We start from the raw sequence: 44,464 nt of genomic DNA on the forward strand, positions 1-44,464 counted from the left end.
GGCGGCCCGTAGCGGCGGCTTTCGTCGCCCTGCCTGGGATCCTCGATCTTGACGATATCAGCGCCGAGATCGCCGAGCTGCATCGTGGCAAAGGGCCCGGAGACCACCCGGCAGAGGTCGAGGACCCTGATGCCCGACAGCGGCTCGCGATCAGACGATCGCATCGGCGAGGTCCTTCATCGACGGCACCAGGATGTCGGGCTGGTGCGGCGTGATGCCGAACGGACGGCTGCGCCGGTCGATGAAGGCCGTCCGCATGCCGGCGGACTTGGCACCGATGCAGTCGAAGGCGTGATTGGCCACGAACAGCACCTGATCGGGCTTCACGCCCATGATCTCGGCCGCTTTCGTGTAGGTCGCGACATGCGGCTTGAACGAATTGGCTTCAGTCACCGAGATCACGCGATCGAACGGCACCTTGTGGTACTGTTTCGCGGTCTCGAGCATGTCGGGATCGCCGTTCGAGAGAACGACGAGCTTGTATTTGGCTTGCAGCCGCGCCAGCGCCTCCGGCACTTCCGGAAACGGGACCAGCTTCTCGATCTCGCCGACGAGGTAACGCACCTCGTCCATCGTGTAGTCGATCCTGGCGCGGTCCATCACGTGGGCTACCGCGCGATGCCCGATCTCCCGATAGGGCGTGTGCTCGCGATGCAGCAGCGCATCGATCATCGAGTTCTCGAAATGGGTGCGGCGCCACCATGTGACGAAGGAATTCGGATCGCCCTTCCAGCCTTTCTTCTGAAGGAATGGCGTCGCGATCTTGGTCAGGCCGCCCTGCATGTCGACCACCGTGCCGTACTGGTCGAACATGCAGATCTTCACGTCACGCTTGATCGTCTCAAAGCTCATTGCTGCCTCCTTGGTTCTGATCGACTGGATACGCGCCTTGCCGCCATAGATGAAATGGATTTGTCATCTCTCGTCATTCACGATATGAATGATGGGATGAACCTCCGATCCATCGACCTCAATCTGCTCGTCGCGTTGGACGCACTGCTCACCGAACGCCATGTCACCAAGGCCGCCGACCGCGTCGGCCTCAGTCAACCGGCGATGAGCAATGCGCTCAACCGGCTGCGCGCCATGTTCGAGGACGAACTGCTGGTACGGACGACGAGCGGCATGAAGCCGACGCCGCGCGCCACCGAGCTGGCGGAGCCGTTGCGCCAGGTGCTGCGCCAGGTCGAGCGGGTAATGGCGAGCGACGCCGGCTTCGATCCAGGCAAGACGGAACGCAGCTTCACGATCCGAATGTCGGACATTCTCGCCTGCCTGCTGCTGCCGCGACTCGCCGCGGCGCGGCCGCTGGAGGCGCGGATCTCCTACAACATCATCCATCTGCCGCCTGCGTTGACGATCGATGCGCTGGAACGGGACGAGATCGACGTCGCGGTCAGCATGGGGCTCGAGCATTCCGCATCGATCCGTTCCGAGACGCTGCTGCGCGACCGCATGGTCTGCCTGATGCGCAGCGGTCACCCGATCAAGCGCGGACGGCTGACCTTCGAGCGCTTCATCGCGCAGGACCACATGAAGGTCTCGATGAGCCCGACCGATCTTCGTTTCGTCGACGACGTGCTCGCCGAACGCGGCCACCGACGACGCATCACGCTGAATGTGCCGCATTGGCTGGTCGTACCCCACGTTCTGAAGCAGACCGACCTTCTCGCCGTGATGCCGCGGCACCTCGCCGCCGTGCTGATGGACAACGGTTTGCGGATGGAGGAGCTGCCGTTCCAGTCCGCGCCGTTCGACTGGATGTTGTACTGGCATCGCAGATACGACCAGAGCAATGCGAACGGCTGGCTTCGCAACGGGATCAGGGCGGTCTGCTCCGATCTGGGCTAAAGCGCGATGAGATTGGGTTGAATCGTCATCGCGCTTTAGCTCCTCGTTTGAGCATGATCTATTCGGAAAACCGCTTCGCACTTTTCCGGATCATGCTTTAGGCACCGATGTCCGCCGGCCTCCTCGCCATGGACCGCTCGCTTCCTGCCGCGGCATCCGCTATGGCCGACGCGTCCTCCAACGAGCGTCCCTTGGTTTCGAATCCGAACACCAGGAACACCACGGCCTGGAAGACGAGAATGCCAGCCAGCGTCGCCAGCACGCCGGTCAACCCCTGCCAGGCGAAGATCGCGACCACGACGTATTGCACCAGCGCGGTCGCGATGCGTCCGGACGTGGCGCAGATCGCCGTGCCGCGGAGCCGGTAGCGCGTCGGGAACAGTTCGGGGACGTGCATCGCGAATCCGGTCGCCAGCATGACGTAGATCGCGGTAACAAGAAGGAAGCCGACGCCGGCGAGCGCAACACCGTCCGCCATATGGGGATAGGCGATGCCGAGTGCGGCAGCCGCGATCGACGAGCCGACGATCGAGAGCCTGCGCCCGAGCCGGTCCGCCAGCACGAGCCCGATCAACGACCCGACCGGACCGCCCAGCGCCATCACGGTGGTGTAACCAAGCGAGGACACCACGCTGTGGCCGCCCTTGACCATGAAGGTCGGCAGCCAGCCGATGAACCCGTAGAGGCTGAAGCCGACGACGATGTGCAGCAGGCTGCCGAGCAGCGTGCGCGCGAGATACGGCGGCTGGAACAGGCGCCAGACCGCACCGGGCGGTTCCTGCGCCGGCGCGCCGACAGCGACGGGAGCCAGCGTTGCCTTGCGCGCGGCCTCCGCTTCGATTGCCGACAGAATTGTCTCGGCCTCGTCGGCGCGTCCGTTGGCGGCAAGCCAGCGCGGCGATTCCGGCATCGACTTGCGCAGGATCCAGACGATCATCGCCAAGATGCCGACGAGGGCGAACATGTAGCGCCAGCCAAGCGTCGGGATCACCCACAGGCCGATCATGGACGACGCGAACAGCGAGAAGTTGGTGATCACGGCGAGCAACCCGATCCAGCGACCGCGCGAGGCGGCCGGCACGAACTCCGTCAAGGTCGCGTAACCCACCACGATCTCCGCGCCGAGGCCGATGCCGATGATGAAGCGCAACCCGATCAGGACGGTCATGCTGGGCGCGAAGGCCGCAGCGATCGATGCGAGGCCGAAGATCGCGAGGTTCATCTGATAGGTGAAGCGGCGGCCGAAGCGGTCGCCGAGAATCCCGGAGAACCAGGCACCGATGGTCATTCCGACAAAGGTCGCGGAGACGAAGGCGGCGTTGAGCTCGAGTGTCGACCAGCCTTCCTTGAGCACCGCGCCGAGCACGCCGCCGGCCAGATAGATATCGAATGCGTCGAGGAACATGCCGGCGCCGATCAGGGCCAGGATACGCCAGTGGAATCCGCAGATCGGCAGCCTGTCGAGGCGCGCGCCCGCATTGATGTCGATGTCGGCGGATCGCGCCATTCCAAACCTCCCTGCCCGGCCTCGTGCGAGCCGGATGTTCCGATCATCGATTGATGATGCGCAGGGGGTCGTCGTCCAATTCAAATCGAAAATTCGACTATTCGGCGCAGTGATGAAGCTGACGACAAACCGACGCGCGGCACTCTCGCTTTTCGAGTTGCTTGCCTTTGGCGCGAACCTCGATCGCCACGATCGCGTTCCATCCTGACACCAAGCTGACTTGCGTACGCCGTCGTTAACGATCCCGCCGTTGCCCGACGCCGAAATCACGGTGCCGGCACAAACATTCACAACCAGTTCATGTCGGCGCCACTATTCGACTCCAACGCTGGGGGAAGAAGATTGGAGTATGTGCCATGCGCCGCATTGCCGGACTGCCTTTCGCCGTAGCTCTCAGCCTCTGCTGTCTCTCTCCACCTGCGCCAGCGCGCGCGCAGCTCGCCATCGGCATCGGCATCAGCGTCGATGCAGCGCCACCACCATTGCCTGTCTACGAGCAGCCGCCGATCCCAGGCGACGGCTACATCTGGACTCCCGGCTATTGGGCGTGGAGCGACGATACCGGTTACTACTGGGTTCCCGGCACATGGGTGCTTCCGCCCGCGCCTGAACTGCTGTGGACACCCGGCTACTGGGGCTGGAACGATGGCGCCTACGGGTTCCACGCCGGCTATTGGGGAGCGACCGTGGGCTTCTACGGCGGCATCTCTTACGGCTTCGGCTACACCGGCGTCGGCTATGAGGGCGGCTACTGGCGCGGCGGCAACTTCTTCTACAACAGTTCCGTCAACAACATCTCGAATGTCTCGGTCACCAACGTCTACAACAAGACCGTGATCAACAACACGACCAACGTCAGCTACAACGGCGGCACTGGCGGCACCACTGTGCGGCCGACGCCGCAGCAGCTCGCTGCCGCGAACGGGCACCACGTGGCCGCGACCGCCGAGCAGACGCGGCACGCGGAAGCGGCGATGAAGGATCCGGCGCTGACGCTCGCCAACAACCACGGTCATCCGGCGGTCGCCGCCACCGCGCATGCAGCACGGTTCAGCGGCGCGGGCGTGATCGCCGCGCACCCGGGCAAGCCGATCGCGGCGCCGCCGCCTCATCATACGCAATCCGCGACCGGCCATGCTCCACAGACGGAAAGCGCCGTGCCGCCAGGACACGCGCTGCCGAGCGGAAACGCTCTGCCGCCAACACATGCATCGCCGACCGGGCACACCCTACCGTCCGGAAACGCGCTGCCGCCGGCACAGACAACGACGACAGGACACGCCCTGCCCACCGGAAACGCGCTACCGCCAGCACAGACAACGACAACAGGACACGCCCTGCCCACCGGAAATGCGCTACCGCCGGCCCACGCGACGACAAAGGGACACGCCTTGCCTGCGGCAAGCGCTTCGCCGGCTGCACACGCACCGCCGGCGGGACACGCTCCGCCTGTCGCCGTCAACCATCCCGCGCCGGCGCCGCACGCCGCAGCGCCAGCCGTGCATGCGCCGAGACCGCAGATCGTACAGCACGCACCACCTGCGCCACGCCCGGCCGCGCATCCGCCGGCGCCGCGCGTCGCGCAAGCGGCTGTGCATCGTGCTCCACCGCCGCCCCGGCCGGCGCCACACGTGTCACGGCCGGCACCCCGGCCGCATCCTGCACCGCGGCCGCAGCATCCCGCGGCGAGGCCAGCGCCACACAGGCACGCGTGATCCGGCCTATCGGCGTGCCCGCAACGGCACGCCGATTTTACATGGGAGCCCATCGCGCGCAGAACGGCGCGCGGGATTTCAGGCGCGCAAGGCGTACCGTCAGGCCAGCGCATCGGCCGCATCCGCAATCGCGGCATAAATCTCCACGAGATCGGCCTCCGTGACGCAATAGGGCGGCATCACGTAGATCGTGTTGCCGAGCGGGCGCAGCAGCAGGTTTCGGCTTGCGAAGAAGGCCTGAAGCCTGGGGCCGATGCCGGCGAGATAGCCGGCGTCGCTTGCCTTCAGGTCAAGTGCGGTGATGGTCCCGGTGCGGCGGACGTTTTCGAACCGCGCATCGGTGCGGAACGGCGCGAGCAGGCGTTCCTGCATCGCGGCGAGCAAGGTGACGCGACCGCCGGCGCCGTGTTGCCAGAGCTCGAGGTTCGCTTTTGCCGCGGCGCAGGCGACCGGATTCGCCGTGTAGGAACTGGAATGGAAGAAGGTTCGCGAACGATCGCTGGAGTAGTGCGCATCGTAGATCTCGGCGCGGCAGAGCGTGACTGCGAGCGGCAGCGATCCGCCCGTGAGACCCTTGGAATAGCAGGCGATGTCGGGCCTGACGTCCGCCTGCTCGCACGCGAACAAGGTGCCGGTGCGGCCCCAGCCGGTCATCACCTCATCGGCAATGAACAGCACATCATGGGCTTCGCAGATGCGCTTCATTTCCTTCAGCACGGAAGGCGGATACATCAGCATCCCGCCCGCGCCCAGGATCAGCGGCTCGACAATGAACGCGGCCGCGCTTTCCGCCTTGCACGCGGCCTCGAGCTCATCGAGCGTCGCCTGCTCGTGGCCGAGAGCAGGAAACGGAATTGACGCGACGTCGAACAGCAGCGGCTCGTAAGCCTTGTTGAAGACGCCGCGCGCGCCGACCGACATCGTCCCCACGGTGTCGCCGTGGTAGGAGTGCTGCATCACGATGATCCGCGTGCGCGGCACGCCGATATTGTGCCAGTAGCCGAGCGCCATCTTCAGCGCGACTTCCACGCTGGTCGAGCCGGAGTCGGAGAAGAACACATACTCCAGGCCAGGCGGCGCCAGCTTCAGGAGTTGTGCGGCAACCGCTTCGGCCGGATCGTGAGTGTGGCCGGCAAAGATGATCTGATTGAGCTGCTCGGCCTGGTTCTGGATCGCGCGCACGATATGCGGATGGCAATGGCCATGGGTCACGACCCACCAGGATGCGATCGCATCGATAATGCGGCGGTCATCGGCGGTGTAGAGATAGGCCCCCTCCCCGCGCACGATCCTCGTCATCTGACCGTGCAGCGCGTGCTGGGTGAACGGGTGCCAGATCGGCGATCTCTGAGCTGATATCATGCGTTGAAATCGTCGCGGCGGAATGAGGCGTTGAAAGCTGCCTGCAACGTGTCTGCCGCGAGCGGCGACAGCCAGGGCAACCGGCCGAGCCGGCGCACTTGCCCGATCTCGCAGATGGCGCGCTCGCTCTCGGGATTGCTTTCGCCGATGAAGGCGATCCCGAGAATATCGATGTTGCGCTTGCGCAGTGCCTCGACCGACAGCAGCGAATGATTGATGGTGCCGAGCGCCGTGCGGGCGCACAGCACGACCGGAAGCCGCCAGCGCTCGAACATGTCGATATAGAGCGTGTCGTCATTCAGCGGCACCATCAGCCCGCCGGCGCCCTCAATCACCAGCGGCCGATCCGGCGTGTCGGGCAGGTTGAGCGCGGCAGGATCGATGCGCACGCCGTCGATCGCGGCGGACTGATGCGGCGAAGCCGGCGTGCGATGCCGGTAGCGCTCCGGCACGATGCGATCGGCCGCAAGGCCCGCAAGCCGCGCCACCAGCTGCGCGTCGGTCTCCTCCTCGAGGCCGGACTGAACCGGCTTCCAGTAGTCCGCGCCGAGGAAACCGGCAAGGCCCGCGGAGAAGATCGTCTTGCCAATCCCGGTATCGGTGCCGGTCACCACGATCCGGCTGCTCATTGCGACCAACCCTGCGTTTCCGCGACGAGCGCATCGAGCAGCGCGCGCACGTCGTCCTCATCGACGTTGAGGGTTAGCGCAATGCGCAGCCGCGCGGTGCCCGCCGGCACGGTCGGCGGTCTGATGCCTCTGACGTCAAAGCCGCGGGCCTGCAGCGCCGTCGCAAGCCGCATCGCGCGCGCATTGTCGCCGACGATATAGGGCACGATCTGTGAGTTCGACGGACTGCGCCAGCCGCGCCGATCGAACTCGCGATGCGTGAACGCAACCAGGTTTGCGAGGCGCTGCTGACGCTCCGGCTCTTCTTGCAGGATCGTGAGCGCCTCGCGCACGGCGACGGCCACAAGCGGCGACGGCGCCGTGGCGAAGATGAACGGGCGGCAGCGATTGACCATGAAGTCGCGCAGCACGGTCGAAGCCGTCACCAGCGCGCCGGCGGCGCCCAGCGCCTTGCCGCAGGTGTGCACGATCACGAGATTCTCGCGCCCTTCATAAGGTGCCGTCAGCCCGCGGCCCTGTTCGCCGTAGACGCCGGTGCCGTGCGCTTCGTCCACCATCAGGAACGCGTCGTGCCGTTCGGCGATGGCCAGGAGGTCGTCGAGCGGCGCGATATCGCCGTCCATGCTGTAGACGCTTTCGACCACGATCCAGACCCGGCCCGTTCCGCCCTCGACGCGCCAGCCGCGAATGGTGTCCTCGACCGATCCGGGATCGTTGTGCGCGCTGAACCGGAACTCCGCCCGACCGGCCCGTGCGCCCTCGTGGATGCTGGCGTGCACCAGCGAATCGAGCACCAGCAGATCGCCGCGCTGCGGCAGCGTCGTCAGCACGGCGAAATTGGCGACGTAGCCGCCGCCGAAGAACAGCGCGGTCTCGGCACGGAAGAACGCGGCGGCCTCGGCCTCCAATCGTTCATGCTCCTCGCAATTGCCGCGCAGCAGCCGCGACCCGCCGGCGCCGATCGGTGTGCCGGCCTCGATCGCGGCCGAGACAGCCCGCTTGATGCGCGGCGCGCTCGCCAGCGCCAGATAGTCGTTCGATACGAAATCGATGCCCGCGCGCGGCTTGAGACCGCGCAGCCGATCGTTCTTGCTCAGGGCGTGCAAGGCCGCGGCGTAATCAGCGGCGTTGGCCGCATGGATTGCGCTCATGCTTCTCTCTCGGAAAGATGGTCGGTCGCGCGCGAAGGGTGCCGCGCGCGCCAGAGGTTACGATCAGGCGAGGCGGGATGTGATCCCGAGCCGATCCAGCAGGTCGGCGTCGCGATCGCGCTGCGGGTTTTTGGTGGTGAGCAGCACGTCGCCGATGAAAATCGAATTGGCGCCGGCGAGGAAGCACATCGCCTGCAGTTCATCGGTCATGTATTGCCGTCCGGCCGACAACCGCACCACGCTGTTCGGCATCATGATCCGCGCGGTCGCGACCAGCCGCACCAGCGCGATCGGATCGGGACGCTCGGCGGTGTCGTTGACCGGCACGCCCTTGACCTCGTTCCACAGATTGATCGGCACGCTTTCCGGATGGCTGGGGAGATTGGCAAGCAGCATCAGCATGCCGAGCCGGTCCTCGACCTGTTCACCCATGCCGATGATGCCGCCGCAGCAAACCTTGATGCCGGCGTCGCGCACATGCGCCAGCGTGTCGATGCGGTCCTGCAAGGTGCGGGTGGTGATGATCTTGTCGTAGAACTCGGCCGAGGTATCGACGTTGTGGTTGTAGAAATCGAGCCCGGCGTCGGAAAGCCGTTCGGCCTGCTTTGGCGTCAGCATGCCGAGCGTGACGCAGGTCTCCATGCCCAGCCCCTTCACCGCGCTGACCATGTCGCAGACCTGATCGAGATCTCGGTCCTTGGGACTGCGCCAGGCGGCCGCCATGCAGAAGCGGGTGGCACCGGCATCCTTGGCGCGCTGCGCCACCGCGACCACCTCGTCCCGCGGCATCAGGCGGGTCGCCTTCAGGCCGGTGTCGTAATGCGCGCTCTGGGAGCAGTAGCCGCAATCTTCCGGGCAGCCGCCGGTCTTGATGCTGAGCAGGCTCGCCGTTTCGACGTGGTTCGGATTGAAGTTGGCGCGGTGGATGCCCTGCGCCTGGAACATCAGGTCCGCGAACGGCAGGTTGTAGAGCGCCTCGGCTTCGGCACGCTCCCAATGCTTGCGGAGCGGTGCGTTGCCGCTTCTGCCGGTCCGTTCGATCTCAACGACATCAACCATCGGGCTTGCCTTCTCGTTTGTTGTGGATCATAGATAATCAATTAAATTATCTATGATCTTGGACTTGAGATTGATGCTAGCCGAGGCTAGCCGCGCGCGCACCCGTTTTTACGATAGATAATCTATGATGGACGAAGGCGAGAACACGACCACCGCCGGGCGCATCGCCGAGGCGATCGGCGAGCGCATCATCAGCGGCGCCTTGCTGCCGGATGCGCCGCTCCGGCAGGACCATGTCGCGCGGGAATTCCATTCCAGTCACGTCCCGGTGCGCGAGGCCTTCAGGCAGTTGGAGGCGCAGCACCTCGTCGTTGCCGTGCCCCGGCGCGGGGTGCGGGTCGCGCCGCTCGACACCAAGTCGGTGAAGGAGATCGCCGAGATGCGCGCGGCGCTCGAGGTGGTCGCGCTACGCAATGCGGCGCCGAAGTTCACGTCCGCCCATCTGGCGCGGATCGAGGTCGCGCTGATCGAAGGCGACAATGCCGAGACGGTTCAGGACTTCGAGCTGGCCAACCGCGCCTTTCATCACGCGCTGGTGGCGCCTTGCGCGATGCCGCGCCTGCTCGCCAGCCTCGACGGATTGCAGCTGGCAAATTCAAGGCTGGTGTTCGCGATGGCGCGCAACGCCGGCTGGCGGCCGCGGCCGAGCCAGGATCATCGCGTGATCCTGCAGGCGCTGCGCGCGCGCAACATCGAGCAGGCCTGCAGCCTGCTCGCGCGCCATATTCAGACCATCGAGCGGCTCGCGCTGCCGGCGGCCTGACCAAGATCTGCGATCCGCTCCACGTTAGATTTTCTCACACCATGGGCGAGTTCTTGAAGATTGTCCGTCTCGCAACCGGGAGATACGTTCGCTCCGAACGGGAGACACGGGCGACATGGTGGACGACATGAAGATGCGAGCGGGCCAATGCCATTGTGGCACGGTGCGTTTCGAGGTGACGCTCAGCGACGGCCTCAATTCGATCCGCCGCTGCACCTGCTCCTATTGCCGGCTGCGCGGCGCCGTCGTTGCCATGGCTGAAATGGGCGGAATCAGGTTCCTGCAAGGCGAGGACGTGCTGACGAGCTACCGCTTCCATACCGGATCAGCGCAGCACTTCTTCTGCTCTCGCTGCGGAATATACACACATCATCAACGGCGATCCGACCAGAGTCTCTATGCCGTCAACGTCGCTTGCCTCGACGGGGTCAGTCCGTTCGATTTCCCGGAAGTGCCTGTGATGGACGGCGTCAATCACACCAACGACACCGGCAGGCCGACGCGTCGCGCGGGCACGCTGCGCTTCATCTCGACCGACTGACGATCGCTGTCAGCGACGACAGCGCCCCGCGAGTGCGACGAGAAACATCATCGCGCTTGACTCGCTAGTCGAGCTAGGCGATCGCGACGATCTCCAGCTCCTGGGCGCCCGTGCCGACGACATCGCCCACCGCCTTGCCCATCAGCGACCTCGCCACCGGCGAGACGAACGAGATCGAGCCGGCCTTTGGATCGGCCTCGTCCTCGCCGACAATGCGATAGGTCTGCACGCGGCCATCGGCGCGGCTGAACGTCACGGTGCTGCCGAACGCAACGGTTTCGGTCGAAGCGGGATCGGGGACGACCTGCGCAGTGCGGAGCCGTTCGGTGAGATAGCGCGCGTCGCGCAACGGGGCCGCCGACTGGCGCCGCCGTTCGTTGACGTCGTCGAGCTGCTGCGCGGTCTCGTAGGCTTCGCGCGCCTCCTGGAGCTGGCGCTCCAGCGCCTTGCGGCCTGCCTCGGTCACCAGATTGGCATGCGGCGAGATGGGGCGATCCGGCAACAGCGTTTCGGACGCGGTCTCGGCACTTTCTTCCTTGGTGAAGGCAACGCTCAATCGGGAACTCCATCGATCAGGGCGCACAGTATAGCCCCGCCTCACCCGCCTCGCTAATGCGCGATGGGATTAGGCCGGCTCTAATGCGACGCCGGCTGTTCCGCCTTGCTTCGCCTGCCGAAGCGGTTCTTGGCACCTTCGCGCCAGCCCTGGAAGGTGACGAAGAGCATCGGCACCAGGAAGATGCCGATCGAGCTGGCGGCGAGCATGCCGCCGAACACCGCGGTGCCGACCGCGCGGCGGCTGATTTCCGCAGCGCCGGTCGCGACCACCAGCGGCACCAGGCCGAGGATGAAGGCGATCGAGGTCATCATCACAGCGCGGAAGCGCATCTGCGCGCCCATCGTCGCGGCCTCCGCGATCGGCCTGCCGGCCTCGCGCTGCTCCTTGGCGAACTCGACGATCAGGATGCCGTTCTTGGCGGCGAGCGCGATCAGCACCACGAGGCCGATCTGGCCGTAGAGATCGAGGTTCAGCCCAGCGAGCTTGATCGCGAGATAGGAGCCGAACACGCCGACCGTAACCGACAGCAGCACGGGGATCGGGATCGTCCAGCTCTCATACAGCGCCACCAGGAACAGATAGGCAAACAACACCGCGAGCGCGAGGATGATGCCGGTCTGGCCGGACGCCGCCTGCTCCTGATAGGCGGTGCCGGTCCATTCATAGGAATAGCCGGAAGGCAGCGTCGTCTTGGAGAGGTCGGCCATCGTCGCAATCGCGGTGCCCGAGGACACGCCCGCCGCCGGGCTGCCGTTCACCGTGACCGAGCGATAATTGTTGTAGCGCGTGATCACCTGCGGGCCGGTGACGATGCGCAAGCTTGCGATCGAGCGGATCGGCACCATCTCGCCGCCGGTGTTGCGCACGTAGATCTGCCAGATGTCGGGAATGTCGCCGCGGTCGGCCGCATCGCCCTGCACGTTGACCTGCCAGGTACGGCCAAACAGGTTGAAATTGTTGACGTAAATACCGCCGAGCGTGGCCTGCAACGCGGTGAACACGTCGGCCATGTTGAGGCCGAGCGCCTGCGCTTTGGCGCGGTCGATATCGAGATAGACCGACGGGTTGGTCGCGGTGAAGGTCGAGAACACCCGGGTCAGATTTGGATTGCGGTTCGCCGCGCCGATCAACCCACCCATCACGCTGCTGAGCGCCGCCGGATCCTGTCCTTCCAGCGCCTCGAGCTGATATTCGAAGCCGCCGGAGGTCGACAGACCGATGATCGGCGGCAGGTTGAACGGCAGAACCGAGGCTGAACGGATCTGCGATCCCGCGATGAAGGTCTGCCGGATCGCGGCCTGCACCGAGTCGGTGACGGCCTTGCGGTCGGCGAACGCCTTCATGCGCGCCACCATGAAGGTCGAATTGGGTTCGCTGGCGCCGTCGAGCAGCGAGAAGCCGATGATCGACAGCACATGATCGACCGCCGGGTTCTTCTTCAGGATCGCCTCAACCTGCTTGGTGACCTCGCTGGTGCGCGCCACCGACGCGCCATCAGGCAATTGCACGGCGATGAAGAACGCACCCTGGTCCTCCTCGGGCAGGAAGCCGGTCGGCGTGATCTTCGACACGCCGAACACCGCGCCGGCGAACACCAGCACCGCGACCAGCGACAGCACCGCGAGGCGGACCAGCCGTTGCACCACGCCGGCATAGCCGTCGCGCACCCAGTCGATGGCGCCGAGCACCCGTCCCATGATGCCGCGGCGCGGGCCGCCGTGGCGCAGGAATACCGCACACAGCGCCGGCGACAATGTCAGCGCGTTCAGCGCCGAGATCACCATCGCGGCGCTGATCGTCACCGCGAACTGCCGGAACAGCGTGCCGGAAATGCCGGGGATGAACGCAATCGGCACGAACACCGAGAGCAGCACCAGCGAGATCGCGATGATCGGCGCGGTGATCTGCGCCATCGCCTTCTTGGTGGCGTCGGCCGGCGACAGCTCCGGCTCCTCCTCCATGACGCGCTCGACATTCTCGACCACGACGATGGCGTCGTCGACCACGATGCCGATCGCCAGCACCATCGCCAGCAGCGACACCGTGTTGGCAGAATAGCCGAGCGCCAGCAGCACCGCGAAGGCGCCGATCAGGCTGACCGGAACCGCGACTGCCGGAATCACCGTGGCGCGCAGATTGCCGAGGAACAGGAACACCACGATCACGACGAGCACGAAGGCCTCGCCGAGCGTCTTCATCACCTCCTTGATCGTATCGGAGACGAAGGTCGTGGAGTCGTACTGCACGAGGTAGGTCAGCCCCGGCGGAAACCGCTCCGACAACTTCGCAAGCGTGGCCTGCACGGCCTTCGCCGTGGTCACGGCGTTGGCGCCCGGCGCGAGATAGATGCCCATCGGCACGCCGGGATTGCCGTCGATCCGCGACTCCGAATCCATGTTCTGCGCGCCGATCTCGACGCGGGCGACATCCCTGATCCGAAGCACCGATCCGTCCGGATTGGCCCGCAGCACGATGTCGCCGAACTGCTTGGATGTCGTCAGGCGGCCCTGGGTCTGCACGTTGAACTGGAATTGCTGGTCGTTGCTGATCGGACGCGCGCCGATACGGCCGACCGGCGCCTGCACGCTCTGGGCACGGATCGCGGCGATCACGTCCGACGGCGCCAGATTGAGGCTGGTCAGGCGCTGGGTGTCGAACCAGATCCGCATCGAATAGTTCAGCTTGGCGAACAGCGAGGCCTGACCGACGCCGGGCGTGCGCGAGATCGCGTCGAGCACGTTGATGATAGCGTAATTGGTGATGAACAGCGGATCCTGCTCGCCGTTCTTGCTGTAGAGCACGATGAACTGCAGCACGGCCGAGGATTTCTTCTGCACGGTCAGGCCCTGCGCCTGCACCTCGGTCGGCAATTGCGCGAGCGCGCTCTGTACCCGGTTGTTGACGTTGACGGTGTTGATATCGGGGTCGGTGCCGAGCGCGAACGAGACCGTCAGCGTATAGCTGCCGTCATTGCCGCTGGTCGACTTCATGTAGAGCATCTTGTCGACGCCGACGACCTGCGCTTCCAGCGGCTGGGCGACGCTCGATTCGACCACTTCGGCCGAAGCACCGGGGAACACGGCCGAGACCGTGACCTGCGGCGGCACGATGTCCGGGAACTGGGCGACCGGGATCTGCATCAGCGCCAGCGCGCCCGCGATCGTGATCACGAACGCGATGACGATCGCAAGCCGCGGACGATCGACGAAGACAGCGGAGATCATGGGTTATTGCCCGTCGATTTCGGCGTGCTGCCGGCGCCGCCGTCCGCCGACACCTTCATGCTGGACTGGATCAGCGCGCTGGCGGGCCCCGGCGCAACCACCTCGCCCGGCCTGACCTTCTGCAAGCCCTCGACCACGACCTTGTCGCCGAGCGCGATGCCGCTCGTCACCGCGGCAATTGTCGATGTCGACTGCCCGAGCTGGATCCGCTTTTGCTCGGCCTTGTTGTCCGCGCCGACGACGTAGACATACTCGCCCTGCTGATCCGACAGCACCGCCGAACGCGGGATCGCCAGCACCTCGACCGGCTGCACGCCCTCCAGTAGAACGGTTACGAACTCGTTGTCGGTCAGCTCGCGGACCGAGCCGCCGGTTGCGACGGACGTATATGTCGACGGGTTTGGGATGGTACCGCGCAAGGAGATGGTGTCGGTGTTCTGCGCGATGGTGTTGTTGACGAAGTTCAGCTCACCGGTCTTCTCGTAGAGCCGGCCGTTCGGCAGGCGCAACCGGATGACGACGGCCTTGAAGCCACCGCGCGTCACATAGCGGTCGCGCAGGTCGAGCGCCTCGCGCACCGACACCGGGAACGTGACATACATCGGATCCTGGCTGACGATGGTCGTCAGGGTTCCCGAGCTCGGCGTCACGACGTTACCTTCCGTGACCGAGGTGCGTCCGATCCGGCCGTCGATCGGCGAATGGATCTGGGTGTAGTCGAGATTGATCTGGGACAGGTCGACCTGTGCCTGCGCGGCCTGCACTTGTGCTTCGAGGCTCTGCTGGTTGGCGACCGCGGCGTCGACGTTCGATTGCTGGCCGGCCGGCCCGCCCATCAGGGCCTTCGCGCGATCAGTGGTCAGCTTGGCGTTGACCAGCGTCGCCTGCAACTGGGCGACCTGCGCTTTCTTCGATGCAAGGTCGGCCTCGAACGGGCCGCGCTCGAGTTGATACAAGAGGTCGCCGGCCTTGACCTCGGCGCCCTCGACAAAGTTCCGCTTCTCAAGGAACGCAGTGACGCGCGCCACCACGTTGACGCGGTTGGGGGCTTCGATGCGTCCCAGGAATTCGTTGGTCTCGGTGATCGGCCGCTTCACCGCCTCGAACACGCCCACCGCAGGAGGCCCGGGCGGACCTGCCTGAGCATGGGCCGCTGAAATCCCGGTAGCTGCCAATCCCGCCGATACGAGAAGCCCTGCCAATCCACCGAGCATTCGTTCCGTACCACTCATGCTGTCCAACCCTTCGGCTACCAACAAGCTCTACGAAGCGGATATGACGTCGAGTTCCCTCAGACCGGGAAGGTCAGGATGGGCAAGCTGCATCACAGGAGATCATAACGCGGCCAATCCGACAATCCTGTAACCTGATCGCCTCGTTTCACTGATCCGGACAACAGGCAGCTTCGAGAAGCGTCGCGACACCGCGATGCCATGGCGATTGCAACCATGCCGTCGGCCGCGGGGCGCATCGCGGACGTCGAAAGCTCTCATGAATGTGATACCCGCAAGCGTGACTTGATTGAAGGTCAGGCGCGGGTGCTTGCAAGACGGATGGCTGCCGCCCCTCACAACGCGATGGCGTTCTTGAGGCGAGACGTCTCTTGATAGACGGGCGACGCCAGGTGGCCGTACAGCCACGGCCTTGCGCGCTTGCCATTGGCCTCGTGCACGCCGTCGAAGACGTCCATGTCGATCAGCTGCGGATGGGCTGATGATGCGTAGACCGACTGCATTTCCGCGAACTTCTCGTCCCGCCCGAGCTCGATCGCGTTTCCACTGTCGTGGCTGCCGATCTCGACGAACAGCGGACACGGGCAGAGCAGATACGCCAGCTCAGCGCCGGTGTATTTGGCGCGACCGTTGGCGAAATGAATGTAGGCGGCAAGCTCGATGCCGAGATTCTTGCTGATGGCGGACGACATCAGAAATTTCTTCTCGTCGCGCATGTATCCGGAGGCGACGGTCGGCCGCATCCGCCCCGTCGCGGCTTCCAGATGCAGCGCGAGAAACGCGCCCGAGGACACCCCATAGACGCCGACATTGAGGCCGGACGCTCCGGTCAGCTTGCGGCAGACGGTTTCGCCGGCGTCGATCGATGCGCACGACACGTTGTGCGCGGAGACGCCATGGGACGCCAGCATCGCGGCGATGTTGTTCTGGCTTTCCTGATTTCCGATCTGGACGATGTAGGGGCACCAGACGACATAGCCGTCCTGGCAAAGCTGCTTGCCGAGCGCGTTCATGTAGTCCTTGTCGGCATCATCGAAGCATCGCTCCGGCGTGCTCGCCATGCCGTGGCCGAGCAGGATCAATCCCTTGAACGGGCCGTCGGGAACGCCGAGGCATCCGCGCACCGGCACGCCGCATTCCAGATCGAACTCGACCTTCACGACCGAAAATCGATCCGCCGTGCCGCGCCAGAGAACCCGGATCTCGTCATGCGATGGCCGATACAGCCGCCGCTCCCGGAACAGCGAGCGCATCTCCCGTCGAATCTCCGGACCGGTCGCGACCGCGCGCAGCTTTCCTCGCGCCGCGATGTCGAAGAACGAGCGGCAGAACGTATCGTAGCCGAGCGCCGGCAGATCGACATTCGCGCACGACCCCTGGCAGTGGCTGAGCGTCAGCGTGTTGCCGGTGACCGATGAGGGTCCGACCAGCGTCATCAACAATCCGGAAAGCGCCCTGCGGCTGATCATCGGCCCCTCCCCCGAGCCGGCGATGGCTCGACGGCATGTCGCCGCTTAGCAGGCGCGACAACGCGCGCGGATACAAATTAAAGGATGTTCATGGTCGAACGATCGCGCGCAGCGTTGCAAACGAGTGACGCACGCAAGCCTCGCGCCGCTTACATTGATGGCGAAGACGTTTCGAGACGCTTCGGAAGCGTGTCTGACTGTCACGCGGGTTCAATTTCGCCACACGCGGCAATGATCGTCAGGGCTTGATCATCAGGTCTTGTTTTCCAGGTCTTGCCTTTGAGGTCTTGGGCTTGACCTCGGTGACCTCGGCATCGGCGGCCTTCGGCGCGTCGCCAAATAACGCGAAGTATTAGAGCAATAAAGCTACTTTAAGTTGCATGCAAATCCAGGATGTGTGTAGTCGCGGCGACTAAGCAAACGGCTTGGCTGGATGACCATCGCTCTCGCCTCGCCGGCCTTCGCCAGTGGCCCCGTGATGGTGGCGGCGCCCTGATCGGTTGCGTGATCGCTTCGATCACGACCTCGGTCTCCGCGCTCAACGTCAATCCACCCGCTTCCAGCGTCCAGGCAACGTCCCTCCCCCACACTCCGGATCGCGTCACGGCGGGTGCCGGAGCCGGACGAACTCGTCGTCTGGCGCAGGCTGCACTGGCCGCCGCGCACCGGGTGGCCGCCAAACGAGCGCGGCCCGCCGCGCCGGCGCGACAGTCGCGAACGAGCCCGAAACGCCGCAATTCCCCGAGATGCGCGCAAACGCGCACCGGGATAGCCCGGACTCGTGGCTCGGGCCGAATTGCTTTACGCAATATTTTCGCGGTCGATGGGTTTATCTATTGGGCAGCAATGTTTCCTGGAATGGCCGATGGCGAACGACCTGCACGAGCATCTGATCGAACTGGCCTATGAGGCCGCGGTCGTCCCCGAGCTTTGGCCGAATGTGCTGCATCAGGTTGGCGGGATCGCCAAGGCGCGCGGTATCGTGCTGCTGACGGCGGCCCCGCACGACGTCCGCTGGGTCGCATCCCCCGGCATGCACGACGACACGGTCGCCTATGTCGAAGGCGGCTGGCACGAGCGCAACGGGCGGTTGCCGCGCCTGCTGGCGGCCAATCATGCCGGCTTCCTGCGCGACATCGACGTGTTCGATACGCCCGAGGAGGTGCAGCAGGATTACCAGATCCGCGAGTTCTTCCGCCCGCGCGGGCTCGGATGGGGCGCCGGTACCGCGATCCCGGTGCCGAGCGGCGATGTGTTGATCTACAGCGTCGAGCGCGAATACCGGCACGGGCCGATCGAACGGGAAGCGATCGAGCAGCTCGACGCGCTCCGCCCGCATCTGGCGCGGGCGGCGCTGCTGTCGGCGCGGCTCGGGATGGAGCGCGCGAGGGCGGCGACCGAGTCGCTGGCGATGCTCGGCCTGCCCGCGGCCGTGCTGCGGCGCGGCGGCCGCCTGATGGCGGCCAACACGCTGTTCGACCGTCTGGTGCCCGACGTGATGCAGGATCGCACCGATCGCCTGACGCTGGCGGCAACCGCCGCCGACGCGCTGTTCGCGCAGGCGGTGGGGGCGCTCGATCAGGGGCTCATCGGCGTCGAGGTCCGCTCGGTGCCGATCGCCGCGCAGGAGGATCGGCCACCGCTGATCGTGCATCTGGTCCCGATCCAGGGCGCAGCGCGGGACCTGTTCGACCGCGCGCTGGCGATCGTCATCGTGACGCCGGTGGTGCCATCGGAGGTGCCGACCGCGGAAGTGCTGCAGGGCCTGTTCGACCTGACGCCGGCGGAAGCGCGCGTTGCGCGCGGCATCGGCGAGGGGCGAACCGTCGAGGCCATCGCCGTCGCGTTCGGCATCTCCCGCGAGACGGTTCGCAACCAGCTCAAGGCCGTGCTGGCCAAGACCGGACTCGGCCGGCAGGTGGAATTGGCCGGACTGCTCGCCGGCGCCAAGGTGCCGCCGGGCTCGTCCGCGGACTAGCACTCAAGCCATGTTCAGCCGAGCCTGGAAGAAGCCGGCAACACGGTTAACTGCATCGGATCGCATGTTCAAATCGCGCCGGTTGCGCTAGTGATAGCTCCCCTCCTCTCACCGTGCGCCCACCGGCGCATGTCCAGTCAAACGAGTGTATCTGAATGGCCGAAGCCGACCTCGACGCCGTCATCCGGCAAACCGCAAGAGCGCAGACCAAGGCCGTGATGGCGGCTGCCAAGAAGCGCCAGGCCGTCTGGGTCGCGCGCGCCGCCAAGGCCAAGGACAAGGAGACCAAGGCGCGCTTCCGCCACCTCGCCAAGAGCACGATCCTGAACGCGACCGCGACCGCCAAGCGGCTGCAGAATTCCGCGGAGAACGCCGCCGACGCCTATGCCCGCGCCATGAAGAAGGCGGTGGAAGAGCCGCCGCCGGCCATCAAGCCCGAGAAGAAATCCGAGAAAAAATCCGAGAAGAAGCCGGCGAAGAAGAAAGCGGCCGCCTGATAAGGAGCACGCATGCTCACCGTTCACCATCTCGGCAAGTCGCAATCGGAGCGGATCGTATGGCTGTGCGAGGAGCTGGAGATCCCGTATGAGCTGAAGTGTACTACGCGCGATCCGGTCACGATGCTGGCGCCGGCCGATTACAAGGCGCTGCATCCGATCGGCGCCGCACCGGTCATCACCGACGGTGAGCTGGTGCTGGCCGAGTCCGGCGCGGTCGTCGAGTACATCGTCGCCAGATACGGCGATGGACGGCTGACGCTGCCGCCCGACCACCCCGACTTCGCACAGTTCCTGTACTGGTTTCACTTCGCCAACGGCACGCTGCAGGCGCAGATGGGCCGCAGCATGATCCTGCACCGCCTCAACCTCGCGGCCGACAATCCGATGCTGGTGGCGACCAAGGCGCGGGTCGACCGCTCGTTCGATCTGATCGAGGCCCGCGTCCGCGACGCCGCATATCTTGCGGGCGAGGCATTCACGACGGCCGATATCATGATCGGATTTTCGCTGACGACGATGCGCTATTTCCTGCCCTATGACCTCGGCCGCTGCCCCAACATCAGGAATTATCTCGGCCGCATCGCCGCGCGCCCGGCCTATCAGCGCGCGATGCAGAAGGGCGATCCGGGCATGGCGCTGCTGCTGACATGAGGCCGTGATGCCGCGTTACGTCGCTCTGTTGCGCGCGGTCAATGTCGGCGGCACCGGCAAGCTGCCGATGACCGAGCTGAAGGCGATGTGCGTCGATGCGGGATTTACCGACGTGCAGACCTATATCGCCAGCGGCAATGTCGTGTTCTCCTCGAAGCTCGGCGCTGCCAAGGTCAAAGCCGCGCTGGAGCAGCGGCTGCACGCCTATGCCGGCAAGCCGGTCGGCGTCGCGGTGCGAAGCGCGGAGGAGATCGCCGCGGTGCTGAAGGCCAATCCGTTTCCGAAAGCACCGCCGAATTACACGGTCGCGATCTTCCTCGACGAGCCGCCGGCCAAGGATGCCCTAAAGCACGTCAAGGGCCAGCAGGACGAGCAAATGCGGCTCGGCAAGCGCGAGATCTATGTCGCTTATGGCAGCGGCATGGGCCGCTCGAAACTGAAGATCCCCGCCGCCGCCAACGGCACCGCGCGCAACATCAACACGATCGCGAAGCTGGCCGGGCTCGCGGCAGCTGACGAGTAGAGCGTCGCCCGACGATCTCTGAACCGTCATCCTGAGGAGCGCGCAGCGCGTCTCGAAGGATGCACGGCCCGGCTGGTGGCCGATTCATCCTTCGAGACGGCCGCGCTGCGGCCTCCTCAGGATGACGGTTCAGGCACGGATGACGCGACTACGTTTCCCGCACCGCGAATCCTTCGGCGCCGAGCCTCGCCAGCACGTCCTCAAGATGCGCGCGGTCGCGGGTTTCGATCACGAGCTCGAGCAGCGTCGCCTTGGCTGGCAGGTCGGAGAAGGTGCGCTGATGCGAGACCTCGATGATGTTGGCGCCGGCATCCGCAAGCAGGATCGACACCGCCGCAAGCTGGCCGGGCCGGTCGACGATGTCGAGCGCCAGCTGGGTTAGCCGTCCCTCGCGCGCCAGCTCGCGGGTCAGGACCGAGGCGATCAGTCTGGTGTCGATATTGCCTCCGGTCAGCACGAGGCCGACATTGTGGCCGGCAAAGCGCTCCGGTGACGCGAGCACCGCGGCGAGGCCGGCGGCGCCGGCGCCCTCGACCACCGTCTTCTCGATCGAGATCAGGGTCGCGACCGCGCGCTCGATCTGGTCCTCACTGACGAGGACGATGTCGTCGACGAGGTCGCGGACGATCTTGGTGGTGATCTGCCCGGGCACCTTGACGGCGATGCCCTCGGCAAGCGTGTCGCCGCGCATCGGCAGCTGCCGGCCTTTGACGGCATTGTACATCGACGGGTAGAGCTGGGCTTGCACGCCGATGATTTGCACCGACGGCTTGATCGCCTTCGCGGCCGTGGCGATGCCCGAGATCAGGCCGCCGCCGCCGATCGGCACCACCAGGATATCGAGCTCCGGGACCGCCTCGAGCATCTCGAGCCCGATCGTGCCTTGTCCTGCAATGATCAGCGGATCGTCATAGGGATGGATCAGGATCAGGCCGCGCTCCGCTGCATGCGTGCTGACGAACGCGAAGCACTCCTCCAGCGTCTGCCCGGTGATGATGACCTCGGCGCCGTGCCGCCTGGTGTTCTCGATCTTAACCATCGGCGTGCCGATCGGCATCACGATGGTGGCGGGGATGCCTAGCCGCTTGGCGTGATAGGCTACGCCCTGGGCGTGATTGCCGGCCGACATCGCGATCACCCCGCGCTTGCGCTCTTCGGGGGAGAGCGCCTGCAGCCTGTTCAGCGCACCGCGCTCCTTGAAGGTCGAGGTGAACTGCAGGTTCTCGAATTTGAGGAACAGGCGGCAGCCGCAGATCTCGCCCAGTGTGCGGCTCTCGTTGCACGCCGTGACCATGACGGAATCCCGGATCACGTCGGCGGCGCGGCGCACGTCGGCAAGTGTGACGGCGGTAGTATCGGAAGGATGCGGCATCGGGTTTCGCTTTGGACCGTTTCGTCGGACGGAACCTAGCGTGTTTCGGCGCCGAAAACGACCGCGCTATCGCTCGGTCAATGCCGCTTCCTCCGGTTTTGCCGGCCCGGCCAGCTCGATCTCATCGCATTTGGGGCAAACCAGCGCGGTCCGGAAATGCTTGTCGAGCACAATGGTGCGCGTCCTGCCGCACTGGCAGCGCATCGGCTTATCCATGGAAGGTCGGCCCGGGTTCGAGATGCAAGGAAAGCTTGCGCCTAGCTATCCCGGTCCGGTTAACCCAATATGACTTGCCGCCGGAAAATTTGTCGCGCGGCTAGAAGAAGCCCGCGCTGAGATCGAGGCCATAGCTCGCCCTGAGCACCGCGACGAACAGGATCGCAAAGGCGAACAACAGGGTATGCCGGGCGATATTGCTCCGAAGCGAATTGGCCGGAAACACGCGTGCGATCGATTGAGCCAAAGCAGTCATTTGCGACCTCCAGAGCCACGTCCCGAAGTTAGGTCGCGTGCAGCGCCGCGAGGTTCAATGCGGCTCGCGGATCGGCCGGCGGCGCGCCAATGTGCTCTGTTCGGGATCACGCTGTGCCCGCATCCGGTTCTTGAAGCGGTGACCGACCACGATCAGTGCGCCCTGTGAACGGCTCACCGCCTCGGTTGACGCGGGTGGCAGATTGTCTTGGGTGACGGCCTCCAGCGCGCGCAGGAACTCGCGACCGGCCGATGTGATCTCCCAGCCCTCGACATCACGCAGCACGTAGCCGCTGCTAAAGATGTCCAGATCGGGAACCCGTGACGCCAGCCGCTTGATCCGCGCATGCCAGTCGTCGCCGCTCGACGAGAGAATAGCGAGGTCGTGCTTGAGGGAATCGAGCGCGGCTCTGCCGCTGACGTGACTGGCCAATATTTTTAGAATCGCAACCTGTATGCTCAACTCAAAGCCTCGACCGCCACGGTTCTTTTTGTTCTGCGCAGCCGATCCGGAAATTATCGCGCTGACGACTCCACCGTCCAGTCATCAGCGCCAGTTATCCAGAAGACGGCATGACGGTATCGATTTATGCTGCGCGTGATGTGCCGACGCGGCGCTCGGGCCGCTGCGACGACATCGACTCCTCTTCCATATCCTGCGGCGCGCCCCAAAATTCCCGCACCGTCGGCCCGTGCTTCAACCTGCCGTCGCGCAGGAAGCCGAGAATTTCGTGCGGCCAGACCCGGCGTCCCATCTGCGTGTACCAGCGCATCGCATGACGAAGTCCGGCGTCGCGATGAAGCAGCACGCGGAGCAAGGCCTTCGGGCGGCATTGCAGCACCATCTCGGTGAACTTGAACCAGAGCAGCACCCGCCACGGCGGCATATGCCGTGTCGCCAGCACCTGATGCTTGTAGTCCCAGAGCCTGCGATCGGTCTGGATGACACGCCGCTCTGCCGCGAGACGGAAATACGGCGTCCAGCGATGCGGCGTGACGTAGAGCATCTGGATCTGATCGGGATCGTAGGACAGCAGCTGCCGCAGGCCGCGCCAGTGATCGCGATCGGTCTCCTCCTCGAAACCGACCACCCAGGTCGCCATCGACAGGATGCCGTGCTGACGCATCAGGCGGATGGCCTCGCGATCGATCGTGGTGGTCGCGCCCTTGCGGATCAGCTCCAGCGTCTTCTCGTCGGTGTTCTCCATGCCGAGCAGGAAGCGCTGCCAGCCCGCCTTCTTGTAGAGATGCAGGATGTCGGCATCGCGGACGATGTCGTCGGCGCGGGTCGAGCCGACCAGGATCAAATCGACATTCTCCGCGATCAGGGCCTCGAGGAAGGTCCGCCAGGCTTTCTTCGAGACGGTCGGGTTCTCGTCGGCGAAATTGATCACCTTGACGCCGTGCTCGCGATGCAGCCGCGCCAACTCCCTGGCGAAACGCACGGGATCGCGGTGTCGCCATCGCGTCCAGAAACCACGCTGGCCGCAATAATTGCAGAGATGCGGACAGCCGCGCGAGAACTGCACCACGACGGCACGCAGCCCTCCCCAATAGCTGTAGTGCGCGTGATCGATCAACTCCCAGCCGACCCGGTAGGCATCGAGATCGCGGATCACAGGCGCCGGCCGGGTGGCGCGCGGCCCATCATCGTCGCGGAATGCGATGCCGCCGATGCCGGCGAGATCGCCGCCATATTCCAGCGCCCGCATCAGGCGGCGCGCGGTCTCCTCGCCCTCGCCGCGCACGATCGCGGTGACGTAGGGCTCCTCGCGCAGGATCTCGCGCCAGTGATAGGTCGGAAACACGCCGCCATAGACGATCAGCGCGCCGGGCACCGCCCTGACGATCGCCTGCGCGGCTTGCGCGATGACCGGATGGCCCGAGGTCGAGCCGGAATGGCCGAACAGGACCGCATCCGGCGCAAACCGCGATGCCTCCGCGTGGATGGCGGCCAGCGGCATCGGCCCGAACTCGGCATCGAGAAGGCGGACTTCATGTCCGTCGTCGATCAGCGGACCGCCGATCGACAGCAGGCCGAGCGGCGGCAAATGGTCGTCGGGGATCCGGCTGCCGATCGCCGGATGAGGCACGTTGATGAGAAGAATGCGCATGGATGATCGCTCCCGCTTTGCTTGGCGTGATCGTTCGTCCCCGCATTTTGTGTAAGGAGGCCCACCCCCCGGCCGGGCTTTGGAACTAGCGGAAGCGCGACTGTGCGCTAGAGGGTCGGCACCTCCGCCGGTGCGATTGCGGTCAGCCCGCCGAAGCGGCGCTCGCGGCCATGGAAGGAGGCGAGCGCGTCGGCGAGATCGTCGGCGTCGAATTCGGGCCACATCCGCTCGGTGAAGTGCAGCTCGGCATAGGCGCCCTCCCAGAGCAGGAAGTCCGACAGCCGCTTCTCGCCCGAGGTGCGGATGATCAGGTCGACGTCGCGCAGGCCGGCTTCGCCGGTGATGAGATCGGCGAAGGTCTCGCGGCTCAACTCGCCTGCACCGGCCGCGCGCGCGGCTGCGTTCAGGATTGCATCGCGCGCCGAATAGTCGATCGCGATGCGCAGATGCAGCGTGGTGCCATCAGCGGTCTCGGCCTCGGCGCGCGTGATCGCGGCCGCGATGCCGTCGGGCAGCCGGTCGCGGCGGCCGATCACGGTGAGGCGAACGCCGTTGCGCACCAGGGCTGCGATCTCGTTGGCGAGATAGAACCGCAGCAACCCCATCAGCGCCGCGACTTCCGCCTTCGGGCGGCGCCAATTGTCGCTGGAGAACGCGTAGAGCGTCAGCGTGCCGACGCCCTGGTCCGGCGCGGCCTCGACGATGCGGCGGATCGCCTCGACGCCGGCCTCATGCCCGCGCAGCCGCGACAGGCCGCGCCGCGTCGCCCAGCGGCCGTTGCCGTCCATGATGATGCCGACATGGAGCCGTACGGCCACCTCCGGCTTGAGCGCGACGTTGCTTTGCATCACAAAGTCTCCGAATAAAAAATGGAATAATCAAATCGTCTGAACGCCGAGACGGCCGGACGCGCCCTCGCCGGCGGCCTTTTCGGCCTTGCCGGCGGCTTTGGCCGCGTCGCGCACCAGCTGCTCGAGCACGGCGAGATAATCGAGGAAGCGGCGGCGGCCGCTCTTGGTGAGACGACAGCTGGTATGCGGGCGATTGCCTTCATAGCCCTTGATGACGTCGACGAGGCCGGCCTCCTGCAGCACCTGCAGATGCCGGCTGAGATTGCCGTCGGTCAGGCCGCAGAGCTGCTTGAGATCTGCGAAGGCGAGCCCCTTCGGATGCGCCATCAGCGAGGTCAGCAGGCCGAGCCGTGCCTTCTCGTGGATGACGCGGTCGAGGCCGTCATAGGCGAATGGCGCGGTGGTCACGTCAGTCTTCGGCATCATGGCCTCCGGAAGCGAAATACAACAATGCTGCGAGCAGCAACTGGCCGATTGCGAATGGCAGGCCCATGGTCCAGGGCGACAGCGCGCGACTCTGGCTTGCGATCAAGAGCACCGTGAAGCCCGACAGGAAATACCAGGCGCCGCCGAGCGCGATCGTGCGCGGCAGCAGGCGGACCGAGGCGAACACGCCGAGGCTGACCAGCACCTGCCACAGGCCGGGCAGCATCCACAGCGTCTCGGGCGCGAATTTCCATTGCAGGATCGCGAGCAGCACGCCGGCAATGACAGCAGGAACGAACTGCCCGATCGCCTGCTGCACCATCGCGTCCGCGAGGCCGGAATGATGCCGCCGCGACCGCGCCTGCATCTCGATCCAGATCAGCACCGCGGACAGCAAAGCGGCGGCCGCCCAGCCCGAAAGGAATGCGATCGGATGACCGGTGGGATCGCCGAGCCAGAGATATTGCGCAAGCGCCGTGACCAGCGCGATGCCGCTGGTGGCGGCGACGGTCGCAGGGCCGTAGCCGCGGAATGCGGTTCCCGCCGCAATCTGGCTGCGGATCGCGAGAATATCGGCCAACGCCTTGTCGAGGTCGCGCATGATTCGCCCGAACTTTGTACTGCAAAGTATACGGGATCGCCAAGTAAACGCAAGCGGCACCGCGCTGCCTGCCGCGTATGATGTTTAACGGCCGGTTGCTGCAGGGATTGCGGCAAAAGCGTGCCGCCTCAGACCTTCACCAGGCTGGTAAAGCCGCCATAGATCATCCGCTTGAGGTCGAACGGCATGTCGCCTTTGCCCATCGAGTCAAGGCGCGGATCGGCCATCACCTTGGCATTGATCCTGTCGCGCTGGGCGCGCGACTTGTAGGTGATCCAGGCGAACACGACGGTTTCGCCCGCCTTCAACTTCACGCTTTGCGGAAACGAGGTCAGCTTGCCCGGCTTGACGTCGTCGGCGACCCATTCGCGATAATCCAGCGCGCCGTGTTCGCGCCAGACCTTGCCGGCCATCTTCGAGAGCTTGGCATAGGCTTTGAGTTTCTTCTTCGGCACGGCGACGACGAAACCATCGACGTAAGGCATGCGGGGTTTCCTGCGGTTCTATTGTCATTCCGGGGCACGCGAAGCGTGAACCCGGAATCTCGAGATCCCGGGTTCGATGCTTCGCATCGCCCCGGGGATGACGAACGCCAACGCTACGCGTCAGCGTTCGTCAGGAGTGACAGCAGGATGCCTGAACCGGCGCCGGTTGGTATTGGTCACGTAGCCGCACCCAATCCATCGGATAGGGCAAGCCCTCCTCGTGGCGACCGAGCGGCGTCAGGTCGAGATAGTGATAGGCCGCATTCATCATGTCGAGGCCGCGCGCGAAGGTCGAGTAAGTGTGGAACACGTCTCCCTTCTCGTCGCGGAAGAACACGCTGATGCCGGGCAGCTCGGGACCATAGAGCGGGGTCGTTCCATAATTGTATTTTGCGTCCCCGGCATCGATCTGCCCTTGCGTGAACGACACACCGTAATCGTAGTTGAAGTCGTTGGCGCCGGACGACACCCAGTCGAAGGTCCAGCCCATCCGCTGCCTGAAGGCCTCGAGCTTGGCCAGCGGCGCAAGCGAGATCGCCACCATCGTGGTGTCGCGTGCAGCCAGATGCGGCACCATGCGCTCGAAGCCGTCGGCCCAGAACGAGCAGCTCTTGCAGGCCGCGTCCCACTCCGGCGCGAACATCACGTGCTGCACCACGAGCTGCGGCCGGCCCTTGAAGAGATCGCCGAGCGTCACCTTGCCATCAGGTCCGTCGAACACATAGTCCTTGTCGACCTTCACCCACGGCAGCTCGCGGCGCTCTTGGCTCAGCGCCTCGCGGGCCCGGGTGAGCTCCTTCTCGCGGGCCATCAGCGTCTTGCGGGCCGCGATCCATTCGTCGCGCGAGACGATCTTGTGCTGTTGCATGAGATGCTCCTTTGCGGTTCAGGCGTCGACATACTGTGCGAGATTGCCGAGGAATTCGATCCAGCCGCGCTGGTGGTTGTCGCGCGCGGTCTCGTCGACGAACTGCGCGTGATGGAAGGTGAGCAGCGTGCCGCCGGCATCGGGCTTGATCGACACCGTCACCTCGGACTCGCGCTCCGGCGTCGAATGCCAGGCCCAGCTGAACACCAGTCTCTCGTTCGGCACCACCTCGCGATAGACGCCGCCGACCTCGTGATATTCGCCGTTGCTGCCGGTGAACTTGATCCGGTAGCGTCCGCCGACACGGACATCGAGCTCGGCCTGCGTCGTGCCGGGCTTGACCCGGCCGGGGCCGAACCACTGCACTAGGTTTTCCGGCTCGGTCCACGCGGCGTAGACCTTTTCCGGCCGGGCACGGAGGCGCCGCGTGAGGGTGAGGCTTGGGCGCGCGGCAAGGCCGGCGTCGGCTGCGGATTTGGTTGCCGAATTGGTTGCCATGGGTCTTCCTCCACAAAAGCGGCAAGGCGGTCGAGATTGTCGGACCAGAATTGCGCATAGCGATTGAGCCAGTTCATCGCCTGCTCCATTGGCCGCGCGGTGAGCCGGCAAGCCACCGTGCGTCCGGTCTTTTCGCGCGCGACCAGGCCGGCGTCCGTGAGCACGTCGAGATGCTTCATGATCGCCGGCAACGACATCGCGAATGGCTGCGCCAGTTCGCTCACCGACAGACTTTCCTGCTCGCCGAGCCGCGCCAGCAGCGCGCGGCGGGTTGGATCGGAAAGCGCCGCAAAGGTGCGGTCCAGCGCCTCGTCTTGATACTTAACCATGTGGTTTAGTATAGACGCAAACGGCGCGACGTCAAGCGCCCGGCTTCACGATCGCGTCAATGCCGGGGGTACGACGTCGGATGGATGGATGATCGCGGGCAGCGCGGCAGCGCCCACGCAAGCATGCGGCTACTGGCGGTGATGCCGATGCCGGTGCCGATGCCCGTGGCGATACGGCGGAGGCTGCTCCGGCTCGAGCTGCGCGCGAAACAGGACGCGCGGATTTTCTCCGCAGGCAAGGTACCGTCCGGACACGCTCGCGAGGCACTGATCGTAGGTCTGATAGGCGCATTCGCCGGGATAGCCGAGGCTCGGGCCCTGCGCACACCACGGGTAGTCATAGGGATCGGCGGATGCACGATCGATGCTGGCCACGCCGGCAAGCGTCATCGTTCCCAACACCAGCACTGCCAATCGCGATGCGCGCATGATCCCACCCATTCAGGTTCTCAAAAGGCCGCAGTCAACCAAGCGCGGCATAGCCGGTATGGTTCCCGAAGGCCACTCTATTCCGCACCAAGGCCGGTCAACTCTTGGAGGCGGGCGAGCGGACAAGTCCGCCCTCGCGGCTGGACTCGTCCGGCGCATTCAGCGCGAGACTATTCGACCTTGAGGCCGGCGAACTCGACCACCTTCTTCCACTTGTCGGTCTCGGCCTTGATGTCGTTGCCGAAAGCGTCCGGCGTCTGGATCAGCGAGTCGCCGCCGAGCTCGACCAGGCGCTTCTTCATATCGGGTTCGGCGAGAACGGCGTTGATCTCGGTGTTGAGCTTGGCGATCAATTCCTTCGGCGTGTTCTTCGGCGCGCCCATGCCGAACAGCGCGCTCGCCTCATAGCCCTTCACGGTCTCGGCGATCGCCGGCACGTCCGGCAATTGCGAGGAGCGCTCCGTCGTGGTCACGCCGAGCGCGCGCAGCGAACCGGAACGGATGTGCTGGATGATCGACGGCATGTTGTCGAAGATCACCTGCACCTGGCCGCCGAGCATGTCGGTGATCGCAGGCGCGGCGCCACGGTACGGCACGTGCTGCATCTTGCAGCCGGTCATCGACATGAACATCTCGCCGGAGAGGTGCACCGAGGTGCCGTTGCCGGACGAGGCCATGTTCACCTTGCCCGGATTGGCCTTCACATACTCGATGAACTCGGCGACGTTCTTCGCCGGCACGTCCTTGTTGACGGTCATCACGTTCGGCACGCGGTTGAAGGACGCGACCGGCGCGACGTCGCGCACGAAGTTGAACTTCAGATTGGCGTAAAGCGATGCGTTGATGTAGTTCGCCGGATTGACCAGCAGCACGGTGTAGCCGTCCGGCTCGGCATTGATCGCAGCTTCGGTGCCGATATTGTTGCCGGCGCCCGGCTTGTTCTCGATCACGAATTGCTGGCCGAGCTTCTCCGACAGCCGCTGACCGATCAGGCGCGCGATGATGTCGGTGGCGCCGCCCGGCGGATAGCCCACGATCCAGCGCACCGGCCGCGCCGGATAGTCGGCTGCGGACGCGCGGCCGATCGCGAATGTCGAAATTCCCGACCCGATCAGGCCCAGCGCTGTGCGGCGTGAAATCATGAAGTCTCTCCCAATCCCGCAGGGTTTGACCCCTGCCCGTTTCTGTTGCGTTGCAAGCGGCGCGGTTTTAACAAACAATGTCTGAAGCGGCCAGTGCGACACGTGCGACACTGACCGCGACGAAAGACTAAGCTTCAACGCTCCGGACGAAGAGGATCGATCATGTCCGTCAAGGTGAATGGGCTCGACCATCTCGTGATCAACGTCACCGATGTCGTGCGCTCGGTTGCCTGGTACAGCAGGATCCTCGGCATGGAGGTGAAGGTGTTCGATCCCGGCAAGGGCAAGACACCGCGCACCTCGCTGGTGTTCGGCAACCAGAAGATCAATGTGCGGCCTCGCGACGCCGATAAGGCGGACTGGTTCACCGCCGATCATGAAGCAGCCGGCAGCGACGATCTCTGCTTTCTCACCTCGAGCACGCCTGAAGAGGTGGTCGCGCATCTGAAGGCCCATGGCATCAAGATCGAGGAAGGCCCGGTCGCCAAGCAGGGCGCGCGCGGCACGTTGCGTTCGGTCTATTGCCGCGACCCCGACGGCAGCCTGATCGAGATCTCGTCGTATGAGCGGGACTAGCGTCGTCGTCGCGGGACGACGAACAGCGCGAATGCGCGACCGATCACGGGCTGCCTGAATGGGGCAATCCGTTCCGCGCGACGGAACGTGCTGCTCCGTCGCTTCAGCGCGGGATGACTTTGCAAATCCTGATTTGCTCTCGGCGCAGGCCGATGGCAGAACTGGTCCCAACCAAGATCAATCGCGGCCGGCAAGGCCGCGCGGGAGGACACATGATCCATTCACAGCCAGTGCCGGGCATCGTGGGACCGTTTGCGGGGCTCGACGTGCCATGGCTGCTCAGGATGCGCGCCGAGGTGCGCCGCGATCATCCGTTCCTGATCTGGGCGCCGTTCGATGCGCCGGCGCGGCGCTGGAGCTACGGCGAATTCCATGAGCGCGTCGGCGCGCTCGCCGCCGGCCTCGCCAAGCGAGGCATCAGGCAGGGCGACTATGTCCTGATCCATCTCGACAACTGCGTCGAGGCGATCATGTCGTGGTTCGCCTGTGTCGAGCTTGGTGCGATCGCCGTCACCACCAACACCCGCTCGGCCGCGGCCGAGATCGAATATTTTGCCGGCCATTGCGGCGCGGTCGCCGCGATCACACAGCCGGCCTATGCCGAGCTGATATCAGCCAACTGCAAGGGGCTGCGCTGGATCGCGGTGACCTCGCATGATGCGGGGCAGGCACCGGCGTCAGCGCCGGCACGCGGCGACAGCTTCGACGCGCTGTTCGCCGACAGCGCCGACCGGCCGCAGCGCCCAATCGATCCGCTCGCACCGTGCAGCGTGCAATATACCTCAGGCACCACGTCGCGGCCGAAGGCGGTGCTATGGACGCATGCCAACGCGCTGTGGGGCGCCAAGATCAACGCCGCCCATCAGGACCTGCACGCCTTCGACGTGCACCAGACTTATCTTCCGCTGTTCCACACCAACGCGCTGGCCTATTCGATGCTGGCTATCTTGTGGGTCGGCGGCACCTGTGTGATCCAGCCGCGCTTCTCGGCGAGCCGGTTCTGGCCGGTGGCGCTCGAGCACGGCTCGACCTGGACCTCGACGATCCCGTTCTGCATGAAGGCGCTGCTGGAGCACGAGGTGCCGAAGCATCACAAGTTCCGGCTCTGGGGCACCGCGGTGAACGAGCCGCCGGCATTCGGCGTGTTCGGCATCAAGATCATCGGCTGGTGGGGCATGACCGAGACCATCACCCACGGCATCATCGGCGAGGTCGATCAGCCCAACACGCCGATGTCGATCGGCCGCGCCGCGCCGGAATACGAGATCCGCATCACCAACGATGACGGCACGCCGACCGGCGTCGGCGAGACCGGCAATCTCCTGATCAAGGGCATTCCCGGCCTGTCGCTGTTCGCCGAATATCTGCACAACGAGAAGGCGACGCGCGAGAGCTTTGACGAGCACGGCTATTTCATCACCGGTGATCGCGTCACGATGCTGGAGCGCGGCTACATCAAGTTCGGCGATCGCTCCAAGGACATGCTCAAGGTCGGCGGCGAGAACGTCGCGGCCTCCGAGATCGAGCAGGTGATCGCGGTGGTGCCGGGCGTGCGCGAGGCCGCCGTGGTGGCGAAGAAGCATCCGATGCTGGACGAGGTGCCGGTCGTGTTCATCATCCCGCAAACCGGCGTCGCGGCGCTGCCCGCCGATCTGCTCGACAAGGTGATGACCGCATGCCGTTCCGCGCTCGCCGACTTCAAGGTGCCGCGCGAAATCCGCTTCGTTGACGAGATGCCGCGATCCACGCTGGAGAAGGTCGCGAAGGCGGAGTTGAGAAAGATGCTGGAGTGAGGTTTCCGGTATTGCGAGGAGCGAAGCGACGAAGCAATCCACGCCTCCACGTGCGGCACTATGGATTGCTTCGCGGAGCCTGTCATCGGGCGCGCGTTCGCGCGCCCCGTTGGCTCGCAATGACGCTCAATTCACCTCGAACCGGATCGGCAGCTTCTTCGGGCCGTTGACGAAATAAGCCTGCGTCATCTTCACCTCGCCGTCGAGGCTGAGCGATTTCAGGTGCGGCAGCAGCTCTTCGAACAAAATCCGCATCTCGAGCTTGGCCAGGTACTGACCGAGGCAGAGATGCGCGCCGTAGCCGAATGCGACGTGGCGGTTGGGCTTGCGGTCGCTGCGGAAGCGATCGGGCTCCTCGAACACCTCCTCGTCGCGATTGCCCGAGGCGTAGCACAGCATCAGCCAGTCGCCCTTGGCGATCTTGCGGCCGCCGAGCTCGGTATCCGCGGTGGCCGAGCGCATGAAATGCTTGACCGGCGTCATCCAGCGGATCGCCTCGTCGACCAGGCCCGGGATCAGCTCCGGGTTGGCCTTCACCTTGGCGAACTCGGCGGGGTCCCGGGCCAGCGCCCAGATCGCGCCCGCGGTCGAAGATGAGGTGGTGTCGTGGCCCGCGGTCGCGACGATCATATAGTAACTGGTCTGATCGTGCTCCGGCATGTAGTCGCCGCCGATCTTCGCGTTGGCGATGACGGTGGCGAGATCGTCGCGCGGGTTCTGGCGACGCTCCTCGGTGATCTTGCGGAAGTAGGCCGAGAAGTCGGCGATGATCGCCTGCAACATCACGGAGACCTGTTCCGCGCTCAGCGCGTCGCGAACACGCGCGGTGTCGGGATCCTGCGGGCCGAACAGTTCCTGCGTCAGCTTGAGCATGCGCGGCTCATCCGCCTCGGGCACGCCGAGGATCTCCATGATGACATGCAGCGGATAGCCGAGCGCGACGTCCTCGACGAAATCGCAGGCGCCGCCGCGGTCGAGCATGCGCTGCACGGTAGCGCGCGCGATCTCGCGGACGCGCCCTTCGAACTTGCCGAGATTGGCCGGCATGAACCAGCCCTGCGTCAGCGCGCGGTATTTCGGATGGTCGGGCGCGTCCATCTGCACCAGCGAGCGCACCAGATTGGGCCCGCCGGTGATCTTGCGCACCCGCTCCTCGAGCGCCCGGTTGGTCAGCGTGGTCGGCCGGTCGGCATTGTGGAACAGGTCGTTCTGCCGGCTGATCGCCTGGATATGGGCGTGCTTGGTCACCACCCAGAACGGGTCGAAGCGGTCGGGCCGCGCGATGCCGAGCGGGTTGTTGGCGCGCAGCCAGCGATAGCTGTCGTGGATGCGATCGTCGGCATAGGCGACGGGATCGACGAGGGTTTCCGCTATATTGGCGGGGATGTCGAGATCCCCGGTCGTTGCCGTCTCCATGATCGTCCTCACCCGCCGAAGCATCGGTCATGCCGATGATCGCCGGAATCTAGGCGGGGTCAAGGACGAGGACTTGCGTTGATTGGCTAGGGCAGACTAGGTCATTCCGGGGATGGTCCGAAGGACCAGACCCGGAATGACCTGCCTAATAATGACCGAACGCCACCGGGCGGAACGCCTGCAGCAATTGCTGGTCGAGCTTGCCGCCCATCTCCTCCATCATGGAGAACGCCTTGGCGTGGGTGAACTGCAGCCGGTAGGCGCGCTTCTCGACCAGGGCCGCATAGACATCGACGATCGTGGTGACGCGGACGATGTCGCTGATCTGGTTGCCGCTGAGGCCGTTCGGATAGCCGGTGCCGTCGAGGAATTCGTGGTGGTGCAGGATCACGTCGAGCATTTCCGGCGGGAAGCCGCCCTGCGCCGACAGCGCCTCGTAGCCGCGGCGCGGATGCTCGCGCATCTCGGCCATCTCCTCCACCGTGAGCGCGCCGGGCTTGTCGAGCAGCGCGACCGGAACAAAGGCCTTGCCGACATCGTGCAGCAGCGCGGCGCGGGCGAGCCGGCGCTGGTCGTCCTCGCGCATGCCGAGATGCTGCGCGAAGGCGACCGCAAAGCCGGTCACGAACAGGCAATGGCGATAGGTCTCCTGGTGATGGCAGCCGACCGTGGTCAGCCACTCGCGCAGCGAGTTGTGCTTGATCGCCTTCAGGATCTTGTTTTCGGCGGCGACGATGTCCTCGAACTTGAGCGGCTCGCCGGCGCGCATCCGCTCGAACATCTTGACCATGACGCCATGCGCGGCTTCGACGCCGCGGTTGAGCGCCTTGCCGCGATCGGTCTCGTCATAGCCGCTGTTGTCGGGGAACGCGGCGCGGATGCGCTGCAGGAGGCCGCGCGCATCGAACGGCCGCGAGATGGTGTCGGTGGCGCCGAGCGCCCAGGCCTGCATCGAGGCGTGATGCAGCGCATCCGCCAGCACGAACAGCCGCGGCATCTCGCGATAGGCATCGGCCTGCAGCTTGGCGCGCACCATCTGCACGGCTTCGGGCGAGCGCAGGTTGATGTCGACGACGATGCCGGAGAGATCGTGCGCCGGCCGCTCGGGGATATCCGAGGTCAGAACGGTATCGACCTCGCCCACCGAGCGCAGGATGCTGGCGAGTTCGTTGCTCTGATCGCTTCGATCTGACGCCAGCAGCAGGCGACGCTTCGAAGTCTGGTTATTGGCCAAGGCAGTCATGACATCCCCGTCGCGGTAACGACCGAGGGTGGACGCTAGCCGACGATGCGTTCCCTCCGGCTTAATGGGGATGCTGAACGACGGTTAAGCGCAATGGATACAATTTGAGCGACCGCCGAATCCGCCAGCAAATTCAGGCCGACCGAAAACGCATGCGGACGGCTGCAGCGCAGGCGAATCATGAATTTTTTGCAGCGTCATAGACGTCGACGCCACCGCCACCGGGCTGCCGCCCCCGGGACAAAGAAAAACGCCGGAGAGCGGTTGAGCTCTCCGGCGTCCTCATTCGTTCAGATCATCACGCCTTCATCGCAGCCTTGACGGCCTCCGCGGTGATCGGCAGGCCGCGGACACGGGCGCCGACCGCGTTGAAGACGGCGTTGCCGATCGCCGGCGCCACCACGGTCACCGCGGGCTCGCCGACGCCGGTCGCCTTCTCGCCATTGGCGATGACGTTGACCGCGACTTCCGGCAGCTGGCTCATCCGAAGCGGCGTGTAGCTGTCGAAATTGGTCTGCTCGATGCCGCCGTCCTTCAACGTCGCCTTCTCGAACAGCGCCAGTGACATGCCCCACAGCGCCGCGCCCTCGACCTGGGCCCGGATGCCATCGGGATTCACCTGCGTACCAACGTCGGTCGCAACCGTCAGCTTCTTCACCGTCACCTCGCCCGACGGGGCGACGGCAACGTGGGCGACGCAGGCGGTCCAGCTCGCCGTGGCGCGCTCCTGCGACGACACGCAGGCAACGCCCATGCCTTCGCCCTTGGGCAGCTGCTTGGTGCCGTAGCCGGCAAGACCCATCGCAGCGAGCAAGGTGTTGCGGAGGCGCTGCGCGCCGCCGTCATTCTTGCCCTTGCCGTCGAGCAGCGAGATGCGCAGCAGCGCCGGGTCCTTGCCGGTCGCATGCGCGATCTCGTCGATCATGCTTTCGACCGCCCAGAACGTCCAGCCCGGCGCCACCGAACGGAGCTGACCCGACGGAGTGGCGTTGTGCGCCATCTCGTTCTTGATCGCCCGCACATAGTGGTTCGGCACGGTGTAGAAGAAGTCCGCGCCGTTCACCGTGAACGCGTCGAGCGGCCCCTTCTTGTCGACCGAGGGCGACAGGAAGTCGGGGATGCCCCAACGCTGGGTCGGCCAGGCGGAGACGACATCGTGGCTCAACGCGACGAGCTTGCCGTCGCCGTCCACGCCGGCCTTTACTTTTTGGTAGGTCAGCGGACGCGAGAAATCCATCGTCATGTCGTTTTCGCGCGTGTAGATGACCTTGACCGGCTTGCCGACAGCCTTCGCTGCCTGCACCGCCGGCACCATCATGTCGGCGTCGAGACGCCGGCCGAAGCCGCCGCCCAGCCACATCTGATGCATCACCACGAACTTCGGATCGATCCCGGCGGCGCCGGCTGCAATCGCGCCGGAGCGCGTCGCGAACTGGTTGCCGGAATAGATGTGCAGGATGTCGCCCTTGAACTCCGCGGTGGCGTTCATCGGCTCCATCGGCGCATGGATGTTGATGTTGGTGGTGTAGTCCGCCTCCAGCACCTTGGCCGCCGAGCCGAAGGCTGCGTCGGGATCGCCGTCCTTGACGAAGAACTGGCCGGAATCGCTCAGTCCCTGAAGCCGCTTGGCTTCGGTGAGCAGCGATTCGCTCGACAGCTTGGCGTTCGGGCCGCCATCGTAGTCGATCTTCAGCGCCGCCGCCGCCTTCTTGGCGTTGGCATAGGTGTTGGCGACTGCGACGACCCAACCGGTCGTGGTCGTAGTCTTGTCGTCCAGGGTGACGGCCTTGATGAAGCCCGGCACCTTCTTGGCCGCGCTATCGTCCACCGACTTCACGGTGGCGCCGTAGCGGACCGGCGGGGTGACCAGCGCGCCATAGACCATGCCCGGCAGCATCACGTCGATGCCATACTTGGCCGTGCCGTTGACCTTCAACGGAATGTCGAGCTGCGGCACCGAAACGCCGATCATGGTGTACTGGTCGGGCGACTTCAGCTTGATCGCCTTCAGATCGTCCGCCGTGAAGGTCTTGGTCGCCTTGCCGCTCTTCACCACGTCGGCAAACGACATCGACTTCTTCGACTTCGGATGGCTGATCGTCGACGCGCGCACCACCAGCTCGCCGGCCGGCACGCCCATCGAGGCTGCCGCCGCCTCGGTCAATGCGATACGGCCGGCGGCGCCGGCGCGGCTCATGGCGTCGAAATTCATCATCGTCGACCAGCTGCCGCCGGTGATCTGCGCGCCCAGCACGGGATCGTTGAATTTCGGATCGTTGGAGGCGAGCTGAACCCGCATGTCCTTCCAGCTCGCGCCGAGCTCTTCGGCCACGATCTGCGCCATCGTCGAGGCAACGTGCTGGCCCATGTCGGCCTTGCCGCAGGTCACGGTGACGAGACCGTCGGGCGCGATCGCGTACCAGACGCTCGGCTCGAAATTGGCGGGTGCGGGCGCCGCAAGCGCCTGATCGATCCCGGACCCGGCGTAGCCGAGCACGAGGCCGGTTGCGGCGGTGCCGACCAGGAAGGAACGGCGGCTGAGATCGGTCGTCTCAGGAGCGAGGTTTTTCACGTGCTTGTTCATGTGGCCCTCCGCTCGGATCCGGTGGCCGATGCGGTGCGCATGTCGGACGCAGCGCGCATGATCGCCTTCTGGATTCGTGAATAGGTCATGCAACGGCAGAGATTGCCGTCCATATGCGCGACCACTTCTTCCTTCGTCGGGTTGGTGTTCTTCGACAGCAGCGCTGCCGCCTGCATGATCTGGCCGGACTGGCAGTAGCCGCATTGCGGCACCTGCTCGGCGACCCAGGCCTTCTGCAAGGGATGATCGCCCTTGGCGGAGAGGCCTTCGATGGTGGTGATCTTCTTGCCGACGGCGTCGGCGAGCGAGGTCTGGCAGGACCGCACCGCTTCGCCGTTGAGGTGAACCGTGCAGGCGCCACAGAGACCGGCGCCGCACCCGAATTTGGTGCCCGTCATCTGCAATTGCTCGCGGATGACCCACAGCAGCGGCGTGTCATTGGCCGCCTCGACGGACATATTCCGTCCGTTGATATTGAGATTTGGCATCTCTCTCCCCTTCCGGTGTAGGAAGCCGCTTACGGCGGCAACTCACTGTTGGGTCTTGGCTGGCGCCCACCGGGTAAGCGACAGTTGCCGAAACAATGATCCGGTTCCCGGCTGGAGGCAATCCAATTTGGAATTGCTCGAAAGGAATAAATTTCAGAAACTGCCGGTTGTGCGATGCGGCAACGGCATGAAGCTTTTGAAATGCCAGTATTGATGCCGTATCGATCACTCCTACCAAGGTCGGTAGCGCTGCCGGACCCGACATCGACAACAGAAGGAGCCCGTCAATGGCCAAGCTCAACCGTAGCGGCGTCGATATCTACTACGAGATTCACGGCAGCGGCCCTCCCCTGATCCTGACCCACGGCTATTCGTCGACGTCTGCGATGTGGCAGGGCCAGATCGAGGCGCTGTCGAAGCGATACAGACTGATCCTGTGGGACATGCGCGGGCACGGCCAGTCCGACTATCCCGACAATCCGGATGCCTATAGTGAAGCCCTGACCGTGGGCGACATCGCCGCCCTGCTCGACGTCGCCGGCGCCGATCAGGCAATCGTCGGCGGCCTGTCGCTCGGCGGCTACATGTCGCTCGCCTTTCATCGCGCCCATCCGGAGCGGGTGCGCGCGCTCTTGATCATCGACACCGGCCCGGGCTTCAAGAAGGACGACGCCCGCGAGGCCTGGAACACGCGCGCCCGCGACACCGGCGACCGGTTCGACCGCGAAGGGCTCGAGGTGCTGAAGTCGGCGAGCGCCGAGCGCGCGTCGGTCACGCATCGGAGCGCCAAGGGACTGGCCCTCGCCGCGCGCGGCATGCTTGCGCAGCGCGATGCGCAGGTGATCGAGTCGTTGCCGGGGATCAAGGTGCCGTCGCTGGTTGTGGTCGGCGCCGACGACACGCCGTTCCTGGCGGCGTCCGATTACATGGCGACGAAGATCCCCGGCGCGCAGAAGGCAGTGATCCCGAACGCCGGCCATGCCGTCAACATCGACCAACCGCAGGCCTTCATCGCCGCCGTGCTGCCGTTCCTGGATCGCCTCGAGGCCGGCGCACCGAAGGCCGCGTCATGAAGACGATCGCCATTGCCTTGTTGTTGACTGTGGCCACGACAGCAGCAAGCGCGCAGAAGCTGCCGTTCGTAACGGCCCCGTCCACTTTCACCGCGACGCTGTCAAACACCACGCCTCTGGCATTCGGGATGGGAGTCGCGGACGCGCAGCGCGCGCTCGGCACGCCATTCACATATGTGAGCGGCCGGCCCGGCAACGAGATCTTCCTGACCTTCCGCGACCTCGGCGGCAGCGGGCTGTTTCCGCATCATGACCGCCTCTTCCTGCAATTCCGCAAGCACCGGCTGACCGGCTGGAAGGCCGACTGGGGCGAGAACTGGATGTGGCGCTAACCCTCATCATCGAAAGCTTCATGCAACCCCCAACATGACAAGGCTGGACCATGGGACAAGACATCAGACTGAAAGCTGCGGACGGATTTGAACTCGGCGCCTATCGCGCCGATCCCGCCGGTGCGCCGAAGGGCGCGGTCGTCGTGATCCAGGAGATATTCGGCGTCAACCACCACATCCGCTCGGTCTGCGACCGGCTGGCGAAGGAAGGCTATGTCGCGATTGCGCCGTCGATCTTCGACCGCATCACGCCGAACTTCCAGAGCGGCTATTCACCCGATGAAGTCGCCGAGGCGCGGAAATTCGTCGCCAATCCGGATTTTGCCGCGATGCTGCGCGACAGCCAGGCGGCGATCGACGCGGTGAAGGCGGTCGGGCCGGTCGGCATCATCGGCTTCTGCCTCGGCGGCAGCATCGCCTATGCGGCTGCTACCAAATTGACCGGCCTGTCGGCTGCGATTGGCTATTACGGCGGCGCCATCATCCGCTTCGCCGACGACAAACCGACGGTGCCGACGCAGCTGCATTTCGGCGAGAAGGATGCCGGCATTCCCTTGAGCGATGTCGAAACTATCAAGTCGAAGCGGCCCGAGGTCGAGGTCTTCATCTATCCGGGCGCGCAGCACGGCTTCCATTGCGACGAGCGCGCAAGCTACGACAAGGCCAGCGCCGACACCGCCTGGCCGCGCAGCATGGAATTTTTCGGGAAGCATTTGAAGCGGTGATGTTGCAAGCGTCATTCCGGGATGGTGCGCAAGCACCAGACCCGGAATCTCGAGATCCCGGGTTCGATGCTGCGCATCGCCCCGGGATGACGAAGGACGTTGTCCTTCGTCAGAACCAGCGCTCGCCGACGAACACCGTATCGCCCGGGCTCATCGGCGTGCCCAGCGGCACCACGAAGCGGCCGGCGCCGGACGCATCGGTATGCGTCAGCGTCACGCTGTCGCGGCGGGCACGCGGCGAGAAGCCGCCGGCGATCGCGACCGCGCTTTCGACGGTCATGTTCGGCACGTAGGGATACTGGCCGGGAGCCTGGACTTCGCCGAGGATGAAGAACGGCCGGTAGGACTCGATCTCGACCGCCACCGAAGGCTCGCGGATGAAGCCGTTGCGCAGCCGCGCCGAGATTTCACCGGCGAGCCCGGCCGGCGTGCGGCCGCGCGCCGGCACCGAGCCGATCAGCGGCATGGTGATCGAACCCGCAGCGTCGATGGCATAGGAGTTGGTCAGACCTTCCTGGCCGTAGACCACGACGCGGAGCTTGTCGCCCGGGCCGAGATGATAGGAGTTGTCGTAACCGGCAGGGCCACCCGGTGCGGCGGCATAAACCACCGGGGCGGCGACCGGCGCGGCATAGCCATACCCTGGAGAAGCGCTGGCGAAGGCGGAACGCAATGCGCTGATGGCACCGCCGCCTCCGTCGGCAACCGGAGCCGGTGCGTAGGCCGGGCCGTAGGTGACGGCATCGACACCTTGCGGGCCCAAACCTTGCGGGCCCATGGCAACCGGACCCGACGTGCTCATGCAGCCAGACAGCGCGAGCGCAGCCACAACGGCAGTGATCGGCAATCGTAACGCGCGTGCAACCGGCACCGGACCTATCCCTCAACGGCGAGACAGGCCCAGTCTTGCACCACTTATGGTTAACAAAGGGTTTTCGCGAACCAAGCAGGGAGCCGGAAAGCCCGCCTCCCCCTCGATTTAGAGCATAACCAGAAGATCAGGCGGCGGTGACGCCGACGCCGATCGGGCAGGACACGCCGGTGCCGCCGAGCCCGCAATAGCCCGCCGGATTCTTGGCGAGGTACTGCTGGTGATAGTCCTCGGCGAAGTAGAACTCGCCAGCCGGCGCCACTTCCGTCGTGATCGCGCCGAGCCCCTTGGCGGCAAGTGCCTTCTGATACATCGCCTGCGACGCATCCGCGGCTTTGCGCTGCGCGTCGCTGAACGTGTAGATCGCGGAACGATACTGCGTGCCGATGTCGTTGCCCTGGCGCATGCCCTGCGTCGGGTTGTGGTTCTCCCAGAACGTCTTCAGCAGCTTCTCGTAGGAGATCTTCTTCGGGTCGAACACGACCAGCACGACTTCGGTGTGGCCGGTGCGTCCCGAGCAGACCTCTTCATAGGTCGGGTTCGGCGTGTGGCCGCCGGCATAGCCGACCGCCGTGGTGTAGATTCCGTCGCCGAGTTCCCAGAACTTCCGTTCCGCGCCCCAGAAGCAGCCGAGCCCGAACACGGCCTGCTCGAGGCCTTGCGGATAGGGCGTCGTCAATTTGCTGCCATTGACGAAATGCGTGGTCGCGGTCGGGATCGGCGTCGCGCGGCCCGGCAGCGCCTCGGCGGCGCTAGGCAACGCGGTGGTCTTGCGCATGAACAACATGGATACCTCCAGGCGGGACATCGGCCGACGCGGCAACGGCCTGCGGGCCGGCTGTCACCTATATATGTCCTTACGCAGATGATGGCATCCCCGTTACTGACGCCCGCGGCCAAGGGGAGCTCGATAGGGCTGCAGCGGGCTCAGTCGCGCGCGTAGCCGATCAGCGGCTTGCGCGGCCGGAACAGGATCATCAGCAGGATGCCGGCAATGCCGAGCACCGCGAACACCGGCTGCTCCAGCAGCACGCGGATCACGTCGTTCCAGAGCCAGGGCGCGAGGCGATCCGCCCAGGCATGGAACGCCTGCTGGCTCGACTGGTGGATATCGTTCCAGAACTGGCCGAATTGGGTGAACCGCAGGCTCTGGTCGGCGACGTAACGGGCCCCGTCATAGACCATGAAGATGAAACTGCCGGCCAGCAGCAAAAGGCCGATCAGGCGGAAAAAGCCGCGGATCATGCGTCACCCTAACTCCCTGTCGCGCCCCGCGCGTCGTCAGGCCATACCGGGCGCCCCCGGGAAATTCAACCTCTTCAGCGGCTTATCCGGCCCTCGCGAGGCCGATTTCGGCCCTTTTTCGGTCCCGAAAGCGTTGACGGTTAAGCCTGCGCCATCTATAAGACCGGCCGATGGCGGCGGGCGCAATCCTGCCGCCGCTGTTCTTTGGACAGTGCCGCATGCGGGGGCAGCATTTTGCGCTCTTCGCATGGCGGCCTCAAGGACACCCAAGAAAACCACCTTGGACAAATACATCAGAGTTGAGATTTGAACCGGCCGGTGCGCGCAAGCCCGACCACCGAGCGATCACCGCCGAAGGACAGTTAGAGAACCATGGCCAACACCACCTCCGCCAAGAAGGCGACCCGCAAGATTGCCCGCCGCACCATCGTCAACAAGTCGCGCCGCACGCAGATGCGTGGCGCGGTGCGCACCGTCGAGGAAGCGATCAAGAGCGGCGACCGCGAGGCGGCACTGAAGGCGATGAGCCGCGCCGAGCCCGAGCTGATGAAGGCAGCGCAGCGCAACATCATTCACAAGAACAACGCGAGCCGTAAGGTGTCGCGTCTCTCGCAGCGGATCGCCAAGCTCGCGAAGTAAGAAGTAAGCTCGCCGAGCAAAGCTCGGCACGCAAGCTGACTGAAGAACACATTGTCACGAAGCCCGGCTCGCGCCGGGCTTTTTGTTTTTGTCTCGCATTTTGTCGTGGAAGTTTCATAGCGCGAGAAGAGCAGGCGTTGCCGCGCAACGAACTGCGTGTCATGTTTCGTCGCGTCCGTAGTTCTACCGGCTCAATATGCTTAATGCGTCGCACTCGCGCACAGATTGTTCTGCGCTAAGCTAGATAGATGGAATAGCGCGCGACGTTTTCGCGTTGAAAATTGCGACGCGGGTTACCCTGCAAAAGTAATCGAGAAAAATGACGTCTCGCGAGTTACTTATGCACATAGCGCTGAACAGCGATTGGAAAAATGACCGGCGCGAGACCAAATGTAAATTTTCTATGAAAAATTTTTGGTATTGCACCGTCGTTTGTGACACGCGTGAATCTGTGCGCTGATTCAAAAACTTGCTTTCGCAACTCAGCGTCGGCAACGCCGCAACAGTCGCGAAGAGTCTCGATCCCCGTCGAATCCACGGATTGTCAGAAAATACGCTTGGTGTATTTATTTCTTGTTCGCGACGCCCACGGCTCTCCAGATCAGCGCGGTTTGAGACCCAGGGGCGGACGCACAAATCGGCGGCGGTGTGTGCGTTAGCGACGCTTTCCAAAGCGAAGCTGGATTGACGGCTCATAGCGATATGAGGGCGGTCGGCCTGTGTCAAAATTTCTCCGGCGATGTCCCCGGCAATTTGGGGGATCGAACAAGAGAGACCAGGGCGTCAGTCGGAATCCGGCGGCGGGAACGCGGCGCGAGCGAACGGGTTGACGACGACACGCGGCGGCGAAGCGCCGGGCATCTCGGTGTTCGGTAGCGGCAGTTCGAATTTGAAGACACGAGCAAGCTGACAACTTGCCGCGATACGTCGCGGCGGGAGGGGGAGGACTTATGCCTTACGGTATCATCACTGCAGTCGAACCAGCGACAGCCCAAGCGCAGAATTCCAGTGGTGCCGTAATCAACCCCTCGGACGTTGGCTCTTACCCGCAGGCGCCGTCGAGTACGCGCTGACCTCGCGGGACGCATCTTCTCCAAACAGCTGATCTGTCGCGTGGCGCATGGCCGCCACACGGGAGAGCTTTGTCCGGAGCAGACCGCGCCCGCTAGAGGTCGCGTC

General features: G+C 64.8%; 45 protein-coding genes (1 of these 45 only partly in view). 14 read left to right on the plus strand and 31 right to left on the minus strand.

What is annotated here, in order from left to right; genetic code table 11:
* On the minus strand, window positions 1-164 hold the 5' portion of the coding sequence (locus tag XH92_RS42605; RefSeq protein ID WP_194457371.1) for a CaiB/BaiF CoA-transferase family protein. Its footprint begins 1,075 nt before the window's first position; the window shows 164 of its 1,239 coding nt (coding positions 1-164); its start codon is at window positions 162-164; its stop codon lies off the left edge, out of view.
* The gene (locus XH92_RS42610; RefSeq protein ID WP_194457372.1) at window positions 151-852 is read right to left on the minus strand and encodes a haloacid dehalogenase type II; all 702 of its coding nucleotides are present in this window, start codon (window positions 850-852) and stop codon (window positions 151-153) included. The genes XH92_RS42605 and XH92_RS42610 overlap by 14 nt, the downstream gene beginning before the upstream one ends.
* Window positions 853-948: 96 nt before the next feature.
* Here XH92_RS42610 and XH92_RS42615 point away from each other — a divergent pair, with 96 nt between their 5' ends.
* On the plus strand, window positions 949-1,851 hold the full coding sequence (locus XH92_RS42615) for a LysR family transcriptional regulator (protein WP_210345528.1): 903 nt from the start codon (window positions 949-951) through the stop codon (window positions 1,849-1,851).
* Window positions 1,852-1,948: 97 nt separating this feature from the next.
* On the opposite strand, the gene XH92_RS42620 is transcribed toward XH92_RS42615, so the two are convergent.
* Window positions 1,949-3,358, minus strand: a complete 1,410-nt coding sequence (locus XH92_RS42620) for an MFS transporter (RefSeq protein ID WP_194457374.1) — start codon at window positions 3,356-3,358, stop codon at window positions 1,949-1,951.
* Between the two features lie 356 nt (window positions 3,359-3,714).
* Here XH92_RS42620 and XH92_RS42625 point away from each other — a divergent pair, with 356 nt between their 5' ends.
* Window positions 3,715-5,073, plus strand: a complete 1,359-nt coding sequence (locus tag XH92_RS42625; RefSeq protein WP_194457375.1) for a YXWGXW repeat-containing protein — start codon at window positions 3,715-3,717, stop codon at window positions 5,071-5,073.
* Between the two features lie 99 nt (window positions 5,074-5,172).
* On the opposite strand, the gene XH92_RS42630 is transcribed toward XH92_RS42625, so the two are convergent.
* The 4 genes from XH92_RS42630 to bioB form a co-directional block, all read right to left on the minus strand.
* A complete protein-coding gene (locus tag XH92_RS42630) occupies window positions 5,173-6,435 on the minus strand; it encodes an adenosylmethionine--8-amino-7-oxononanoate transaminase (protein ID WP_194457376.1) in 1,263 nt (420 codons plus the stop codon).
* Window positions 6,432-7,064 (minus strand): dethiobiotin synthase, encoded by a 633-nt coding sequence (gene bioD, locus XH92_RS42635; protein ID WP_194457377.1) that lies wholly within the window; start codon window positions 7,062-7,064, stop codon window positions 6,432-6,434. Before bioD ends, XH92_RS42630 begins: the two co-directional genes overlap by 4 nt.
* Window positions 7,061-8,215: an 8-amino-7-oxononanoate synthase gene (locus tag XH92_RS42640; protein ID WP_194457378.1), complete on the minus strand. Its 1,155-nt coding sequence runs from the start codon at window positions 8,213-8,215 to the stop codon at window positions 7,061-7,063. The genes bioD and XH92_RS42640 overlap by 4 nt, the downstream gene beginning before the upstream one ends.
* A gap of 63 nt (window positions 8,216-8,278) precedes the next feature.
* Window positions 8,279-9,274, minus strand: coding sequence for a biotin synthase BioB (gene bioB, locus XH92_RS42645; RefSeq protein WP_194457379.1), 996 nt, complete (start codon window positions 9,272-9,274; stop codon window positions 8,279-8,281).
* Window positions 9,275-9,398: 124 nt separating this feature from the next.
* Here bioB and XH92_RS42650 point away from each other — a divergent pair, with 124 nt between their 5' ends.
* Together XH92_RS42650 and XH92_RS42655 are read left to right on the plus strand one after the other, a co-directional pair.
* Entirely contained in the window at window positions 9,399-10,037 is a 639-nt protein-coding gene (locus XH92_RS42650; RefSeq protein ID WP_194457380.1) for a GntR family transcriptional regulator, read from the plus strand.
* A gap of 115 nt (window positions 10,038-10,152) precedes the next feature.
* Entirely contained in the window at window positions 10,153-10,578 is a 426-nt protein-coding gene (locus tag XH92_RS42655) for a GFA family protein (RefSeq protein ID WP_194457381.1), read from the plus strand.
* A gap of 73 nt (window positions 10,579-10,651) precedes the next feature.
* On the opposite strand, the gene greA is transcribed toward XH92_RS42655, so the two are convergent.
* From greA to XH92_RS42675, 4 genes are all read right to left on the minus strand, one after another.
* Window positions 10,652-11,134, minus strand: a complete 483-nt coding sequence (gene greA / locus XH92_RS42660) for a transcription elongation factor GreA (RefSeq protein ID WP_194457382.1) — start codon at window positions 11,132-11,134, stop codon at window positions 10,652-10,654.
* A gap of 80 nt (window positions 11,135-11,214) precedes the next feature.
* Window positions 11,215-14,361: an efflux RND transporter permease subunit gene (locus XH92_RS42665; RefSeq protein ID WP_194457383.1), complete on the minus strand. Its 3,147-nt coding sequence runs from the start codon at window positions 14,359-14,361 to the stop codon at window positions 11,215-11,217.
* Window positions 14,358-15,593, minus strand: coding sequence for an efflux RND transporter periplasmic adaptor subunit (locus XH92_RS42670; RefSeq protein WP_246788147.1), 1,236 nt, complete (start codon window positions 15,591-15,593; stop codon window positions 14,358-14,360). The genes XH92_RS42665 and XH92_RS42670 overlap by 4 nt, the downstream gene beginning before the upstream one ends.
* 335 nt (window positions 15,594-15,928) lie before the next feature.
* A complete protein-coding gene (locus tag XH92_RS42675; protein WP_194457384.1) occupies window positions 15,929-17,062 on the minus strand; it encodes a hypothetical protein in 1,134 nt (377 codons plus the stop codon).
* Between the two features lie 865 nt (window positions 17,063-17,927).
* On the opposite strand from XH92_RS42675, the gene XH92_RS42680 reads away from it, so the two are divergent.
* From XH92_RS42680 to XH92_RS42695, 4 genes are all read left to right on the plus strand, one after another.
* Window positions 17,928-19,040, plus strand: coding sequence for a helix-turn-helix transcriptional regulator (locus tag XH92_RS42680; RefSeq protein WP_194457385.1), 1,113 nt, complete (start codon window positions 17,928-17,930; stop codon window positions 19,038-19,040).
* Window positions 19,041-19,195: 155 nt separating this feature from the next.
* Window positions 19,196-19,537, plus strand: coding sequence for a hypothetical protein (locus tag XH92_RS42685; RefSeq protein WP_194457386.1), 342 nt, complete (start codon window positions 19,196-19,198; stop codon window positions 19,535-19,537).
* Window positions 19,538-19,549: 12 nt separating this feature from the next.
* Window positions 19,550-20,191 (plus strand): glutathione S-transferase family protein, encoded by a 642-nt coding sequence (locus tag XH92_RS42690; RefSeq protein WP_194457387.1) that lies wholly within the window; start codon window positions 19,550-19,552, stop codon window positions 20,189-20,191.
* A 7-nt stretch (window positions 20,192-20,198) separates the two neighbouring features.
* On the plus strand, window positions 20,199-20,714 hold the full coding sequence (locus XH92_RS42695) for a DUF1697 domain-containing protein (RefSeq protein WP_194457388.1): 516 nt from the start codon (window positions 20,199-20,201) through the stop codon (window positions 20,712-20,714).
* 148 nt (window positions 20,715-20,862) lie between these two features.
* On the opposite strand, the gene XH92_RS42700 is transcribed toward XH92_RS42695, so the two are convergent.
* The 13 genes from XH92_RS42700 to XH92_RS42760 all read right to left on the minus strand — a co-directional run bounded on the left by XH92_RS42700 (window position 20,863) and on the right by XH92_RS42760 (window position 30,300).
* A complete protein-coding gene (locus XH92_RS42700; RefSeq protein ID WP_194457389.1) occupies window positions 20,863-22,086 on the minus strand; it encodes a threonine ammonia-lyase in 1,224 nt (407 codons plus the stop codon).
* A 316-nt stretch (window positions 22,087-22,402) separates the two neighbouring features.
* A complete protein-coding gene (locus tag XH92_RS42705) occupies window positions 22,403-22,558 on the minus strand; it encodes a response regulator (protein WP_194457390.1) in 156 nt (51 codons plus the stop codon).
* A 54-nt stretch (window positions 22,559-22,612) separates the two neighbouring features.
* Window positions 22,613-23,020 carry an aminoacyl-tRNA deacylase gene (locus XH92_RS42710; RefSeq protein WP_246788149.1) on the minus strand — a complete coding sequence of 136 codons (408 nt, stop codon included), beginning with the start codon at window positions 23,018-23,020 and terminating at the stop codon, window positions 22,613-22,615.
* Window positions 23,021-23,144: 124 nt separating this feature from the next.
* Window positions 23,145-24,671 (minus strand): magnesium-protoporphyrin IX monomethyl ester anaerobic oxidative cyclase, encoded by a 1,527-nt coding sequence (gene bchE, locus XH92_RS42715; RefSeq protein WP_194457391.1) that lies wholly within the window; start codon window positions 24,669-24,671, stop codon window positions 23,145-23,147.
* Window positions 24,672-24,778: 107 nt separating this feature from the next.
* Window positions 24,779-25,519 carry a di-trans,poly-cis-decaprenylcistransferase gene (locus XH92_RS42720; protein WP_194457392.1) on the minus strand — a complete coding sequence of 247 codons (741 nt, stop codon included), beginning with the start codon at window positions 25,517-25,519 and terminating at the stop codon, window positions 24,779-24,781.
* A gap of 30 nt (window positions 25,520-25,549) precedes the next feature.
* A complete protein-coding gene (locus XH92_RS42725; RefSeq protein WP_194457393.1) occupies window positions 25,550-25,945 on the minus strand; it encodes a transcriptional regulator in 396 nt (131 codons plus the stop codon).
* Window positions 25,932-26,549 (minus strand): hypothetical protein, encoded by a 618-nt coding sequence (locus tag XH92_RS42730; RefSeq protein ID WP_194457394.1) that lies wholly within the window; start codon window positions 26,547-26,549, stop codon window positions 25,932-25,934. The genes XH92_RS42725 and XH92_RS42730 overlap by 14 nt, the downstream gene beginning before the upstream one ends.
* Window positions 26,550-26,677: 128 nt before the next feature.
* The gene (locus XH92_RS42735) at window positions 26,678-27,034 is read right to left on the minus strand and encodes a DUF1428 domain-containing protein (RefSeq protein ID WP_194457395.1); all 357 of its coding nucleotides are present in this window, start codon (window positions 27,032-27,034) and stop codon (window positions 26,678-26,680) included.
* Between the two features lie 130 nt (window positions 27,035-27,164).
* A complete protein-coding gene (locus XH92_RS42740) occupies window positions 27,165-27,902 on the minus strand; it encodes a thioredoxin family protein (RefSeq protein ID WP_194457396.1) in 738 nt (245 codons plus the stop codon).
* Window positions 27,903-27,920: 18 nt separating this feature from the next.
* Entirely contained in the window at window positions 27,921-28,268 is a 348-nt protein-coding gene (locus tag XH92_RS42745) for an SRPBCC domain-containing protein (protein WP_246788151.1), read from the minus strand.
* Complete coding sequence (locus XH92_RS42750) at window positions 28,268-28,729, minus strand: helix-turn-helix transcriptional regulator (RefSeq protein WP_194457397.1); 462 nt, start codon at window positions 28,727-28,729, stop codon at window positions 28,268-28,270. The genes XH92_RS42745 and XH92_RS42750 overlap by 1 nt, the downstream gene beginning before the upstream one ends.
* Window positions 28,730-28,858: 129 nt before the next feature.
* The gene (locus tag XH92_RS42755) at window positions 28,859-29,170 is read right to left on the minus strand and encodes a DUF3551 domain-containing protein (protein WP_371817910.1); all 312 of its coding nucleotides are present in this window, start codon (window positions 29,168-29,170) and stop codon (window positions 28,859-28,861) included.
* A gap of 158 nt (window positions 29,171-29,328) precedes the next feature.
* Complete coding sequence (locus XH92_RS42760; RefSeq protein WP_194457398.1) at window positions 29,329-30,300, minus strand: tripartite tricarboxylate transporter substrate binding protein; 972 nt, start codon at window positions 30,298-30,300, stop codon at window positions 29,329-29,331.
* A gap of 162 nt (window positions 30,301-30,462) precedes the next feature.
* Between XH92_RS42760 and XH92_RS42765 the strand changes: the two genes are divergently transcribed.
* Together XH92_RS42765 and XH92_RS42770 are read left to right on the plus strand one after the other, a co-directional pair.
* Window positions 30,463-30,876 (plus strand): VOC family protein, encoded by a 414-nt coding sequence (locus XH92_RS42765; protein WP_194457399.1) that lies wholly within the window; start codon window positions 30,463-30,465, stop codon window positions 30,874-30,876.
* 212 nt (window positions 30,877-31,088) lie between these two features.
* Window positions 31,089-32,669 (plus strand): AMP-binding protein, encoded by a 1,581-nt coding sequence (locus tag XH92_RS42770; RefSeq protein ID WP_194457400.1) that lies wholly within the window; start codon window positions 31,089-31,091, stop codon window positions 32,667-32,669.
* A 126-nt stretch (window positions 32,670-32,795) separates the two neighbouring features.
* On the opposite strand, the gene XH92_RS42775 is transcribed toward XH92_RS42770, so the two are convergent.
* The 4 genes from XH92_RS42775 to XH92_RS42790 all read right to left on the minus strand — a co-directional run bounded on the left by XH92_RS42775 (window position 32,796) and on the right by XH92_RS42790 (window position 38,400).
* Window positions 32,796-34,085 (minus strand): cytochrome P450, encoded by a 1,290-nt coding sequence (locus XH92_RS42775; RefSeq protein ID WP_194457401.1) that lies wholly within the window; start codon window positions 34,083-34,085, stop codon window positions 32,796-32,798.
* A 145-nt stretch (window positions 34,086-34,230) separates the two neighbouring features.
* Window positions 34,231-35,328, minus strand: a complete 1,098-nt coding sequence (locus tag XH92_RS42780; RefSeq protein ID WP_194457402.1) for an HD-GYP domain-containing protein — start codon at window positions 35,326-35,328, stop codon at window positions 34,231-34,233.
* 298 nt (window positions 35,329-35,626) lie between these two features.
* Window positions 35,627-37,912 carry a molybdopterin cofactor-binding domain-containing protein gene (locus XH92_RS42785; RefSeq protein WP_194457403.1) on the minus strand — a complete coding sequence of 762 codons (2,286 nt, stop codon included), beginning with the start codon at window positions 37,910-37,912 and terminating at the stop codon, window positions 35,627-35,629.
* Entirely contained in the window at window positions 37,909-38,400 is a 492-nt protein-coding gene (locus XH92_RS42790) for a (2Fe-2S)-binding protein (protein WP_024584545.1), read from the minus strand. Before XH92_RS42790 ends, XH92_RS42785 begins: the two co-directional genes overlap by 4 nt.
* A gap of 287 nt (window positions 38,401-38,687) precedes the next feature.
* On the opposite strand from XH92_RS42790, the gene XH92_RS42795 reads away from it, so the two are divergent.
* Genes XH92_RS42795 through XH92_RS42805 form a run of 3 tightly spaced genes read left to right on the plus strand, consistent with a single transcriptional unit; the run spans window position 38,688 to window position 40,530 of the window.
* Complete coding sequence (locus XH92_RS42795) at window positions 38,688-39,473, plus strand: alpha/beta fold hydrolase (RefSeq protein WP_194457404.1); 786 nt, start codon at window positions 38,688-38,690, stop codon at window positions 39,471-39,473.
* The gene (locus XH92_RS42800; RefSeq protein ID WP_194457405.1) at window positions 39,470-39,805 is read left to right on the plus strand and encodes a hypothetical protein; all 336 of its coding nucleotides are present in this window, start codon (window positions 39,470-39,472) and stop codon (window positions 39,803-39,805) included. Before XH92_RS42795 ends, XH92_RS42800 begins: the two co-directional genes overlap by 4 nt.
* A 50-nt stretch (window positions 39,806-39,855) precedes the next feature.
* A complete protein-coding gene (locus tag XH92_RS42805) occupies window positions 39,856-40,530 on the plus strand; it encodes a dienelactone hydrolase family protein (RefSeq protein ID WP_194457406.1) in 675 nt (224 codons plus the stop codon).
* A 109-nt stretch (window positions 40,531-40,639) separates the two neighbouring features.
* Here XH92_RS42805 and XH92_RS42810 read toward each other — a convergent pair whose 3' ends face one another.
* The 3 genes from XH92_RS42810 to XH92_RS42820 form a co-directional block, all read right to left on the minus strand.
* Complete coding sequence (locus tag XH92_RS42810) at window positions 40,640-41,401, minus strand: polysaccharide biosynthesis/export family protein (RefSeq protein WP_194457407.1); 762 nt, start codon at window positions 41,399-41,401, stop codon at window positions 40,640-40,642.
* 127 nt (window positions 41,402-41,528) lie between these two features.
* Complete coding sequence (gene msrA, locus XH92_RS42815; protein ID WP_194457408.1) at window positions 41,529-42,188, minus strand: peptide-methionine (S)-S-oxide reductase MsrA; 660 nt, start codon at window positions 42,186-42,188, stop codon at window positions 41,529-41,531.
* Between the two features lie 140 nt (window positions 42,189-42,328).
* Window positions 42,329-42,646, minus strand: coding sequence for a hypothetical protein (locus tag XH92_RS42820; protein ID WP_194457409.1), 318 nt, complete (start codon window positions 42,644-42,646; stop codon window positions 42,329-42,331).
* Window positions 42,647-43,018: 372 nt separating this feature from the next.
* Here XH92_RS42820 and rpsT point away from each other — a divergent pair, with 372 nt between their 5' ends.
* Entirely contained in the window at window positions 43,019-43,285 is a 267-nt protein-coding gene (gene rpsT, locus XH92_RS42825; protein WP_016842667.1) for a 30S ribosomal protein S20, read from the plus strand.
* The last annotated feature ends 1,179 nt before the right edge of the window (window positions 43,286-44,464 follow it).

The sequence above is a fragment of the Bradyrhizobium sp. CCBAU 53421 genome, from assembly GCF_015291625.1.
In the GTDB taxonomy this organism is placed as follows: domain Bacteria; phylum Pseudomonadota; class Alphaproteobacteria; order Rhizobiales; family Xanthobacteraceae; genus Bradyrhizobium.

Bases quoted from the DNA above. Each gene is read 5' to 3' on its own strand.
- XH92_RS42735 (WP_194457395.1), bottom strand. From the start codon at position 27,034: ATGCCTTACGTCGATGGTTTCGTCGTCGCCGTGCCGAAGAAGAAACTC.
- XH92_RS42790 (WP_024584545.1), bottom strand. From the start codon at position 38,400: ATGCCAAATCTCAATATCAACGGACGGAATATGTCCGTCGAGGCGGCC.
- XH92_RS42720 (WP_194457392.1), bottom strand. From the start codon at position 25,519: ATGCAAAGCAACGTCGCGCTCAAGCCGGAGGTGGCCGTACGGCTCCAT.
- XH92_RS42795 (WP_194457404.1), top strand. From the start codon at position 38,688: ATGGCCAAGCTCAACCGTAGCGGCGTCGATATCTACTACGAGATTCAC.
- XH92_RS42650 (WP_194457380.1), top strand. From the start codon at position 9,399: ATGATGGACGAAGGCGAGAACACGACCACCGCCGGGCGCATCGCCGAG.
- XH92_RS42730 (WP_194457394.1), bottom strand. From the start codon at position 26,549: ATGCGCGACCTCGACAAGGCGTTGGCCGATATTCTCGCGATCCGCAGC.
- XH92_RS42740 (WP_194457396.1), bottom strand. From the start codon at position 27,902: ATGCAACAGCACAAGATCGTCTCGCGCGACGAATGGATCGCGGCCCGC.
- XH92_RS42725 (WP_194457393.1), bottom strand. From the start codon at position 25,945: ATGCCGAAGACTGACGTGACCACCGCGCCATTCGCCTATGACGGCCTC.
- XH92_RS42800 (WP_194457405.1), top strand. From the start codon at position 39,470: ATGAAGACGATCGCCATTGCCTTGTTGTTGACTGTGGCCACGACAGCA.
- XH92_RS42755 (WP_371817910.1), bottom strand. From the start codon at position 29,170: ATGGGTGGGATCATGCGCGCATCGCGATTGGCAGTGCTGGTGTTGGGA.
- XH92_RS42700 (WP_194457389.1), bottom strand. From the start codon at position 22,086: ATGCCGCATCCTTCCGATACTACCGCCGTCACACTTGCCGACGTGCGC.
- bchE (WP_194457391.1), bottom strand. From the start codon at position 24,671: ATGCGCATTCTTCTCATCAACGTGCCTCATCCGGCGATCGGCAGCCGG.
- XH92_RS42765 (WP_194457399.1), top strand. From the start codon at position 30,463: ATGTCCGTCAAGGTGAATGGGCTCGACCATCTCGTGATCAACGTCACC.
- bioD (WP_194457377.1), bottom strand. From the start codon at position 7,064: ATGAGCAGCCGGATCGTGGTGACCGGCACCGATACCGGGATTGGCAAG.
- XH92_RS42785 (WP_194457403.1), bottom strand. From the start codon at position 37,912: ATGAACAAGCACGTGAAAAACCTCGCTCCTGAGACGACCGATCTCAGC.
- bioB (WP_194457379.1), bottom strand. From the start codon at position 9,274: ATGGTTGATGTCGTTGAGATCGAACGGACCGGCAGAAGCGGCAACGCA.
- XH92_RS42680 (WP_194457385.1), top strand. From the start codon at position 17,928: ATGGCGAACGACCTGCACGAGCATCTGATCGAACTGGCCTATGAGGCC.
- XH92_RS42750 (WP_194457397.1), bottom strand. From the start codon at position 28,729: ATGGTTAAGTATCAAGACGAGGCGCTGGACCGCACCTTTGCGGCGCTT.
- rpsT (WP_016842667.1), top strand. From the start codon at position 43,019: ATGGCCAACACCACCTCCGCCAAGAAGGCGACCCGCAAGATTGCCCGC.
- XH92_RS42695 (WP_194457388.1), top strand. From the start codon at position 20,199: ATGCCGCGTTACGTCGCTCTGTTGCGCGCGGTCAATGTCGGCGGCACC.
- XH92_RS42805 (WP_194457406.1), top strand. From the start codon at position 39,856: ATGGGACAAGACATCAGACTGAAAGCTGCGGACGGATTTGAACTCGGC.
- XH92_RS42665 (WP_194457383.1), bottom strand. From the start codon at position 14,361: ATGATCTCCGCTGTCTTCGTCGATCGTCCGCGGCTTGCGATCGTCATC.
- XH92_RS42820 (WP_194457409.1), bottom strand. From the start codon at position 42,646: ATGATCCGCGGCTTTTTCCGCCTGATCGGCCTTTTGCTGCTGGCCGGC.
- XH92_RS42610 (WP_194457372.1), bottom strand. From the start codon at position 852: ATGAGCTTTGAGACGATCAAGCGTGACGTGAAGATCTGCATGTTCGAC.
- XH92_RS42620 (WP_194457374.1), bottom strand. From the start codon at position 3,358: ATGGCGCGATCCGCCGACATCGACATCAATGCGGGCGCGCGCCTCGAC.
- XH92_RS42775 (WP_194457401.1), bottom strand. From the start codon at position 34,085: ATGGAGACGGCAACGACCGGGGATCTCGACATCCCCGCCAATATAGCG.
- XH92_RS42615 (WP_210345528.1), top strand. From the start codon at position 949: ATGAACCTCCGATCCATCGACCTCAATCTGCTCGTCGCGTTGGACGCA.
- XH92_RS42625 (WP_194457375.1), top strand. From the start codon at position 3,715: ATGCGCCGCATTGCCGGACTGCCTTTCGCCGTAGCTCTCAGCCTCTGC.
- XH92_RS42780 (WP_194457402.1), bottom strand. From the start codon at position 35,328: ATGACTGCCTTGGCCAATAACCAGACTTCGAAGCGTCGCCTGCTGCTG.
- XH92_RS42670 (WP_246788147.1), bottom strand. From the start codon at position 15,593: ATGAGTGGTACGGAACGAATGCTCGGTGGATTGGCAGGGCTTCTCGTA.
- XH92_RS42705 (WP_194457390.1), bottom strand. From the start codon at position 22,558: ATGACTGCTTTGGCTCAATCGATCGCACGCGTGTTTCCGGCCAATTCG.
- XH92_RS42770 (WP_194457400.1), top strand. From the start codon at position 31,089: ATGATCCATTCACAGCCAGTGCCGGGCATCGTGGGACCGTTTGCGGGG.
- msrA (WP_194457408.1), bottom strand. From the start codon at position 42,188: ATGTTGTTCATGCGCAAGACCACCGCGTTGCCTAGCGCCGCCGAGGCG.
- XH92_RS42640 (WP_194457378.1), bottom strand. From the start codon at position 8,215: ATGAGCGCAATCCATGCGGCCAACGCCGCTGATTACGCCGCGGCCTTG.
- XH92_RS42630 (WP_194457376.1), bottom strand. From the start codon at position 6,435: ATGATATCAGCTCAGAGATCGCCGATCTGGCACCCGTTCACCCAGCAC.
- XH92_RS42760 (WP_194457398.1), bottom strand. From the start codon at position 30,300: ATGATTTCACGCCGCACAGCGCTGGGCCTGATCGGGTCGGGAATTTCG.
- XH92_RS42685 (WP_194457386.1), top strand. From the start codon at position 19,196: ATGGCCGAAGCCGACCTCGACGCCGTCATCCGGCAAACCGCAAGAGCG.
- XH92_RS42690 (WP_194457387.1), top strand. From the start codon at position 19,550: ATGCTCACCGTTCACCATCTCGGCAAGTCGCAATCGGAGCGGATCGTA.
- XH92_RS42655 (WP_194457381.1), top strand. From the start codon at position 10,153: ATGGTGGACGACATGAAGATGCGAGCGGGCCAATGCCATTGTGGCACG.
- XH92_RS42675 (WP_194457384.1), bottom strand. From the start codon at position 17,062: ATGATCAGCCGCAGGGCGCTTTCCGGATTGTTGATGACGCTGGTCGGA.